The following is a 57,671-nucleotide window of genomic DNA, read 5'->3' as shown; positions in this document are numbered from 1 at the left end:
TTGAAGCTGTAAATACCGTTGGATTCATGCTACTTATGGGACTTATGGTATTAGTAACTATAAAAGATATAATATTCCCGATACTATAGAAATTTGGAGGAATTAATAGTGAATAGAAAAGAAACTAGAAAGGTTAAGGTTGGAAACATATATGTTGGAGGAGATTTTAGAGTTTCCATTCAATCTATGACCAATACAGATACAAAAGATGTAGAATCTACAGTTAAACAAATAAAAGAGCTTCAAGAAGCTGGATGTGATATTGTTAGATGTGCAGTTTTAGATATGGATGCAGCTTGCGCTATAAAAGATATAGTGGCAAAAATTAATATACCACTAGTTGCAGATATTCATTTTGATTATAGATTAGCTTTAAAAGCAATAGAAAATGGAGTTTCTGCAATAAGAATAAATCCAGGAAATATTGGATCTAGAGAAAAGGTAGAAGCTGTAGTAAAAGCTTGTAAAGAAAAAAATATTCCTATAAGAATAGGGGTTAACTCAGGGTCATTATCAAAAGAGCTTTTAGCAAAATACGGAAAACCTACCCCAGATACCCTAGTTGAAAGTGCATTAGAACATGTTAAAATATTAGAAGAGTTAGATTTTCATGATATAGTAATTTCAATGAAATCATCAAATGTTGAAACTATGATAGAAAGTTATAGAATAGCTTCACAAAAAACAAATTATCCTCTTCACTTAGGGGTTACTGAGGCTGGTACACCTTGGAGAGGAACAATAAAATCTGCTATAGGAATAGGAACTTTACTTGCAGAAGGAATAGGTGATACTATAAGAGTTTCTTTAACTGGAGATCCTGTTGAAGAGATAAAAGTAGGTAAAGAAATTCTTAAAAACTTTGGATATGTAAAAGAAGGAATAGAGTTTATATCATGTCCTACATGTGGAAGAACTCAAATAGACTTAATAAACATAGCTAAAGAAGTAGAGGAAAGATTAAGTTCTTGCAAGAAAAATATAAAGGTTGCAGTAATGGGCTGTGTTGTAAATGGACCAGGAGAAGCAAGAGAGGCAGATATTGGGATAGCTGGAGGTAAAGGCGAAGGTCTTATCTTTAGAAAAGGTGAAATAATTAAAAAAGTAAAAGAAGAAGACTTAGTTGAAGAGCTTATAAAGATAATAGAAACAATATAATTTAAAGGAGGGATTAATATCCCTTCTTTATGTCGTATATGGATAAATTAAAATAAAATTCAAAGGAGGCTTAGATTTTGAGTAACGAGTTTGTTAAACAGATTAACAGATCCATAAAATCAGATGATAATCTTAATGATTTAGAGTTTGAAATAACTAAGTTTCAATTGTTGAAGAAAAGCAATACTTTAAGAACCATAATAAAAAGTAAAGATCAATTATCAGAAGAACAAAAGAAAATAATTAAGCAATATATCAAAAAAGCTATAGGTTTTGAAATAAATATAGAGATTATGTATTACATAGATATTTCTGATATAACTTTAAAACAGGTAGTAGATCAGCATTGGAATCATGTTTGTGAAAAAATTATAGAGAAACATCCTGTTTTAAAAGAAGTTTTACTTAATTCTCCTATAGTAATTGAAGGAGAAAAAATAATTATAAAAAATGGTTCTGAGTTTTTATGTACTTTTGTTAATAAAAAACATATAGATAGAGAGATTAAGGGATATATAAAATCATTCTTTGGAATAAATTCTTTAGTAGAAGTTAAATATGATGAAAGTTTAGCTAATAAGAATTACAATGATGAAAAGTTAAATGAAAACAAAGAAATAGCTAAAAAAGTTATAGAAACTATGAAAGCTCAAGCTGCTCAAGAAAAGCCTGTTAAAAAAGAAAGTAGTGATAATAAACATAAATCTAATGGTGGCAATAAAGGTGGTTATGAGAAGAAATCTTATAAAGATGAGCCTAAGAATGAAAATACTATACTTGGAAGAAATATTCAAGGAGATACTATAGATATAAGCAGTATAGATATGGGGTCTGGAATTGTTACTATTTCAGGGGATGTATTTAAAACTGATATTTTTGAAACTAAGACAGGTAGAATAATACTTACATTCTTCATAACAGACTATACAAGTTCCATAGCCGTTAAATGCTTCTTAAGAGATAAGGATAAAGAACATGTTTTAGAAAATGTTAAAAAAGGTCTTTATTGTAAAGTAAGAGGAGAAGCTACTATGGATCCTTATGCTAAGGAAGTTGTAATAATGGCTAGGGATATAAATAAGCTTACAAAAATAGAGCGTATGGATACAGCAGAGGAAAAAAGAGTAGAACTTCATATGCATACAACTATGAGCTCAATGGATGCCGTAACTGCTGCAAGTAAAATTGTTGAGAGAGCAGCAAAGTTTGGCCATAAGGCTGTAGCCATAACAGACCATGGAGTTGTTCAGGCCTTTCCAGATGCTCAAATAGCGGCTAAAAAGAATAACATAAAAGTTATTTATGGAGTAGAGGGATATTTAGCTGATAATGGAACACCTATAGTTATTAATGGGCATGAGGAATCCTTTGATGATGAGTATGTGGTTTTTGATATAGAAACAACAGGTTTTTCAAGTAAAAATGATAAGATTATAGAAATTGGTGCTGTTAAGTTAAAGGATGGAGAAATAGTTGATTCCTTTAGTACTTTTGTTGATTCAAAGGTAAATATTCCATATAAGATTACAGAGCTTACAAGTATAACTCAAAATATGGTTAATGGACAGCCTACTATAGATGAAGTGCTTCCTAAATTTATGGAATTTGTAGGAGATTCTGTACTAGTAGCCCACAATGCTGCCTTTGACGTTGGTTTTATAAAAAAGAACTTAATGGATATGGGAAAAACTTTAAAGAATCCTGTAATGGATACTGTTCCTTTAGCTAGATATCTTTATCCAGATTTAAAAAAGGTTAAGTTAAATCTAGTTGCTAAACATTTAGGAATTAGCCTTGAAAATCACCATAGAGCTGTTGATGATGCAAAGGCTACTGCGGAGATATTAAAGTTTTCTTTCAAAAAGATGAAAGAAGAAATGGATATTCATGATGTTAAAACTCTAAATGAAAAGTATTTATCAAATATAGATGTAAAGAAACTTCCTCTACATCACATAATAATATTAGCTAAAAATCAAACTGGAATTAAGAATTTATATAAATTAGTTTCTATGGCTCACTTAGATTATTTTGCTAGAAGACCAAGACTTCCTAAAAGTATAATAACTGAGTATAGAGAAGGTTTAATAATTGGTTCAGCTTGTGAAGCAGGACAATTATATAAGGCAGTTTTAGAAGGAAAGACAGATGGGGAATTAAAAGAAATAGCATCTTTCTATGATTATCTAGAAATTCAGCCAATACAAAATAATGAATTCCTTATAAGAAAAGGAAATGTAAAAGATGAAGAAGAACTTAGAGAGTTAAATAGAAAAATATATGATTTAGGAAAGGAAATGGATAAACCAGTAGTGGCTACATGCGATTGTCATTTCTTAGATCCTAATGATGAAGTATTTAGAAGAATAATAATGGCTGGTCAAGGATATGGAGATGCAGATAATCAACCACCTTTATATTTTAGAACTACTAATGAAATGATGAAAGAGTTTGAATATTTAGGAGAAGAGGCTTGCAGGGAAGTTGTAATAGAAAATACTCAGAAGATAGCTGATATGGTTGAGGCTGTAAAACCTATACCAGATGAAACATTTCCTCCTAAAATAGAGGGGGCTGAGGAAGAAATAAGAAACATGACTATGAATAAGGTTCATAGTATATATGGAGAAAATCTTCCTGAAGTTGTTCAAAAGAGATTAGATAAAGAACTTAATTCTATAATAAATAATGGATATGCGGTGCTTTATCTTATAGCTCAAAAATTAGTTGCTAAATCCTTAGAAGACGGATACCTAGTTGGTTCAAGGGGGTCTGTTGGTTCCTCTTTCGTAGCAACAATGTCAGATATAACAGAGGTTAATGGATTACCACCTCATTATGTTTGTCCAAATTGTAAGAAATCAGAATTTTTCTTAGATGGTTCTATAAGTTCAGGAGCAGATTTACCAGATAAAAATTGTCCTGATTGTGGAGCTAAGTATATTAAGGATGGCCATGATATTCCTTTCGAAACATTCTTAGGTTTTGAAGGAGATAAAGAACCAGATATAGACCTTAACTTCTCAGGGGAATACCAAGCTGTTGTACATAAGTACACAGAGGTTCTTTTCGGAAAAGGATATGTATTTAAAGCTGGAACTATAGGTACAGTAGCTGAAAAAACAGCTTATGGTTTTGTAAAAAAATACCTTCAAGAAAGAGGATTAGTTGTATCTCAAGCTGAAATAGAAAGGCTTACTATTGGATGTACTGGAATAAAAAGAACTAGTGGACAGCATCCTGGTGGAATCATGGTTGTTCCAAATGACAATGAAATATATAATTTTTGTCCAATACAACATCCAGCTGATGATGTTAACACAGATATTATAACAACTCACTTTGATTACCATTCAATAAGTGGTAGACTTCTTAAGCTTGATATACTTGGACACGACGACCCGACCGTTCTTAGAATGCTTCAAGACTTAACTGGCTTAGATCCTAAGACAATACCTTTAAATGATCCTAAGGTTATAAGTTTATTTACATCACCAGATGCCTTAGGGGTAACTAAAGAAGAATTAGGATGTGAAGTTGGTAGTTATGGACTTCCTGAGTTCGGTACTAAATTCGTTAGACAGATGCTAGTTGATACTCAACCTAAGAGTTTTGCAGACCTTGTGAGAATATCTGGACTTTCACATGGTACTGATGTTTGGCTTAATAATGCTCAGTACTTTATTAAAGAAGGTTACACTACACTAAAAGATTGTATAGCAACAAGAGACGATATTATGGTTTATCTTATGTATAAAGATCTTCCTCCTAAGACAGCCTTTACTATAATGGAAAAGGTAAGAAAAGGAAAAGGGCTTAGTGAAGAGGATGAAGCTTTAATGAGAGAGAAAAATGTACCAGATTGGTATATTGAATCTTGTAAAAGAATAAAATACATGTTCCCTAAAGGCCATGCTGTTGCATATGTTATGATGGCAGTTAGAATAGCATATTATAAAGTTTATTATCCAGAAGCATATTACACAACATACTTTACAGTAAGAGCTGATGATTTCGATGCAGACTTAATTTGTAAGGGTGAAGAAGCAATAAAGGCAAAAATGGAAGAGCTAAATTCTTTAGGAAATAACATATCAGTAAAAGAAAAAGGGCTTTTAACTATTTTAGAAATTTCTTATGAAATGTATAAAAGAGGATTGAATTTCTTAAAGGTTGATTTATATAAATCAGAAGCAACTAAGTTTAAGATAGAAGAAGATGGTATAAGACCTCCATTAAATGCTCTTCAAGGAGTTGGAGACAATGCTGCAAAAAGTATAGTTGAATGTAGAGTTAATGGAGAGTTTATTTCAAAGGAAGATTTAAGACTTAGATCTAAGGTTTCAAAGACTGTAATAGAAACTTTAGATAATCATGGATGCCTAGAAGGAATGCAAGAAAGTAACCAACTTAGTTTGTTTGGCTAATTTTAAAAATTTCTTGTAATATAAAATATACTATGTTACTATATAAGTAGAAGTTTTTTACTAATAGTTTGAGGTAAAGGAGTGGGACAGAAAAGCCCGCTCTTTCTATTTGTAACGCAACTTAGAATAAAGTTGCGTTTTTGCATACCTATTATTATATAAATTAATAGGTATTTGCTTTATTGGATACAATAAAGATAAGATTTAAAACTTAATAAGGGAGGGAAGTATAATGAAAAAAGAACAACTTGTAGCTGATCTTGAAGCACTTTGTGCTCCTATAGTTAAAGAAAAGGGATATGATTTATATCATATTGAATATGTAAAAGAAAATAATGAATATTATTTAAGATTATATATAGAAAAGCCAGAGGAGAGAATTTCTCTAAGGGATTGTGAAATTGTAAGTAGAGCATTAAGTGATATGCTTGATATAGAAGATCCAATAAAAGATGCGTACTTCTTAGAAGTTTCATCACCAGGATTAAATAGAAGATTACATAGTGATGAGCATTTTAATAGATTTATAGGAAAAGAAGTTTTTGTTGGATTTAAGAGTTCTTTAAGTGGAAGAAAAAATGTAAAAGGAATTCTTAAAGATGTACAAGAAAATGAAATAATAGTTGAATGTGAAGGGAATGAAATAAAAGTTCCTAAAGATAAAATTAAGACAGCGAACCTTGAAGGGGAGATATAATTTTAAGGAGGGTTTAAAAATGAATGAAGAATTTCTAGGGGCATTATCTGAAATAGTAAAAGAGAAAGGTATTTCAGTAGAGGCTTTATTAGAAACTATAGATGATGCTATAATAGCAGCTTATAAGAAAAACTTTTCAAATTCAGGAACAACTGCACAAAATGTAAAGGTAAAACGTGATGAAAAATCAGGAGAAATCCATGTTTATGCTCAAAAAGTTGTTGTTGAAGAAGTTTATGATGATGTAACAGAAATAAGTTTAGAAGATGCAAAGGCTATTAGTGCTATTTATCAATTAGATGACATAGTAGAAATAGAAGTAACACCTAAAAACTTTGGAAGAGTTGCAGCACAACTTGCTAAGCAAATGGTTATCCAAAGAATAAAAGAATCTGAGAGAAATGTAATTTACTCAGAATTTGCAGAAAAAGAATTTGACATATTACCTGGTACAGTAATAAGAAAAGATAAAGGTAATGTATTTGTAGACTTAGGAAAAATAGAAGGTGTTTTAGGACCAAACGAACAAATGCCTACAGAAAAATATAATTTCAATGAAAAATTACAATTATATGTAGTTGAAGTTAAGAAAACATCTAAAGGTGCTTCAGTTTTATGTTCAAGAACACATCCAGGTTTAGTTAAAAGATTATTTGAATTAGAAGTTCCAGAAATATATGAAGGAATAGTTGAAATAAAAAGTATAGCTAGAGAAGCAGGATCTAGAACTAAAATAGCTGTTTACTCAAATGATGAATCAGTAGATGCTATGGGAGCTTGTGTTGGACCTAAGGGTGTTAGAGTTCAAAATATAGTTAATGAACTAAAAAATGAAAAAATTGATATAATAAAATGGAGCAATACTCCATCTGAGTATATAGAAAATGCTTTAAGCCCAGCTAAGGTTATAAGTGTAGAAGCTGATGAAGAAACTAAATCAGCTAAGGTTATAGTGGATGATAGTCAATTATCATTAGCTATAGGTAAAGAAGGACAAAACGTTAGATTAGCAGCTAAATTAACTGGTTGGAAAATAGACATAAAGAGCAAATCTAAAGCAGAAGAATTATTACAAGAAGAAGATATTGTTGTTGAAGAAGACACTATAATAGAAGAATAATAACTTCTAGACTTTGGAGGTGACAAGATGAAACCTAAAAAAATTCCAATGAGAATGTGTAATGGTTGCATGGAAATGAAGCCTAAAAAAGAACTGATAAGAATAGTTAAAAATGCTGAAGGAGAAGTTTCTGTAGATTTAACTGGTAAAAAGTCAGGAAGAGGGGCTTACATTTGTAAAAGTGTTGAATGTTTAGAAAAAGCATTTAAAGCAAAAAGATTAAATAAAAATCTTCAATCTAACATTGGAGATGAAGTCTATGATAGATTGAGGGATGAGATAACAAATGGATAAATTTCTTAATTTTTTAGGACTTACAAAAAGAGCAGGTAAACTTTTGGAAGGTTATAATAAATGTGAAGAGGAAATGAAAAGAAGTAAAATCTACTTATTTATTTTTTCAAATAGCATTTCAAATCGTTCAAAAGATAAATTCGTTAAGTACTGTGAACAGTATGATATACCATACATAGATAATTTTTCAAAAGAAGAGTTAGGATATAGTGTAGGTAGATGCGAAATCAATATATTAGGAGTAACTGATGAGAATATGGCAGAAAAACTTTTGTCATATTCTAATAATAATTAGTTCATCTAAAAATTTTTCGGGGGTGAATATATGTCAAAAATAAGAGTTTATGAATTGGCAAAAGAGTTAAGAGTTCCAAGTAAAGTTCTTATAAACGTATTAATGGATGAGTTCGGCGTTGAGGTTAAAAACCATATGAGCGTTATAGAAGATGAAGATGCTGCGTTAATAAAAGAACTTTTAGCAGGAAGTGAAGCAAACAGTGAATTGGTTGCTGAATATGAAGCTGAATTAGCTGAAGAAGTTAATAATGCTGCTAAGAAGAAAAAGAAAAGAAAAAAAGGTAGCGAAGATGATAACTTAGAACAAGACGTTGAAGTTATCGAAATCGGGAAGACTATAACAGTTAAAGAATTAGCTGAGAAATTAAACAAACCAGTTAATGATGTTATAAAAACTCTTATCTTCACAGGAGTAATGGCTGCTATAAACCAAGAAATAGATTTTGAAACAGCTGAAAAGGTTGCTGAAAAATATGAGGTTGCAGTTTATGAAAAAGAAGAAGAGAACACTTTAGAAGAGTTCGAAGAAGAAACTGATGTAGAAGAAGAAAACTTAGCTAAGAGACCACCTATCATAACAGTTATGGGTCACGTTGACCATGGTAAAACTTCATTACTTGATGCTATAAGAAAATCAAAGGTAACAAGTACAGAGGCTGGTGGAATAACTCAACATATAGGTGCTTACACTGTTGAAGTAAACGGAGAAACTTTAACATTCTTAGATACACCAGGACATGAAGCTTTCACAGCAATGAGAGCTAGAGGAGCTCAAATAACAGATGTAGTTATCTTAGTTGTTGCAGCTGATGACGGAATAATGCCACAAACAGTAGAAGCTATAAATCACTGTAAGGCAGCTAACGTTCCAATGATAGTTGCTATAAACAAAATGGATAGAGAAGGTGCTAATCCAGATAGAGTTAAACAAGAATTAACTGAGCATGGATTAGTTGTTGAAGACTGGGGTGGAGATATAATAGCAGTACCAGTTTCAGCTAAAACTAGAGAAAACATAGATACTCTATTAGAAATGGTTCTTTTAACTTCAGAAATGCAAGAATTAAAAGCAGATGCTGGAAGAAAAGCAAAAGGAACAGTTGTAGAGGCTAAATTAGATAAAGGTAGAGGTGCTGTAGCAACATTATTAGTTCAAAATGGTACTCTACACATGGGAGATTCAATCATAGTTGGTAGCACTTACGGAAGAATAAGAGCTATGTTTGATGATTCAGGTAAGAAGATAAAATCAGCTGGTCCATCAATTCCAGTTGAGGTTTTAGGTCTTTCAGAAGTACCAGCTGCTGGAGATAGATTCACAGTTGTTAAAGATGAAAAAACAGCTAGAAACATGGCTGAAGCTAGAAAAGAAAAAATAAGACAAGAAAGTTTCGCAACTTCACATAGAGTTTCATTAGAAGATTTATATAGCCAAATTAAAGAAGGTTCAGTTAAAGAGCTTTCAGTTATAGTTAAAGCAGACGTTCAAGGTTCTGTTGAAGCTATAAAAGCATCATTAGAAAAATTATCAACTGATGATGTAAAGGTAAGAGTTATACACGGAGCTGTTGGTGCTATATCAGAAACAGATATAACATTAGCTGCTGCATCTAACGCTATAGTAATAGGATTTAATGTTAGACCAGATAACAATGCCGTAGCAGCTTCAGAGAGAGATGGAGTTGAAGTTAAAACTTACAGAGTAATATACGACGCTATAGAAGATATTAAGTCAGCTATGATCGGTATGTTAGATCCAGAATACAAAGAAGTTGTATTAGGAACTGCTGAAATAAGAGCTACTTACAAAATTTCTAACGTTGGAACAATTGCTGGAGGATATGTATTAACTGGTAAATTAGTTAGAAATGCAGATGTAAGAGTTATAAGAGAAGGTATTGTAATATTTGAATCTAAGTTAGCATCATTAAAGAGATTTAAAGATGATGTAAAAGAAGTAAATGCTGGATACGAGTGTGGATTTAGTGTAGAAAAGTTCAATGACATTAAAGAAGGCGATATAATAGAAGCATATACTATGGAAGCTGTTCAAAGAAAAGAACTTTAATTTTATAAAGAGGTGATTTATATGGCTAACTTCAGAGGTAAAAGAATAAATGAAGAAGTAAGAAAAGAAGTAAGTGATATCATAAGAAATCAAATAAAAGACCCTAGACTAACAGCTATGGTAAGTGTAACTCAAGTTGAAGTTACTAAAGATTTAAGATACGCTAAAGTTTTTGTTAGCCTATTCGCTAAAAATGATGAAGAAAAAGAGGAAAGCTTAAAGGCTCTAAAAAGTTCAGCTGGATTCATAAGAAGAGAAGTTGGAAACAGAGTTAAGCTAAGAAGTACTCCTGAAATATTATTTGAAGAAGATAATTCTATAGATAATGCAATGTATATTGAATCATTGCTAAACAAAATCAAGGAGAAATAAAAAATGAGATTTCATGATGTAATATCAATTATAAATAAAAGCAAAAAAATTGGTATAACATATCATGTATCTCCAGATGGTGATGCCTTAGGTAGTGTCTTAGCACTACTTCAAGGCATTAGAATTTATGGTAAAGAAGCTTATGTTATCTCTAAAGACCTAGTCTCAGATAACCTAAGCTTTCTGCCTTATGCTGAGGAAATAACTGGAGAAGTTATAAAGCCATCAGAAGATACTGATTGTGTTATAGTATTAGATTGTGGAAATGTTGAAAGAATTTCCGCAGATTTAAGCGAATTCAAAGGAAGTTTAGTTAATATGGATCATCATTTATCAAATGATAAATATGGTATTATTAACTATGTAGATACAGAGGCTTCTGCAACAGCTGAAATAATATTTATGCTACTTAAGGAGTTAAAGGTTGAAATTAATGAAAATATAGCTAAATGTCTATATACATCATTAATAACTGATACAGGTTCTTTTAGATACTCAAATTCTACTGAAAGAACTCATATAATAGCAGGGGAATTAGTTAATTATATAAAACATGATGAAATTCATAGAAATATATTTGATAATAAGCCTTTTGCTAAAATGAAACTAATGTCTTTAGTTTTAGGAGATATGGAGCTAGTTTGCAATAATAAAATAGTTCTTATGAGAATTACTAAAGAGATGATAGATTCTATTGGAGAAGAAGTTCAAAATAGTTCAGATGTTGTATCCTTAGGAAATCAAATAAAAGGTGTAGAAGGATGCATACTTCTTAAAGAGGTAGATGAGGGAGTAAAGGTTAGCTTAAGATCTAAAGATACATTAGATGTTAGAAAAATTGCAGAAAACTTTGGTGGCGGTGGTCATACAAAGGCTTCTGGAGCATTCATTAAAGGTGTAAGTATAGACGAAGCTAAAAATAAAATATTAGAAATACTTGCAAAAGAGATGGTGTAATATATGAATGGAGTAATTAACATATATAAAAATACGGGAATGACTTCATTTGATGTTGTGGCCATGGTAAGAAGAGTTGCAAAAATGAAAAAGGTAGGACATACAGGAACTTTAGATCCAGCGGCTTCTGGAGTTTTACCTGTATGCCTTGGAAAAGCTACAAAAATTATAGATTATATAATGGAAAATAAAAAAGTTTATAGAGTGAATTTAAAGCTTGGTATGGTTACTGACACATATGATTTAGAAGGAGAAGTTTTAAGAGAAGAGGATGCATCACATATAACAAAGGATGAAATATTAAATTGTATAAATTCCTTTGTAGGAACAATAGATCAAGTTCCACCAATGTATTCTGCTTTAAAACAAAATGGAGTAAGATTATATGAATTAGCACGTCAAGGAATAGAAGTTCACAGAGAAGCTAGAAAAATTACTATTTATTCTATTGAAAATATAAAAATAGAATCAAATGATAATATACAAATGGATGTTTGTTGTTCTAAGGGAACATATATAAGAAGCCTTTGCTATGATATTGGTGAAAAATTAAATGTTGGAGCAACAATGACTGCCTTAGAGAGAATACAAAATGGTACATTTACTAAAGAAGAAGCAATAAATATAGAAGATTTAACAGAAGAACTTTTAGAAAAACATATTATTTCCATTGAAAAGGCTTTAGATTCTTTTGAAAAAATCACAGTAAATGAGAAGTTTGGTAAGCTTTTAAGAAATGGTGTTAAAGTATTTGATAATAGAATGTATAGTGAAGAAGTTGAATTTAATAAACTATATAGAGTATATGAAGACAATGGAGTCTTTTTGGGATTAGGAAAAAGGGATGAAAAAGGATTTAAATTGGAGAAATTACTGATAGAGGAGTAGTCAATGATTTTAATAAATAATGATTTTAAGAGAGTGGTTCAAAAAAGCACCTATGTAGCTTTAGGGAGTTTTGATGGAATTCATAAAGGTCATTTAGCTTTAATAAACAAAAGTAATGAATTGTCTAGGAAGAACGATTCATTAAGTATGGTATATACATTTAAAAATCATCCAAGAAAATTTATAAACAAGGAAGGTGCACCAAAACTTTTAGTAACTTTACATGAAAAAATAAGAATTCTTGAAGACTTAAATGTTGATTTAAGTAGTTTTGTTGAGTTTGATAAAAAGTTTATGGAGCTAGAGCCAGAAGAGTTTATAGAAAATCTTATAAAAAACTATAATGTACGAGGAATTGTTGTTGGATTTAACTATAGATTTGGCCATAAAAATAAAGGTGATGTAAAGCTCCTTAAAAAGTTATGTGATTTAAAGGGATTAGAACTTTACGTTATAGAGCCCTTTACATATAAATCAGAAGTAGTTAGTTCAACAAGAATAAGAAAAGCTTTATCAGAAGGAGAGCTAGAAGATGCTAATAATATGTTAGGTAGGTATTTCTCGTTAAATGGTGAAGTGGTAAGTGGAAAGAAAATAGGTAGAACAATTAATTTTCCAACAGCAAATTTAAAGAATAATGATGAAATAATCCTTCCTAAGATAGGAGTTTATTATACTAATGTAGAAGTTAATGGAGAAATTTATAAAGGTATAACTTCAGTTGGGAATAATCCTACTGTAAATGGTAAGAATACTACAGTAGAGACTCACATACTAAATTTTGATGAAGATATATATGGAAAGCATATAAAACTTTACTTTATAAGTAAGATAAGAAATGAAAAAAAATTTAATTCTTTAGAAGAATTAAAAGAACAACTAATTAAGGATAAAAAATTCGCAGAAGAAAGTAACATAAAAATTTCTTTGTAATAAAGATTTACAAGAAAAGCGAGTTTTGATATAATCATATAGAACCTAACTCTAAGATTTAAGGGTAACCGTCTTTTTTCTTGGAACTAGGGGATAATTTTTCGGAGGTGTAACAATGGATAAAATAAGAAAACAAGAAATAATAGCTAAACATGCAAGACACGAAGGAGACACTGGTTCACCAGAAGTTCAAATCGCGTTATTAACAGAAAGAATAAACTCTTTAACTGATCACTTAAGAACACACAAAAAAGACCACCACTCAAGAAGAGGTCTTTTAATGATGGTTGGACAAAGAAGAGGTTTATTAAACTACTTATATGAGCAAGATATCGAAAGATACAGAGCTATAATCAAAGAATTAGGATTAAGAAGATAATTTAGTAGAGCGGGTTTTTTACCGCTCTATTATTTTAAAAATATTAATATTGTAAAAATTTAGTCTTTATATACCGAAAGGAGGTATTTATATGAATCATACCCATGAAACTATCATAGCAGGAAGACCGATGAAAGTTGAGTTCGGGAAATTAGGAATGCTTTCAGATGCTGCTATATTAATGAGTTATGGTGATACAGTAATATTAACAAATGTAAATGCATCAGAAAAACCAAGAGAGGGAATAGACTTTTTCCCACTAAGTGTTGAATACGAAGAGAGATTATATTCAGTTGGTAAAATACCAGGTGGATTTATAAAAAGAGAAGGAAAACCTTCAGAGAAAGCTATACTAAATGGTAGAGCTATAGACAGACCTTTAAGACCTTTATTCCCAAAAGGATATAGAAATGATGTTCAAGTAGTATGTACAGTTGTTTCAGTAGAAAATGATAACCTTCCTGAAATACTAGCTATAAATGCTGCCTCAATGGCATTATGTTTATCAAGCATACCTTTTACTACTCCAGTGGCTGCAGTTCAAGTAGGATTAATAGGAGAAGAATTCATACTAAACCCTACTTCAAAGGAAAGAGAAGAAAGTTCACTTCAATTAACTGTTTGCTCAACTAAGGAAAGAGTTATGATGATTGAAGCTGGTGGAGATGAAATCCCAGAAGATACAATGATTAATGCTATCAAATTTGGTTTTGATAAGTGTCAAGATATAATAAAATTCCAAGAAGAAGCTGTAAGTATGTTCGGTAAAGAGAAAAAAGTGCCAGAACTACATAAAGTACCAGAAGAAATAGAAGAAGCTGTAAGAGAATTTGCTTTTGATATGATTAGTGAGTCAATGCACATTACTGATAGAGATGAAAGAAATGCTGCAATGGACGAAGTTAAAGCTAAAATAAATGAAGAGTTCGAAGAAAAATATCCAGATAACATGTCTGATATTGGAGAAGCAGTTTATGATATGCAAAAAGAAGTCGTAAGACATATGCTTTTAAAAGAAGGAAAAAGACCTGATGGAAGAGCTTTTGACCAAGTAAGAAACATTGGTTGTGAAGTTGGATTACTTCCAAGAACTCATGGAACAGGATTATTTACAAGAGGACTTACTCAAGTAATGACTGTTGCAACTTTAGGATCAATAAGTGAAATTCAAATATTAGATGGTATTGGTGAAGAAGAATCTAAGAGATATATGCATCACTATAACTTCCCAGCATACAGTGTAGGAGAAGTTAGACCATTAAGAGGACCAGGTAGAAGAGAAATTGGTCATGGAGCTTTAGCTGAAAGAGCTTTAGAACCACTTATACCTTCAGAAGCTGAGTTCCCATACACAATAAGATTAGTATCAGAAGTATTAAGCTCAAATGGATCTACTTCACAGGCTTCAGTTTGTGGTAGTACATTAGCGCTTTTAGATGCTGGGGTTCCAATAAAGAGACCAGCAGCAGGTATAGCTATGGGATTAATAACTTCAAAAGATTTAACTGAGGAAGAAGTTTTAACTGATATCCAAGGTTTAGAAGATTTCTTTGGAGATATGGACTTTAAAGTAGCTGGAACAGAAGAGGGAATAACTTCAATTCAAGTAGATACTAAAATAAAAGGTCTATCAGAAAAAGTTATACACGATGCTATATATGGAGCAAGAAAAGCAAGATTAATGATCTTAGATAAGATTAAAGAATGCATACCAGCTCCAAGAGAAGAAGTTTCAAAATATGCACCTAAAACATCAACTCTACAAATAGATCCTGAGAAAATCAGAGATGTAATTGGGGCTGGTGGAAAAGTTATAAACAAGATTATAGCTGATACTGGTGTTAAAATAGATATAAAAGAAGATGGATTAGTTTATGTTTCATCAGCTGAATCAGAAGGTGTTAAAGAAGCTGTTAAAATAATAGAAGGTTTAACTAAAGAGGTTAAAGCTGGAGAAATTTATTTAGGTAAAGTTACAAAAATTGCTCAATTTGGTGCCTTTGTTGAGGTATTACCTAATAAAGAAGGATTAGTTCATATTTCTAAGTTAGATAATAAGAGAGTAGAAAAAGTTGAGGATGTAGTATCTGTTGGAGATGAAATCTTAGTTAAGGTAACAGAAATAGATTCTCAAGGTAGAATAAATCTTTCAAGAAAAGATGCAATAAAAGAAGCTGAAGAAGAAAATAAACAGCAATAGTAAAAGGCAATTATTATTGCCTTTTTATTTTTTTTCTTATTCATAAAGCCTACCTCTTTTAATAAGAATTGACATATATTATTTATAATCAACATATTATTTATTGTTTTAATAAATAAGTGGAGGTATGTTTTATGAGTAATAATGTTAGATATTTAAGCGAAATAGAAAGATATGAAATTATAAACATAAATGATGGTGAAAAGTATAGCGGACTTATAAATAATGATGTTATTATAGATGAAGAAGGAAAGCTAAAATATTTAATAGTAAACTTAGGTGGTGGCAAGTTTAATCTTTTTAACTCAGATGAATACTTAGAAATCGAGTGGGAAAATGTAAAAAGAATAGGAGCTAAAACCATAATATTAGATGTAGATAGTGATATGATAAAAAAAACTAAGCTGTAGGAGTGTGGGGATTTTGAAAATAGTAGTACAAAAATTTGGTGGTACTTCTGTATCAACAAAAGAAAGAAGAACTATGGTTGTAGAAAAGGTAAAAGGGGCAATAAATAAAGGATATTTACCAGTGGTTGTTGTATCTGCTATGGGAAGAAAAGGAGAACCTTATGCAACTGATACACTTTTAGGATTAGTATCAGAAGAGTTTAAAAAAGAAAATAAATTAGCTACTGATTTACTTATGGGATGTGGAGAAATTATAAGCACTGTTGTCATGAGTGATGAATTAAGAGAGGCAGAAATAGAAGCAGTTCCTTTAACAGGAGGAAATGCAGGAATACTTACAGATGATAATTATTCAAGTGCTGATTTTATAGATATAAATCCTAAATTAATATTAGAAGTTCTTAAAGAAGGAAAAGTGCCTGTTGTTGCAGGATTCCAAGGAGTTGATAGAAATGGGTTCTTAACTACTTTAGGAAGAGGCGGAAGTGATACTACGGCAGCGGTTTTAGGAGTTGCATTAAAGGCTGAAGAAATTGAAATATATACAGATGTTGATGGAATAATGACTGCTGACCCAAGAATAGTTGGAGATGCTGAGCTTATAAATAAAATAAGCTACAATGAAGTATTCCAATTAGCAGATCAAGGGGCTAAGGTAATTCATCCAAGAGCTGTAGAAATAGCAATGAAAGGAAATGTAACCTTAGTAATAAAGAATACTATGAGTACTTGCATTGGTACAATGATAGATAGTCTAGGGGATGTAGATAATAATAAGTTCATAACTGGAATAACTCATCAAGGAAATAGAATTCAAGTTTCTATAAAATCTGATGACAATAAAGATAATATAAATTATAAGACTATTTTGGAAAGCCTTGCAAATAATAAAATAAGTTTAGACTTAATCAATATCTTCCCTAAAGAAAAAGTATTTACAATAGATGCAAGTGTTAAAGAATTATTTGAAGATATTATGAGAAAAAATAATTTAAAATATAGTTTAGTAGAAGATTTAAGCACTATAGCTATAGTTGGTTCAAGAATGAGAGGAATTCCAGGAGTTATGGCTAAAATAGTAGGTGCTTTAGACAATGAAAACATAGAAGTTTTACAAACAGCAGATTCACATATGACAATTTGGTGTCTTGTTGAAAGTAAAAATGTAAGAGAAGCTATAAAAGCACTTCATAGAGTCTTTATGAAATAATGTATATAAATTTCCTTTCTGTACAAAATAATTTTAGTACAGGAGGGATATATATGGAACATAACAAAGAAAATGAAAATAAAAGTATAGAAGAAATAAAAGAAATGGGAGCAGTTTTACCTGAGCATAAGAAAGAAGATTCTAATATACAGGTTTTAACAATAATAGGACAAATTGAAGGACATAGTGTTCAACCGCCACAAACTAAAACAACTAAGTATGAGCATATGATTCCTCAACTAATTGATATAGAACAAAATGATAGAATAAAAGGTATATTATTTGTTTTAAATACTGTTGGAGGGGATGTTGAAGCAGGGTTAGCAATTGCTGAGATGATAAGAAGCCTAAAAAAACCAACAGTATCCTTAGTTATTGGGGGAGGTCATTCCATAGGAGTTCCTCTAGCAACTGCATCTAAGTATTCCTTTATTTCTCCATCAGCTACAATGATAATACATCCAATAAGAATGAATGGACTTGTAATAGGGGTTCCTCAAACATTTAATTATTTTAATAAAATGCAAGAGAGAATAAATGATTTTATAATAAGGACATCAGAAATTAAATTAGATGTATTAAAGAAGATGATGATGCAAACAGATGAACTTTTAAATGATATGGGAACAATATTAGTTGGAGAAGAAGCAGTTAAGTGCGGATTAATAAACGAAGTTGGCGGTGTTAAGGAAGCCTTAGATAAGTTAAATAGCTTAATAGAAGCTTATAATGTAGAACCATAGTATATCTATGGTTCTATTTATGTAATATAAAAATATTTTGACAATTTATAGTCATTTATGTATATAATATTTTTTGGTACAAGTATTTTACCATTTTGAAATTAAAATAGGGTGAGGTGATTTAGTTTAGTATGGCTGGGGGAAAAAAGAAAACCGCAACTAAAACTCAAAAAAAGAAAAATCAAAGCCAAATTAAAGTTACAGAAGAAATATATGCCTTAATAGCGATATGTGTTTCTTTAATTGTTATGTTTAGTTTATATACTGATAAAGCAGGATATTTAAGTGTTATATCAAGAACTCTCTTAATAGGACTTTTTGGAATAGGAGCTTTTTTTATTCCAATTTACATAATATATTTATGTACAAAGCTTTTCTTATTTAAAAGAGAGGTGTTATTTTCAAGAATAGGATTAGGAATAACCATAGCACTTATAACTAGTGTTTTACTTATTCAGACTGTGAATATAAACGATTATTATGTTCAGGGAAGTATATGGGGATCTATAAAAACTATATGGCATTCTCAAAGTGAATGGCATGGAGGAGTAGTAGGATTTTTAATTGTATTACCATTATATAAATTAGTAGGTAAAATAGGACTTTTTGTTATTTTTGTAACTTTATATCTTATATCTTCAATGCTTATATTCGATTATAATCTAGTTTCAATAAGAAATTTCTTTGGAGGTTTTAAGGAAAAAGCTTCTAAGGTTAAATTTGTGGATAAAAAGTATGAAAAAGATGATTATATTAATTTAAAGAAAAAAGATGGAGCTTCTGAAGGAAATAAAGAGAGTAAAAAAGATGATATTTCAGAGGATAACAATAAGATAAAAATATTAGACTTTATGAAAAATTCTTCTTTAAATGATATAGAAGATAATAAGAAGGAAAAAGATAATCAATTAAAGGATAATATTAAGATAAATGATTTTAAACAAGAGTCTAAAATGCCTAGAGACTTAAGTTTAGATAACACCATAATAGAGCAAAGAGGATTCAACTCAGAAAAAGCTAAGGAAGAAGAATCTATAGATAAAGAAATATCAAATAATATAGCTAGTAAAGGCTCAAGTGTAGGGGCTAGTTATGTTGCGCCAAATGCAGATTTATTAAATTTAAACAATAATAATGAATTAGATAAAGATGATAAAAAGGCATTATTAGCTAATGCTGCTAAACTTGAAGAAACTCTTATGAGCTTTGGTGTAGAGGCAAAAATACTTCAAGTTACAAAAGGGCCATCTGTTACTAGATTTGAACTTCAACCTAAGGCTGGTATAAAGGTTAGTAAAATAGTTAATTTAGCTGATGATATAGCTTTAGGATTAGCAGCTAAAGGGGTTAGAATAGAGGCACCTATTCCAGGAAAATCTGCCATAGGAATAGAAGTTCCAAATAAAGAGCAAACACCAGTTTTCTTTAGAGAGATTGTAGAATCTAAAGAATTTTTAGATAACAAGTTTAAGGTAGCTTGTGCTTTAGGAAAAGACATAACAGGTAAGGCTGTTGTTACAGATTTAAGTAAGATGCCTCACGTGCTTATTGCAGGGGCAACTGGTTCTGGTAAGAGTGTATGCATAAACACATTAATAGTAAGTATATTATATAAGTATTCTCCAGATGAAGTTAAGCTTTTAATGGTAGACCCAAAAGTTGTTGAATTAAATGTTTATAATGGAATTCCACACTTGCTAATTCCAGTAGTTACAGATCCTAAGAAGGCTGCTGCGGCATTAAACTGGGCTGTAAATGAAATGACTAGAAGATATAAACTTTTTGCAGATAATGGAGTAAGAAATATAGAATCATATAATGCTTTATATAATAAAGGAGAAGTTCCAGAGAAGCTTCCTTATATAGTTATTATAGTAGATGAGCTTGCAGACCTTATGATGGCTTGTCCTCATGATGTAGAAGATTATATTTGTAGACTTGCCCAAATGGCTAGAGCCGCAGGTATGCATTTAGTAATAGCTACTCAAAGGCCATCTGTAGATGTAATTACAGGGGTAATTAAGGCTAATATACCTTCTAGAATATCCTTTGCAGTTTCAAGCCAAATTGACTCTAGAACAATACTAGATTCAGCAGGAGCTGAAAAACTTTTAGGTAGGGGAGATATGTTATTCTACCCAGTTGGAGAGTCTAAGCCTCAAAGAGTTCAAGGAGCCTTTATTTCAGAGGAAGAAGTTGAACATGTTGTATCCTTTATAAAAGAGTCACAAAGGGATGCTCAGTATGAAGAAGATATATTAGAACATATAAACTCAGCAACTATTGCTTCAGAGGGAAATGGTGATGGTGATAGGGATGAACTTTTAGATGAAGCTATAGAAATCGTAGTTGAAAGTGGTCAAGCTTCAGCATCATATTTACAAAGAAGATTAAGAATAGGATTTAATAGAGCGGCAAGAATAATAGAAGAGCTAGAAGAATGTGGTGTTATTTCTAGAAGAGATGGAAGTAAACCAAGACAAGTACTTCTTAGTAAAGATGAATTAGAAAATATGAAATAAAAACTTGTTTAATTTAAAAAAGAGTTTTAAAATAAGAAATATATATTTAAACGTAGGAGGAAGTAGATTTGGCGAAATATAAGGTAGGAATGGTGAGTTTAGGTTGTGATAAAAATAGAGTTGACTCAGAAATCATGCTTGGAATGGTTCAGAATGAGTACGAACTTACTAATAATCCAAAGGAAGCTGACATAATAATAGTAAATACTTGCGGATTTATAGAAAAGGCTAAACAAGAATCCATAAACACAATATTAGATATGGCAAAATATAAAACAAGTCACAACTGTAAGTTACTTATAGCTACAGGCTGCTTAACTCAAAGATATGGTGATGAATTATTAGAATTAATGCCTGAAATAGACATAATGTTAGGTGTTAATGATTATGCTAAAATAAATGAAGCCATAATGAACTTTATAAATGGAAATAATGAAAAAGTAAAAGCTACAAATTACAGTGATGTATCAATTAATGAAGGATTAAGACTTATAACAACTGATAAAGCTACTGCATACTTAAGAATTGCAGAAGGATGTGATAATTTCTGTACTTATTGCATTATTCCTAAAATAAGAGGTAAGTTTAGAAGTAGAGCTTTAGAAAGTATTGTAGAAGAAGCGAAAAAACTAGCTGAAAATGGAGTGAAAGAGTTAATATTAATAGCTCAAGACACTACTAATTATGGCATAGATATATATGGTGAAAAGAAACTTCACTTAGTTTTAAGAGAGTTAGCTAAGATCGAAGGAATAGAGTGGATAAGAGTTCTTTATTGTTATCCAGAGGCTATATATGATGAACTTATAAAAGAGATCTCAGTAAATGATAAGGTATGTAATTATCTTGACTTACCTATACAACATATTAGTAATAATGTTTTAAAAAGAATGGGTAGAAAAACAACAAAAGAAGAGATAATAGGAAAAATTAATGATTTAAGAAAAAATGTTCCTAACATAGTTTTAAGAACTTCTTTAATAGTTGGTTTCCCAGGAGAATCTTGTGAAGATTTCAATGAACTAAAAGATTTTATAAAGACAATAAAATTAGATAAAGTTGGAGTCTTTACTTACTCAAGAGAAGAAGGAACACCTGCTGCTATAATGGAAGATCAAATAGATGAAGAAGTTAAAAAAGCTAGGGAAGAAGAAATAATGTTACTTCAAAAAGAAGTATCAGAAGAAATTAATAAAAACAAAGTAGGTAGAGAATATGATGTTCTTATCGAAAAGTTTAATGGAGAATATTATATAGGAAGAAGCTATGAGATGGCTCCAGATATAGATGGATGTATTTATGTGAAAGGAAATGGAGCTAAAAAGGACCAGTTCTGTAAAGTTAAAATTGAAAAGGCCTTAGAATATGATTTGGTAGGAGTTGTATGCAATGAATCTTGCAAATAAATTAACTTTAATTAGAATAATTTTAGTGCCCATATTCTTAGTATTTATAGCTTACCAAGACTTACCTTATGGGAGTGTAATAGCAACACTTATATTCATAATAGCATCTGTTACAGATCAATTAGATGGATATATTGCAAGATCAAGAAATCAAGTAACTAACTTTGGTAAGTTTATGGACCCTTTGGCAGATAAGCTACTAGTTACAGCAGCACTTATATCTTTAGTTGAATTACAATTAGTTCCTGCATGGGCAGCTATTGTAATAATAGCTAGAGAGTTTGCTGTTTCAGGTTTAAGAACCATAGCTGCATCAGAGGGGTTAGTTATAGCTGCTAGCTGGTGGGGAAAAATTAAAACTGTAATACAAATAATTGCCATAGTGCTTTTATTATTACAAGTAAATATAATTAATTCACCAGGGATTAAGGAATTAGTTGCAGGCAGCAGCTTTTTAAGAAATTTCTTTATATATGTTCCAGATATATTCTTATATTTAGCTGTTGCAATAACAATAATTTCTGGAGTAGATTACTTTAGAAAAAATAAAAATGTTATAAATACTTATAAATAATGTTTTAAAAGTCAAAAAATAGTCAATTATTAAGACATGAGGTTCTTTTAAGAACTTCATGTTGATGTTGACTTTTTTTTTGTATATATTATAATAATAGTAGAACTTATGTTCGGTTATTTAAGGAGGTTACGTATGGCAAATATAGATAAAGATAAATTAAAAGCTATTGAGATGGCTATGGGTCAAATAGAGAAGCAATTTGGAAAGGGATCAGTAATGAAACTTGGAGAGCAAGGAGCTCCTCAAATGGATGCTGTTTCTACTGGATGCTTAGATCTTGATATAGCTTTAGGAATTGGTGGAGTACCAAAAGGAAGAATTATTGAGATATATGGACCAGAGAGTTCTGGTAAAACAACAGTGGCTTTACATGTAGTAGCAGAGGCACAAAAATTAGGTGGAGCAGCAGCGTATATAGATGCAGAGCATGCTTTAGATCCAGTTTATGCAAAAAGATTAGGTGTTAATATAGATGATTTAGTAGTTTCACAACCAGATACAGGAGAACAAGCTTTAGAAATAACAGAAGCTTTAGTTAGATCAGGAGCTATAGATGTTTTAGTTGTGGACTCAGTTGCCGCTTTAGTTCCAAGAGCAGAAATTGAAGGTGAAATGGGAGATTCTCACGTTGGTCTTCAAGCTAGATTAATGTCACAAGCCTTAAGAAAGTTAACAGGAACAATTAACAAATCAAACTGCGTAGTAATATTCATAAACCAATTAAGAGAAAAAGTTGGTATAATGTTTGGTAATCCAGAGACAACACCAGGTGGTAGAGCGTTAAAATTCTATGCTTCAGTTAGAATGGATATAAGAAGAATAGATTCAATAAAACAAGGTGACGGAATAACTGGTAATAGAACAAGAGTTAAAATAGTTAAGAATAAGGTTGCTCCTCCATTTAAGCAAGCTGAATTTGATATAATGTACAATGAAGGTATATCAAAAGAAGGTAATATAGTAGACGTTGGAGTAAAAGAAAATATAGTACAAAAGAGTGGAGCTTGGTTCTCATATGGAGATATAAGATTAGGCCAAGGTAGAGAAAATGCTAAACAATATTTAAAAGAGAATCCAGCAGTTGCTTTAGATATAGAAAATCAAATAAGAGAAAAATATTCTCTTCCTTTAGCTAAGGCTGTTGAATCAACAAGTGTAGAAGAAAATACAGAAGAGTCTGTTGAAAGCTAATAAAAAAGATAAGGATTTCCTTATCTTTTTTTTATAATTTTATCACTTCTTAATAATTTTAATGTATGAATTTAAAGTTTTATGAATATGTTAACATTAATAAAATTTTAAAGCTTTTTTAGAATATAAAAAACTAAAAAAAGCACAATATAACTAGTATTATAAGAGAATAATTTTAGCTTTTTAGCATACAATATACGCAAGGGGTAACCTTGACATAAGTTTAAAATTACTATACAATAATAACAAATACTGGTTTATCATATTCAAAAAATTACAGTGAGAATAGTATGACACCTTTCTACGCGAAGTGTTTTTATAGAGAGAATAAGCGAGGAGGTGTTTATATGGTAGTAGGAATACTTATAGGAATAATAATATTAGGGGTAGTAGGGTTTATTCAATACACTCTTATACAAAAAGCTTCAAAAAATAGGGTGGAAAGCTTAGAAAAAGAAGCTAGTTTAACACTTGAGGAGGCTAAAAGAGAAGCTGAATCAACAAAGAAAGAAGCCATATTAGAAGCTAAAGAAGAGGTGCACAAACTAAGAGCAGATCTTGATAAAGAAACTCGTGACAGAAGAAATGAGATTCAAAGGTTTGAAAGAAGACTTATCCAAAGGGAAGAGTCATTAGATAAAAAAGGTGAAATGCTTGAAAAAAGAGAAGATAGCATAAACAAAAAATCTATAGAGATTCAAGAACTTGAAGAACGTGTACAAAATTTATACGGTGAACAAAGAGCTGAACTTGAGAGAATTTCAAATCTTTCAAGTGAAGACGCAAGAACATTATTATTAGATGAAGTAAGAAGAGAAATAAAACATGAATCAGCTATGCTAATCAAAGAACTTGAGACTAAGGCCAAAGAAGAAGCTGACAAAAAATCAAGAGAAATAATTACTACTGCTATTCAAAGATGTGCAGCAGATCATGTTTCTGAAACTACAGTACATGTTGTTGCCCTACCTAATGATGAAATGAAAGGAAGAATCATTGGTAGAGAAGGTAGAAATATAAGAACTTTAGAAACATTAACAGGAGTTGATTTAATAATAGATGATACTCCAGAGGCTGTTATTCTTTCAAGCTTCGATCCAATAAGAAGAGAAGTTGCTAGAATAGCTTTAGAAAAATTAATTGTAGATGGAAGAATTCATCCAGCTAGAATTGAAGAAATGGTAGAAAGAGCTATTAAAGATGTAGAAAATGACATTAAGGAAGAGGGAGAACAAGCAACTTTCGAAACTGGTGTTCATGGATTACATCCAGAAATAATTAAGCTTCTAGGAAGACTAAAGTACAGAACAAGTTATGGTCAAAATGTTTTAAAACATTCAATAGAGGTTTCATATTTAGCAGGATTAATGGCATCTGAATTAGGTTTAGATGTAAATCTAGCTAGAAGAGCAGGTCTTTTACATGATATAGGTAAAGGGGTTGACCAAGAATATGAGGGGCCTCATGCTGTTATAGGTGGAGAACTTGCAAAGAAATATCATGAATCACCAGCTGTGGTAAATGCTATAGCAGCCCATCATGGTGATACAGAAATGCAAACTCTTGAAGCCGTACTTGTTCAAGCAGCAGATGCTATATCAGCAGCTAGACCTGGTGCAAGAAGAGAAACTTTAGAAGCTTATATTAAGAGATTAGAAAAATTAGAAGAAATAGCTACTTCATATGAAGGTGTAGAAAAGTCATATGCCATTCAAGCTGGAAGAGAAATTAGAATTATGGTTAAACCAGATCAAGTTGACGATGCAGGGGCAATTGAGATGGCGAGAAATATTGTTAAGAAGATAGAAGAACAATTAGAGTATCCAGGTCAAATCAAGATAAATGTAATAAGAGAAACCCGTGCAGTTGACTATGCTAAATAAATGAATATGTAAAATACATTTTGGTTACAAAATGTATTTTTTTAATTAACTCTACTGAATGATTTCAGTAGAGTTTTCTTATTATTTAAAATAAAAATTAAAAATATTTTATCTATTTAAGAAGGAATTAGAGAGTTTATATAGAATATTATTAGGTAAAGGAAAACGTTAACTATAAATGTAAACGTATCCTAAAAAGGTCTAGGAGGTTTATATAATGGAAGTATTAAAGGTATCAACTAAATCAAATCCTAATTCAGTAGCAGGCGCACTAGCAGCTATAATAAAAGAAAGAAATACTGTGGAGATACAAGCAGTAGGAGCTGGAGCTATAAATCAAGCTGTAAAGGCTATAGCCATAGCAAGAGGCTTTGTGGCTCCAAGTGGAAAAGATATAGTTTGTATTCCTGCATTCACAGACATCGAAATTGATGGTGAAGAAAGAACAGCTATAAAGCTTATAATACAACCAAGATAAAGTTTATAGAGGAACTAAATTTGGTAAATAAATAGATACTGCTATGAGTATTTTAACTTATAGCAGTATTTTTTATTGGTTTACTTTAAATAATAAAAATGATATATTGGAAGCGTAATAAAATAAATTTAAAGCAGTAAAGAGGGGATTAGATGATATTATCTAGAAAAGCACAAAATATAGGGGCATCACTAACTTTAGCCTTAACAGCTAAAGCAGGTGAATTAAAAAAAGAAGGAATAGATGTAGTAAGCTTTGGAGTAGGTGAGCCGGATTTTAATACACCTAAGAATATAATAGAAGCTGCCACTAGAGCTATGGAAGAAGGAAAGACAAAATACACAGCCACATCTGGAATAGTAGAGTTAAAAGAGGCCATAGCAAGGAAATTACATGATGATAATGGACTTAACTATGGAACTAAAAATATAATTATTTCAACAGGAGCTAAACAATCTTTAGCCAATGTATTTATGGCGATTTTAAATCCAGGAGATGAGGTTATAATACCAGTACCATATTGGGTAAGTTATCCTGAGTTAGTTAAATTAAGTGATGGAGTTCCTGTTTTTATAGAAACAAAAAAAGAAAATGATTTTAAGGTTACTTATGACGAATTAAAATCAGTTTTAAGTGAAAATACAAAGGCAATAGTAATAAATTCACCAAATAATCCAACAGGAACAGTATATTCAAAAAAAGATTTAGAAGTTATTGCTAAATTTGCTGAAGAAAATGATCTTATAATAATTTCTGATGAAATATATGAAAAACTTATATATGGAAAAGAAGAGCATATAAGTATTGCTTCCTTAAGTGAAGATGCCTTCAAGAGAACAGTAGTTATAAATGGATTTTCTAAGGCTTATGCAATGACTGGATGGAGAATTGGATATGCAGCTTGTTATAATGAAGAGCTAATTAAGGTAATGAACAATGTTCAGAGTCATATGACATCAAATACAAATAGTATAGCTCAATTTGCTGCATTAGAAGCCTTAAATGGAGATCAAGAAACTATAAAGAATATGGTTAAGGAATTTAGTTTAAGAAGAGAGCTTATGATAGAACTTATAAGTGAAATTGAGGATCTTACTTTTATAGAGCCAAAGGGTGCCTTTTATGTAATGATTGATGTGTCTAAGGTTCTAAAAAAAGCTAATATAAAGGGTTCAATGGAATTTGCAAATCTATTACTAAAAGAGGAAAATGTTGTTGTAATACCTGGAATAGCTTTTGGGGAAGATAATTTTATAAGACTATCTTATGCTACATCTAAAGAGGAAATAATTAAGGGCTTAAAAAGAATAAAAGAATTTGTTAATAAACTTATGAATAGGGATTAATCTTTTCTTAAGTTGTTGAAATTTTCTAAAAAAATGAGTATAATTAAGAAGTTAGTATTATTAAATAACAAATAAAAGTAAAGAGGTGTTTATAATGGTAACTAAAGAAGTTATAGTTAAAAATTCAACAGGATTACATGCTAGACCAGCAACTTTACTAGTAAAAAAAGCTTCAGCTTTCAAATCAGACATAAGCTTAGAGTACAATGGAAAAAAAGCTAATGTTAAGAGCTTAATCGGAGTTTTATCATTAGGAGTTTCTAAAGATGCTAATGTTAAGGTTATCGCTAGTGGTGATGATGAAGCTTTAGCAGCTGAAGAAATAGCTAAGTTAATCGAAAATTTAGAAGAGTAATCTTCGTAAAAGGATTCCTAGTGGAATCCTTTTATTTTTATAAATTTAGTCTAGTAATTTTTTATGATTTTTCAAAAACTATAAATAAAATACGTATATTAAAGTCTAAGTTGTAGGAGATTTATGAATAATAAAGGCAAAAACACGAATGATAGATAAAAAATAGATAAATTTATTTATAATAAACTTATCTTATGATATAATAAATTTAAATTATCATTTCTACTTTAGGAGGGTACAAAGTGAAAAATTTATATAGCACACCATTGAATTCAAGATATGCGTCAAAAGAAATGTCATATATTTTCTCAGATGATATGAAATTCTCAACATGGAGAAAATTATGGGTTGCTCTTGCAGAGGGTGAAAAAGAATTAGGATTAAATATAACTGACGAGCAAATAGAAGAGCTTAAAAGTCATATTTCAGATATAAATTACGAAGAAGCAATAAAAAAAGAAAAAGAAGTTAGACACGATGTTATGAGTCACGTTTATGCATATGGACTTCAATGTCCTTCAGCAAAAGGTATCATACATTTAGGAGCAACAAGCTGCTATGTTGGAGATAATACAGATGTAATAATAATGAGAGATGCATTATTATTAATAAAGAAAAAAATAGTTGCAGTTTTAAATAATTTAAAAAGATTTGCTTTAGAATATAAGGATATGCCTACTCTAGGATTTACTCATTTCCAACCAGCACAGCTTACTACTGTAGGTAAGAGAGCTACGTTATGGATGCAAGATTTAGTAATGGATATGGAGAACATAGATTTTCTATTATCAACTTTAAAATTAAGAGGAGTAAAAGGAACTACTGGTACTCAAGCAAGCTTTATGAATCTTTTTGAAGGTGATGAAGAAAAGGTTAAGGCTTTAGATAAAATCGTTGCAGAAAAAATGGGATTTAAAAAGAGTTTTGGAGTTACAGGTCAAACTTATCCAAGAAAATTAGATTCTATAATTTTAAATACATTATCAGAAATTGCACAAAGTGCATATAAATTCTCAAATGACTTAAGATTACTTCAAAGTATGAAAGAAATAGAAGAACCATTTGAAAAGAATCAAATAGGGTCATCAGCTATGGCATATAAGAGAAATCCTATGAGAAGTGAAAGAATGGGAGCATTAGCTAGATATGTTATAGTAGATGCCTTAAATCCAGCTATTACGGCTTCAACTCAATGGTTTGAAAGAACATTAGATGATTCAGCTAATAAGAGAATTGCAGTAGCAGAAGCTTTCTTAGCTTTAGATGGAGTTTTAAATCTTTATATAAATATTGCTGAGAATATGGTAGTTTATGATAAAGTTATTGAAGCTCATGTAAATCAAGAATTACCTTTCATGGCAACTGAAAATATAATGATGGAATCAGTTAAAAAAGGCGGAGATAGACAAGAGCTTCATGAAAGAATAAGAGTTCATTCTATGGATGCTGCTCAAAGAGTTAAAGGAGAAGGGCTTAATAATGATTTAATAGAAAGAATAATAAATGATCCTTCATTTAATCTTTCTAAAGAAGAAATTATAGCTATAATAGATCCAGTTAAATTTGTTGGTAGAGCTCCAAGCCAAGTTGTAGAGTTTATTGATGAGTATGTAAACCCTATAATAGAAGCTAATAAGGATGCAGCTAGCTTAAGTAGTGATATAACAGTTTAATATAATTTAGAGCTATTAAAGATTTATCTTTAATAGCTCTTTTTTATGGAAACAATTAAAAAATTCATAAAAATATTTATGAATTTTTACTTTAAGTTTTCATATAACTTTTGGATTAAAAAAATTATAAAGATAAAAACAATATTTAACATTTATAATAAAGAATAAATTTTTATGTTATATTAAATTAATTTGTTAAAAAAATTTAAAGAACACATGTTTGAGACTCTTAAATCTGGTCAATACTTTAGATAAATTATAATCAAGGAGATGAAAAGCATGAATAAAGTGGATCTTATTGGAAGAGTTGCTACTAAAATTGAAGTTAAGGAATCTAAAAATAAGAAAAAATATGTTAGATTTAGAATAGCTGTTAATAGTTTTAATGGAAGAGAAGAAACAACTACTTTTTTAAGTGTAATTACTTGGAGTAAATCTACAGTGGATTTCTTAGAGAAATTTGTGAACATAGGAGACTTAGTCTCTGTAAGTGGAGAAATAGTAGAAAGTAGATACGAAAGTGAAAGTGGAGAAGTTAGATATTATACAAATATACAAACTTCTAATATAAATCTTCTTAATAAAGCAAAAGAAAAAGAGATTTCATAGTAAAGAAAAAAAGATATATTGTGAAAATATATCTTTTTATTTTGCTTCTAAAAGTTTTGTGAAATAATTTCTTGGAATTAATCCTTTTTTTATACCATTTATAACAGTAAGATAAGTTGCTGCTGTATCAAATCTAGCATCATGATAGTTTCCACTACCTTGGAAATACTTATTAGCAGTTTCACTTATTTCAGAATCAGTTATATTTAAGTGTTTGATTACTTCTTCAAGTTTAGGATTTTTATAATCTCCAGTAGGTCTTAATATTTTACAAATATCTTTATAATATTTCATAGTACAAAATACGTTGTTAGGTTCAAAGAACTCTCCAAGACCTAGTAATTCATGTTTTAAGAATTTAATATCAAACTGAACGTTATGACCTATTATAAAATCTGCTTCTAAGAAGTCATTTATAAAATCAGCATAAAGATCTTCAAAGTACATCCCTTCACTTAATTCATATAATTTCTCTAAAGAAAAACCATGGATTCTTTCAGCTTCTGGTTCCATTTCATCAACTGTAAAGAATATATTTTTACCTATTGTTTTTTGAGGTTTAGTTGAAGTGTCTACAAGGATATAACTAAGCTGACATATGCTTCCAGGTTTGACTCCTGTAGTTTCTGTATCAAAAAAAAGTAATTTCATTATTTAAGGCCTCCCATATTCTAATGTCCATATAATAGTATAAACTAAAATTTTTATTAATAAAATCTAATTTAAAATTTATATATTATAGATTATAGAAATTTTGATTATAAAATATCAATATTTAAGAATTATATTGAGTATTCTTAAATATTAATATATAAACAAATGAAAATCAAGTTTGATTATTATAGCTGTATTATTCTAAAGGAGTGATTGTTTTGAAGAAAACTTATATATTAGATACCAATGTATTGCTATATTCACCAGGAGCTATATATTCATTTGAAGATAACAATGTTATTATTCCAGAGGTGGTTCTAGAGGAATTAGACAATATTAAAAAAATGAATAATGATTTAGGAGCTAATGCTAGGCATGTTGCAAGAGAATTAGATAAACTTAGATTAAGTGGGTCATTAAGCGAAGGAGTTAATTTACCTAAAGGCGGAAAGCTTAAGGTGGTTACTAACTTTTATAATACTGAAATACCAGAAGCATGGAATATAAGCAAGCCTGATAATAGAATAATACAAATTTGTAAGGCCTTAAAGGAAAAGGGAGAAGATGTTTGTTTAATAACTAAGGATATATTTGAGAGAATAAAGGCTGATACTGTTGGCATAAAATCAGAGGATTTTTATGAGGTTGTAGTTCCAGAATTTGAAGAACAATATAGTGGAAGAATGGAAGTTTACACAAGTTCTGAATGCTTGAGTAAATTCTTTAAAAATAAAGTTATGGAGAAAAAAGATTTAACTTCCTATGATGAAGAAAATAAGTGCTATGTGGAACCAAAATTAGAGATTAATCAATTTTTAATAATACACTGTAATGATAATGATAAACAAACTGCCTTAGGAAGATTTGATGGAAAAGTTATAAGACCTTTACTTTATAAAGATAACAATAATATTATGGGAATAAGTCCTAGAAATGTTGGCCAAAAATTTATGCTAGAATGTTTGAGTATGGATGCTAAAAATGCACCTTTAGTAATTATAAAGGGGCCAGCAGGAACAGCAAAAACTTTATTTTCATTAGCTGTTGGATTACAAAAGATATTAGAAGAGGAAAGTGGACAATATAGAAGGATTTTAGTTTGTAGACCTAATGTAACAATGGATGAAGAAATAGGGTATTTGCCAGGAACTGAGCAAGAAAAAATAGCTCCATTTATGAGACCTATATATGATAACTTAGAAATTTTAATAGATTCAGATGAGAAAGAAAGATATTCAAATGAGAGAGAGCTAAATGATAAAATAGAGGAACTTTTTGAAAGAAAGATAATAACAACAGAGGCTGTGGCTTATTTAAGAGGAAGAAGTATAATAAAGAATTGGATTATAATAGATGAAGCACAAAACTTAACACCAAAGCAGGTTAAAGCAATTATAACAAGAGCTGGAGAAGGATCAAAAATAATACTAGTTGGAGATCCAGAGCAAATAGATCAAGCTTTCTTAGATTCAAGAAGTAATGGACTTTGTTATGCTTCAGAAAAGATGAAAGGAAGTCATCTTTGCTACCAAGTTACCTTAAAATATGATGAATGTGAGAGAAGTGAATTGGCTTATGAAGCTGCAAAAAGATTATAATATTTAGAATTTTAAGAGGTTTCTTACTCCTAAATAAGGAGGAAAGGAACCTCTATTTTTAAATGTTTAGAGAAATATATAATCTTATTTGTAGAAAAATATTCTGATATAAAAATTAAAATTAATAAATTATTAAGTTTACTGAATAATAAATTCAAGAAATTTATGGTATAATTTAAAATACAAAATAAGGAGGTCTTGATTATGCAATTTTTATTAGATGCGTTTCTTAGTATTCCAGCAATATTAATAGCTTTTTCAGTAAAAGAGTATACTCGTGCTAAAATGGCAGATAAATTAGGAGATAAATCACCAAGGTTTAAAGGGGAATTAACCTTAGATCCATTAAAGCATGTTGATATAGCTGGTGCCTTAATGATGGCTTTCTTTGGATTTGGTTGGAGTAAATCTGTAGAGATAAATAAATATGCATTTAAAAATCCAAAGAAGGATGCTCTTAAAGTTAACATAGCTGCATGGCTTTCAAACTTAGTTGTTGCCATAATTGGAGTAATACTTACAAGTTTATACTTAAGATTTTTTGGTTTAAGAGGAGATCTTTCTCAAATTATATTTTTAATGTTACAATATATAATAATATTAAATGTAAACTTCTTTGTATTTAATATATTACCACTTCCAGGACTTGACTGTTTTAGAATTTTAGAGGATCTTAAGCCTCAATTATTCTATAAGCTATCTGGAATAGTATATCAATATTATTACCCTATACTTATAGTTATAATACTTCTTGGAAGATATGTATTAGCTATACCATCTCAATTGGTTATGGCTTTTGTATATTCTATAGGTTTATTTATTTAATCATAATTTGAAATTTATAATACTTTAATTAGATTAGGTTTATAATTTGAAAATAACTCTTGATTTATAAGTTATTTTCAAATTTAATATCTAATCTAATTTTTTTTATGGAAAGATAATTGAAATAAAATGTAAAAATATGGTAATATATAGAGGGGTGAGAATATGATAAGAATGTCTAAAAAAATTAAAGTAATTTTAGCCTCTCTACTTATTGTTTGTTCTGTTTTAGTAATAAATAGTATTATAAGCAATAATGTTGTAACGACAAAGGGAGCTAGTATTGATGAAAAAGAAGTAATTAAGGAGAATGATAAAAAGGGATTTTTTAATAGGTTTAGCTTAGGAAGAAAGGTTAATATAAGTGCTGTAGGAGACATAATATTACATGATGAACAAATATGGTCTGCATATAATGAAGAAAATAAGGCCTATGATTTCATGAATAATTTTAAGTATGTAAAGAACTTCATAGAAAAAAGTGATATAGCCTATGGAACAATTGAGGGAACTTATGCTGGAGAAGAAATAGGGTATTCTGGATATCCTAATTATAATGGGCCAGATTCCATGATAGATGCCTTAAAAGATACGGGATTTGATATTATAAATGTAGCAACGGATCATTCTTTAGATAAGGGAGTAGAGGGAGCTAGTAAAACTGGAGAAAAAATAGATAAAGATATGACTTCTATTGGGAATAAGAAGTATATTATTAAAAAGGTAAAGGGAATAGAAATAGGATTTACTTCTTATACTTATGAGAGCAAAGAGGGAGAGTTAAATGGTCATAAAATTCCCGAAGATATGAATTTAAATACTTTTTCTTATAATAAATTAGATAATGGACTAGAGGAGATGAAGGCCTTAGTAGAAGAGATGAAGAATGAGGGAGCAGAGTTTATAGTCTTTGGAATGCACTGGGGTGTAGAGTATAAAACTGAGCCTAGTAAATATCAAGTGAAAATTGCTGAAGCCTTAAATGAATATGGAGTTGACTTAATATTAGGAAGTAATCCTCATGTTGTACAACCTATAGAAGAAATAGAGGGGGAAAATGGAAATAAGACTTTAGTAGCTTATTCTTTAGGTAATTTTATATCTAATCAAAGACTAGAGACTATGGGAGATAGAAGAACAGCTGATGGTGTTATATTAAATTTAACCTTAGATAAGAGTAGAAAAGGGGTTAAAATAGAGAAATGGGATTACACTCCAACTTGGGTATATAAAATTCCAAGAGAAAATAAAAAATCAGATTATTATATATTACCAGTTGAAGAGACTTTAAATAGTGAAGAAGGAAAAAAACTAGATCAGGAAACATTAAATCAGTTAAATAAGTCTTTAGAAGCAACTAAATCTATAGTAGAGAAATAAAGTCTATTGGAAAGTAGAGTACTTTAAGCTTAAATAAATTTAGGGATGTAAGTTAAAAAAAAGTTTATGGGAGAATAATTTCCCATAAACTTTTTTATTTAGGCTTTTTCAATAACTAGATTTTTATTATAAACTTCTTCAAAGACTTTAGAACTTCTTCTAGCTTGACGAAGCTCTAATTCTAAATCATATTCAGAATAAAGTTTTAAATTAACAGTATCTTCATTAATTATCACATCAACATTTTCTACATGGCCAGTTAATCCTCTGTCTAAGCCTTCAGCAAGCTTAAGAATAACTCCTAAATACTCTACATGTTTTACATCTAATCTATTTATTATAGTTGAATATTTAGCAATTGGAGCTTGGAAAGAGTTATTTCTATGGTAAGCGGCACATAAGGCACTTAATAATATTTCTTTATGAGTTAATCCACTTATATGAGAGTTTAAAATAATATAAAATGAGTGTACATGGTGATCATAATATCTTATGCTTATACCACAATCATGAAGTAAGGAGGCTGTTTTTAATATATTCTTAAATTCATCTCCTAAATGATGAAGTGGTTTTAACCCTTCAAATAGTGAAAAAGCAAGTTTACATACATTTTGAGCATGAGGAATATTTATGTTTAAAGTATCCATAATTCCCTTTAAACTTACATCTAAAATATCATCATAAGTATGGAATCTATCTATTATATATTCATATATAAGTCCTTCTCTAAGACCACGACCACATATTATTACTTCATTAGTATTTGTGAAGCTTAAAATTTCTTTTATTAAGTCTGTAGAAGCAACTATGACATCAGCTCTAGATGGAGAAAGTCCTTCAATTTTTTGTCTCTGACGAAGATTTTTACTTTTTAGTAGATGAAACATCTCATCAATATCATAGTCATAAAGAACATAATTATGAACTATATCAATAGGATATCTTTTTCTACGTCTATCAATTTTTCCTAGGTTTCTGAAAGAACCTCCAACACCTATAACAGATTTAAATGAATTATCTTTAAGCCAATCTATTTTTTCAAGGTGTTCTTTAATATAATTAACACAGTTTGTATTATTTTCATATCCAATCATGTCGTTTAATTGGAATAAGGATGTTAAAGTTACATATCCAAAGGGTAGAGTAACTTCTTTATAAATTTCGTTGTTTTTTAACCAACATAAGTGAGTGTTATTTCCGTTTATATCTAAAAGAAGAGAATTATCTATATAAAGAGAATTTTTAGCTCCTAAAAAGTTATAATGAATTTCTTCTTCATTAGATAATATTCTAAGGTCTAATCCAAGTTCTTTTTTTATTATTTCTTTAAGATTAATTTTTTCATCTACATTTTTAATGCTTTCTGAACCTATAAGTATAATTTTTGATGCACCACAAGATATGCACATAGATTTAAAAGCTTTTATAGATGAGATTGTAAGCTTAATTTTCTCTTCGTCTAAAACAGAGCAAGCGAAGAAATCAGAGCCAAGTCTTATATGCTCTTTTAATTCATCAATTATTTTAAAATATCCAGACTTCTCAACTTCAGCAAGTGTTAATCTTACAGAGTTAGAGCCTATGTCTATTACTCCTATTCTATCCATTTCTTTTCCCCTCTACTTGTTTAAAATATAATTTGATTATAATACTGATACTATAGAATTTCAAAGAAGTTTTCAATGGATATTTCAAAATAAAATATTATTCATAATAAATGAAAGATGATATTGACAGGGTTTAAGGTAAAATACTATAATAAGTTAAGAAAATATAATATAAAAAGTCTGTGAAGAGAAGAGTAGTCTTTATGATTTCTTAAGCGAGTAAGGGATGGTGTAAGCCTTATAGAATAGTTTAGATGAAGAGAGCCTCTGAGATTGCATTTTAATAACTAGTAAATTTATTAAAGTGTCGCTTATGCGTTAAATTATAAAGTGGGTTTTTAACCAATTAGAGTGGTACCGCGGATATATCCGTCTCTTTGTTACAAAGAGGCGGTTTTTTATATTGTAAATAAATTTATATTTTGGCAATAATGTCATTATAATATATGTTTTAAAAAAGAGATAAAATAAGGAGGACAATTATGGATTACAAAAAGTTAGTTGCAGAAAGAATTAAAGAACATGTTGATCTAGAATTAGAAAACATAGAAAAACTTATAGAAATACCACCTAAGCCAGAAATGGGAGACTTTGCATTCCCTTGCTTCCAATTAGCAAAGGTTATGAGAAAAGCTCCTAATATGATAGCAGCTGAATTAGCTGAAAAGATAAATAAAGAGGGATTTGAAAGAGTAGAGTGTTTAGGACCTTACTTAAACTTCTTTGTTGATAAAGTAGCTTTCTCAAAAAATATAATAAGCAAAGTTTTAGAAGAAGGAGATAAATATGGTTCTTCTAAAATAGGAGAGGGAAAAAATGTTGTAGTTGAATATTCATCACCTAACATAGCTAAGCCTTTCCACGTTGGACATTTATTCACAACAGCTATAGGACATTCATTATATAGAATGTTAAACTTTGAAGGATATAATCCAATAAGAATAAATCACTTAGGAGACTGGGGAACTCAGTTTGGTAAGTTAATCTCAGCTTATAAAAGATGGGGAAATGAAGAAGCTTTAGAAGAGGCTCCAATAAATGAGCTTTTAAGAATATATGTTAAATTCCATGATGAAGCTGAAAATAATCCAGAACTTGAAGATGAAGGAAGAATGTACTTTAAGAAGCTTGAAGATGGGGATCAAGAAGCTGTAGCTCTATGGGAAAGATTTAAAGACTTATCTTTAAAAGAATTTAATAAGATATATGATATGTTAGGCGTAGATTTCGATTCTTGGGCTGGAGAAAGCTTCTATAATGATAAGATGGATACAGTAGTAGAAGAATTAGAAAAGGCTAATATATTAACTGAGAGTAATGGTGCTAAGGTTGTAATGTTAGATGAATACAATATGCCACCTTGTATAGTTGTTAAATCAGATGGAGCATCAATATATGCTACAAGAGACTTAGCAGCAGCTAGTTATAGACATAAAACATATAACTTTGATAAATGTATATATGTAGTTGGTAAAGACCAAATATTACACTTTAACCAAGTATTCAAAACATTAGAATTAGCAGGTAATGAATGGGCTAAAAACTGTGTACACATTCCATTTGGATTAGTTAAGTTCGCAGATAGAAAGCTTTCAACAAGAAAAGGTAATGTAGTTTTACTTGAAGACTTATTAAACGAAGCTATAGATAAAACAAGAGAAACTATAGAAGAAAAGAACCCACAATTAGAAAATAAAGAGGAAGTAGCTAAGAAAATAGGTATAGGAGCTATATTATTTACTTACTTAAAGAACTCAAGAGAAAGAGATATAGTTTTCGATTGGAAAGAGATGTTAAGCTTTGAGGGAGAAACTGGTCCATATGTTCAATACTCATATGCAAGAGCTAAGAGTATATTAAGAAAAGCTGAAGAACAAAATATAACAGCTGAGCCAGATTTCACAAAGTTAACTTCAAAAGAAGAATTTGAATTAGCTAAAACTTTAGATGGATTACAAAAGGCTGTAGTTTTAGGAATAGATAAGTTAGAACCTTCAGTTGTAACTAGATATTCAATAGAAGTAGCTAAGGCTTTCAATAAATTCTACAATAATCATACAGTTTTAAATGTAGAAGATGAAGGATTAAAGGCTGCAAGACTTGAACTTATAAAAGCTACTGCTCAAGTTATTAAAAATGCTTTATTCTTAATAGGAATAGATGTAGTTGAAAAAATGTAATTTATAATAAAAAATAACCAATTCCATTTGGAATTGGTTATTTTTTTACTTCTTATTATCTTTCCTACTAGGACAACTTCCTTTAGAAGCACATCCACTGCAACCACTACATTGTCCTTTAGATGATTTTTTGAAGTTTTTGTATAATATAAACACAACAGCTATTACGATTAAAGCTGTAATAAGAATTTCCATTTAAAACACCTTCTTTAAAAGATTAATAAACCGATATGATAAATTATGAAGGCACTTATCCAAGCAACTAGGAATTGGAATATTACTGATAAAATTGTGAACTTACCACCATATTCTTTTTTCATAACACCTACAACACTTATACATGGTGTATAAAGTAATACAAATACCATGAATGAGTAAGATGAAAGTGCTGTAAAGAATTGAGGTAACATATGAGTTAAATCACCTTTATAAATAACTTCCATTGTTGATATTATAGTTTCTTTAGCCATTAAACCAGTTAATAATGAAACAGAAGCTTGCCAATCTCCAAATCCTAATGGAGCAAATATTGGAGCTATAAATGAACCTATGTTATATAAGAAACTATGAGTTATATCCTCAACCATTCCAGTAAAGTTAAAGCTTTGAAGGAACCAAATAACAACACTCATTGCAAAGATAATAGTTCCAGCTTTCTTTAAGAAGCTCTTTGATTTATCCCAAAGTTGAGCTAATACAGATCTAACTTCTGGTACTTTATATTCAGGAAGCTCTATAATGAATGGTTCTTCATCTTTCTTGAATAAAGTATTTTTAAATACTAAGCCTAATATGAAAGCTACTAATATACCTAATATGTATAAAGATGCAACAACCATAGATGCATTATCTGGGAAGAATAATCCAGCAAATATTACATATACAGGTAGTCTAGCATTACATGACATAAATGGTGCTAAAAGAGCAGTAAGTTTTCTATCCTTTTCGCTTTCTAAAGTTCTAGCTGACATAATAGCAGGAACTGTACATCCAAATCCTGTTATCATAGGAAGGAAAGCCTTTCCTGAAAGTCCTATTTTTCTCATGAACTTATCCATTAAGAAAGCAACTCTAGCCATATATCCACTGTCTTCTAATATTGCTATACATAAGAATAAAGCTAATATTATTGGTAATAAGACTATAATTCCACCTACACCGGCTACGATACCATCAACAAGTAATGATTGGAACCATGGAGCCGTACCTGATAATAGATCACTTAAGTATGGCATGAAAGTATCACCTAAGAATCCATCTAAAGCGTCTGAAATAGGTTGTCCAACCCATGAGAATGTAAATTGGAATACAAAGTACATAAGTGCTATAAATAATGGGTATGCAAGCCATGGATTTAAAAATACTTTATCTAACTTATCAGTTAAAGTAGTTGAAGAATTACCTGATCTATTAAAGCAGTCTGATAATTTATCTTCAATAAATTTATAAGTATGAGCCTCATCCTTAAATGAGTAAGTATTTTTATCTAAATATTTTTCGAAATTACCTTTATTTAAGAATTCTTTAACCTCATCTAAACCTTCTTTTTTAGATGCTGTTATAGGAATTACTTTAAGATTAAAAGCCTTTTCTAATTTTTTAGGATCAATTTTAATTCCTTTTTTCTCAGCGATGTCATTCATGTTAAGAAGCAATACTATTGGCTTCTTAAAGTCTTTAAGTTGCATAGTTAAATATAGGTTTCTATCTAGGTTAGAAGCATCTACTATATTTAATATTAAATCAACATCTCCAGATTCTAAGAATTTTTTAGATACTTTTTCTTCGTTTGAGAAGGTATCTAAAGCATATATACCAGGTAAATCCACTATTTTGTTAGAGTTGAAAAATCCTTCCTTTTTATCAACTGTAACACCTGGCCAGTTTCCTACATGTTGGTTAGACCCTGTTAAGGCATTAAAAAGAGTAGTTTTACCAACATTAGGATTACCGAGTAAGGCTATTGTTGTCATTAGTTTTCCCCCTAATTAAATTATTCTATTTTATTTATTATTTTAAAATTATATTTTTAGCATCTTTCTTTCTGATTGCTAAATCAAATCCTCTTAAATTTACTATTAATGGATCGCCAAGTGGAGCCACTCTTTTAAGTTTAACTTCTGTTCCTTCTATGCATCCTAAAGCAAGAAGTCTTTTAGCTAAACCATCGTGTCCGCATATTTTATCTACAATACCAGCTTGGCCTATTTTTAAATCATATATACTCATCTTAAGCACCTCACTAATGAAAATCATTATCAAATTCATCTAAATTATATCAAGTTACCTGGAATTTGTCAATTGATAAATTCTATTAATTAAAAATTTAATTAATATTTATTAATACTTAACGAAATAATGATATAATGATATAATATTTTTGTTATAAGTTTATATAAGAAAAGAGTGATAGAGTGATCATAAAAGAGCATGAAATAGATATAAATGATTTAGATCTTAGTAATGCCCTATCTTTTAATGAAAATTATGATATATATAAACAGGCTGTATATTTTGATTTAGAACACTATGTATATAAGAAACCAAAGTGCATAGGAGTTTTTGGTGCTGGATATTTTGATGAAGAGAAATCAAAATTCATTACTACTCAGTACATGATAGAGCATAAGGGAGAAGTGAGAGATATTCTTTACTTAGCAAAGAAATATTTTATAATGGTTGCAGCAGAGAAGAAGAAGAAATACATAGTAACTTTTTCTGGAAATAATGACTTTACAGTTATAAATTATTTGTTTGATAAATATGGGATAAACTTTGATTTTAATAATTACTTTAGATCTGTTGATATACAGAAAATTTATGAGCATACTTTTAAGCAAGGGATAGGTCTTAAAGCTTTGGAAAAGAAATTTGGAATTGAAAGAGAAGGTGATGTTCTTTCAGGATCAAATTTAGCAAAAACATTCCATAAGGTTTTAAAGGATAAAGATTATTTTCAAAGAATGCCAAAAGAAAAAGTTGAAAAGATACTTGTCTATAATGAGCAAGATGTTGTAAATTTATTTTACATATTATTAAGTTGGAAAAAGATATTAGTTAATTTAGAAGATAGTGAAAGTAAAAAAAGTGAAAAGTAATAGTTTATTATAGTAAATAAAACTATAAAAACTAAAGGCACCAATAATTGGTGCCTTTAGTTTTTATGCTTTTTTATAGATTTTCCATCAGAGGTTAAAATAATAGTTCCATCTTCATCTGTTCTAAAAATCTTAGTTTTATAGGAAGATAATTTTTTTAGGGTTTCTTTTGCTGGATGTCCATATGAATTATCTAGCCCTGAAGAAATTACAGCTATTTTAGGAGAAACTTCTTTTAAAAAGGAATCTGTTGAAGAAGTTGTACTTCCATGATGTCCTACCTTTAACACATCTGACTTTAAATTTTCATTTGATTTAACTGCTTCCATTTCTGCTTCAGTCTCTGCATCTCCAGTAAACAAAAAAGAGGTTTCACCATAATATATCTTAAGGATAGGTGAGTAGTTATTTATGTTTTCATACTCTTTATTAGAAGGAGAATAGATTTCTATTTTAGTGTTCTCACCTAAATCTATAGGAAGAGATTTTGATTTAGATAGGGTATTTATATTGATATCCTTTTCTTTTAGTGCAGTTACCATGCCTTTAAATACATCAGTATTTTCTGTTACTTTAGGTGCAAAAAAGTGGTTAACATGAAATTTTTTAATAATAGATTCCATACCTCCAATATGATCAGCATGGGGATGAGTGGCTATTATAAAATCAAGCTTTTTAATTCCAAGGTTTTTTAAATATTTTACTAGAGGCTTAGTAGATTCAGGAGTACCTGCGTCTATTAAAAGATTTTTACCATTGCTTTGAATTAAAGCAGAATCTCCTTGGCCTACATCTATATAATGGACTGTAAAATTTTCATTTGGAATTGAATATGAAGTAGAATATAAAAATATTGATGTTACTAGTATAAATATTAAAAATAAACTAACTTTTTTAGAGGTGATTTTCAATTAAAAAACTCCTTTGAAAATAATTAATCATATAATGGATTATTAACAGATAATTAAAGGAATAAACTTTAATTTGTAAATTTTATAATTACAATTAAAATAAATAATGAAAGATTTTGGAAAGATACAACTTTAGTGATATAATTAAATTGGAGATATTCATCTTTAAACTTGTAAAAAGTAAAAGGGGGCTTAATAATGAGAAAAGAATTTTGCTTAAAGCATGGAAAAGTAACTATGAACTTTACTGCAAAGTATTGTGATAGTTTTGAATCCATAATAAATAGCGAAGGGTTTAGAAAAGTTTTAGAAACTTATTTGAAAAAAACTAAAAATAAGAAGAGTCATAATTTTAGATTCTTAAGTGAAGCCATAGGTACTGAAGATATAAAGGTTATATCTAGGTACTTAATAAGTACATTAAAACTATTATCTATGATGGGGGCTGATGAGGTACTAGTTGTTAATGATGCTTTTGAAGGTTTACTTGAGGATAAGAAATCTTTTGCTAATATTATAGATGATGTTTATTCATTCTGGAGAAAATTAGAAAGATACACTGTTATCCAAAATAATAAAGTAAAAGATGGTATTGCAGCAGTTGGATTTGTAGATGCTAATAAAAGTTTTAATGATTTAATTTTAAGATTTTATAGAAGACTTCAAAAGAATCTATTAGGAAGTATGCCTAACATACTTAGACAGGTTTCTGCTGGTGGAAATGCAAGTATTATGGTGAGTAATTTAATATGGCCAAGTCCAAGAGAATATTCCATACTAGATCATATTCCATTTATAGATGCAATATCCTTAGAAGCACCATTTATAACTTATCCAAGTAAGAATACTAGGGATGGTATATTCTTAGAAACAAGTGAAAATCCCTTAAGTGGATCTCATATAAATAGTGAAGAATGGTTTTGTTATCCTGCTAAGGTAGGGGAATTATTAGCATATGTATATTTTCATAGAGATTTTATGTCTCATGGAATAAGTTTATGTAATTTGTTTGATTTAGCAACTGTAGAGGAATGTAGAGGGGTAAAACCAGATATTATTTATGTTTTCGGAGCTAAGGATGATGATGATGAATTAAAAACTTGTTTCTATGATGATGAAAAAAATAATATAATGCTAGGGTATGCTAATTATAGTAAAGAAATAGATTACTTTGGATATATGAAAAAAATGATATTAACTCTTCACAATATAATAATGATAAAAAGAGGATATATGCCTATTCATGGAGCTATGGTCAACGTGGTTCTTAAAAATGGAAAAGAAGCTAATATTGTAATAATGGGTGATAGTGGAGCAGGAAAATCTGAAAGTTTAGAAGCCTTTAGAGCCTTGAGTGAAGAATATATAAGCGATATGACCATAATTTTTGATGACATGGGTGTATTTAAAAATGTAGATGGCATAATTAAGGGGTATGGAACTGAAATAGGAGCCTTTGTAAGGCTTGATGACTTAGATCAAGGGTATGCTTTTAAGGAAATTGATAGAAGTATATTTATGAATCCTGATAAGATAAATGCTAGACTTCTTATGCCAGTATGTAAGTATGACGATATAATAAGGGGATATGATGTAGATCTTTTCCTTTATGCTAATAATTATGATGGAGTAGATGAGGGAGAAAAATCTATTGAATATTTTAATAATCCAGAGGAAGCTAAGAAAATTTTTAAAGCTGGTGCTAGAATGGCAAAGGGAACAACTACTGAAAATGGCTTAGTGGAATCATATTTTGCTAATCCTTTTGGACCAGTGCAAAAGAAAGAAGAAATGGATTTAATAATAGATAAATATTTTGAAGATATGTTTAATAATAAAGTGAAAGTTGGACAAATAAAAACTTGTTTAGGAGTTTTAGGTTTTGAAAAGGAAGGACCTAAAAAAGCAGCCATAGAACTTTTTGATATAATTGAAAAAATGTAAAAGCTAAATCCCTATTAGAGATTTCTAATAGGGATTTAGCTTTATTTTTATTCTTTTATACGATTGAAATAACCGTAGAATGATAAGCAGTATAATCCTGCTAATCCTACTAATACATAGATTGTTCTACTCCAAATAGAAGCTATTCCAAAGATTGAGTCTACTAAATTAAAATTCATAATACCAATTAGACCCCAATTTAGAGCACCTATTATTACTAAAGTAAGAGCAATAATATTTAATGTTTTCATTGTTAACACATCCTTTTCTAAGATATGTTAATATTATTAGTAGAAATTTGTATTTTATTCATAGTTAAAAATATAAAAAAAGAAATAGCTTAAGCTATTTCTTTTTTTAAAGGGTTATATTTCTATCTATTGGTTGAGATAGAGATATAAATGTATCAGTTCCGCTTATTCCTTCAATATGATTAATTTTGTTCATTAAAATATCTTGAAGATCTGATATGCTCTTGCAAATAACCTTAGCAAAAATAGCATAACCCCCAGTTATTAAATGAATTTCAACTACTTCTTTAATTTTTGAAAGTTCATCAAAAACATGAGTGTATGATGAAGTTGAGTTAACATGAATACCAACGAAGCATGTAACATCATAGCCTAATTTAGGTAAATTTAAAAGTATTCTAGTACCTTTTATAATTCCTAAGTCTTCCATCTTTTTCATTCTAACATGGATTGTACCACCTGAAACATGGCATATTCTTGCTATCTCTAAGTAAGGAGTTCTGCAATCTTTAATTAGGATATCTAAAATTTGTAAATCTAATTCATCTAAATGAGTTGATGTGTTTATTAAAGACATAGTATCACCTCTTTAAAATTTGAATAAAATGATAATTCTATTTTATCAAATTTTTTATAGAAATACTATATATACTTTTGAAAATAACAAATATATTTTTATTAATTTAACACATTAATAAAAATGATATTATAAATGTTAATTTTATAAGAACAACTTTAAAAATTAAAAACTTGAAAATGTTTTTCTTTTAGACTAATATATTATATAAGGAGTATTATGCAAGGAGGCAAAACTATGGGAATATTTGTATTAATTTTACAAATAATACTTTTAGCAGTAGTGATTTTCGGGGGATTTTCATTATTAAGTAGATTTGTATTTAACAAAGTTAAAATTAATAAATGGATAATTTTAGCTGCAGCAATAATAATCTTCCTTATTCCTACGTTCATCCCTATGAATCAATGGATTGTGTTAGCAATTTCTGCAGTAGCAACTATATTATTCTTATGGTTCTTAGATATTCTTAGAAATGGATATCCAAAGCTTAAAAAAGAGAAAAAAGTTGTTATTAAACCAAAGGCAAAACCAAATAGAGTTAAACATAATAAGGATTCAAAAAAATAAACTCCATTATTAATGGAGTTTGTTTTTTTATTCATAATTAACAAAGATGGGAGAGGACATGGCCTCTTTATTGTTATTTAAATAAACTTTAGCTACAAACCAAGTTTCATTTAAAGAAACTTCCTTTTCAAAAATATATTTAACATTATGCAAATCTATATCTTTAATTTCTTTAATGATTTTTCCCTGGTTAGTTAAAAATTGAACTTTAGATATTTTGTTTATATGATCTTCAACTTGTAAATAGAGGCTAATTTTTGAGGAGGAATCTACAGTTATTGTTCCCCCCATAAAGGTTGAATTTAAAGAAAATAGCATTTTTAAAGTTTTTGATTCCGTTGAAAATATATGTCTATTTTTAAATGCATCAAGTAAGGAGTTTTTATTTAATTTATGTGAAATTACGCAGGTTAAATTTTCGCTATCTCCTTGATTTAATTTGTGATTGTCTTGGGAATTTATAGCTCCTAGTTTAAATCCCTTATCTAAAAGGGAGAAAAATTGAGAGTCATATCTTGTATAAGTACTAGGTGGGATTCCATTTCCAACCTCTATAGAACATAAAAGTTTATCTAAAATAGGAGTAAATTCAATTTTTTTAGCTATGGAATTTTTAGGATGATTAATACTAAGTAAGGCTGTGTGATCATTAATGAGCCAAAGTAATAGATATTTAATGTCTGGAATTATTCCAGTAAAAAATGTATTAGGACATAGGATATTTAAGTGACCTAAGGTTGTTGATTTAGCTTCAAAACCACATAAGGCTAAAAAGTCAGAATGTTTTTTATTAAATTTATTTATGCATTTATTTAAATACTCCCATTTTGAAATTTCTTTATTTTTTTCTTTGATAGTTTCGCTTAAATATTTATTATGATCAGTAATTATTAAAAAATCCAATCCATTAGAGCGAGCATGTTCTAAGGATTCATAAGGACTACTTTTTCCTGTTGATAAGGATGTATGGGAATGGGGAATTCCATAATAAAACTTAAGCTTATCAAAGGGTATAGATTTTTTATCCATTAATACCTCTTTATAAATATTAGTATAGTATATAATATTTATAATATTTAGATTAAATGTGTTTTATTTATTATTTTTATATTTGATTTTTTAAGTATATAATGTTAAGTACATTTAAACTAAAGTATCTTAATTTTTATTAGGGAAATCTTTAAAATAGAAAAGATTAAATTAAGCATACAAAAGCATAAGTAGACATATTCTACTTTCATATGATAAAATTACAAGAATGACTAAGAGGTGATCATATGTTAATTGAAATTAGAGGAAAGAAGCCTGAAATAGGGGAAAAAACATTTATAGCTCACAGTAGTGATATCATTGGTGATGTTACTATAGGAAGAGATTGTGGAATTTGGTTTGGATCTGTAATAAGAGGAGACGATAATTTAATTAAAATAGGAAATGAAACCAATGTACAAGATAATGCAGTATTACATGTTGATAAGGAGCACACTATTGAAATTGGGAGTGGTGTTACTATAGGACATGGTGCTATAATACATGGGTGTAAGATAGAGGATGAATGCCTAATTGGTATGGGAGCAATAATACTAAATGGAGCAAAAATAGGAAAAAATACTATGATTGCTGCAGGAACTTTAGTAAGTCAAAACAAGGAAATACCAGAGGGCGTATTAGTCATGGGAGTTCCAGGAAAGGTTGTTAGAAAACTTACTGAGGATGAAATTGAAAGTATAAAAAATTCAAGAAGAGAATATGTAAAGATGAAAAATCTTTATATTAAATAAAGGAGGAGCTTATGATAATAAACATAGGACAATTTAATAAAATGAAAGTAGTAAGAGAAGCGGATTTTGGATACTACTTAGACAGAGGAACTAGAAATACTTCTGATGATATATTAATTCCAACTGGAAATTTAGATGGAAGAGAAATCAAGGTTGGAGATGAGGTAGAAGCTTTTATATATAGAGATTCTAGAGATAGACTTATAGCCACATTAAAAAAGCCTTTAGCTGTTGTGGGAGATGTTGCTTTATTAGAAGTTAAATCTATTACTAAAATAGGTGCTTTTGTAGATTTTGGTTTAGAAAGAGATATACTTGTTCCATTAAAAGAGCAAAAATACAAAATGGAAGAGGGTAAAAAGTACTTAGTATATATTTATGTAGATAAAACAGGAAGATTAGCAGCAACAACAGAGGTTGATAAATACTTAGATGAAATAGAAGAACCTAAAATGGGAACAGAAGTTTCAGGAATAGTTTATGGATACCAAACTAATGGTTCTTTAAGAGTAGCAGTAGATAATAAACATAGAGCTGTGGTTCTTAAAAATGAATATTTTACAAATATTAAACCTGGAGATAATATAAAAGGTAAGATAATAAAGGTTTATGAAGATGGAATAGTAGGATTATCTTTAAGAAATCATAAACTTAAGGAAAGAAATGAATTAGGAGACACTATATTAAATTACTTAAAAGAAAATGGTGGAGTTATGAGCTTAAATGATAAGAGTACTCCAGATGAAATAAGAAATACTTTTAAAACTTCTAAAAATTACTTTAAAATGGCCTTAGGTGGACTTATGAAAAAAGGTTTAATTGAGCAAGATGAATTTGGTACTAGATTAAAATAATAAAAAAAGAGCTATATGGAGTTTTTACTCTATATAGCTCTTTTTTATTACTATAAGTAGTATAAAAAATAATTTTTAGGGGATTTTATTGGTATAGGTGGTGAATTTTATGAGGAAAATAAAAGTTAATGGAATAATATTTCTTATAAGTTTAATATCATGTTTATTTCTTGGAGGTAATACTGCTTTAGCAAAGGAAAATCCTAATACTATAGAATTTCTAAGCTATGATGAAGAAATCTTAATTTTAAGAAGCAATGGTGAAACTGTTCTTATAAGTGAAGGTGATAATGTAGAGGGAATCATAGAAGGAATAAATAAAGAAAATTTAAAGGAAATTGATTTGTTGGTTTTAAGATCTATGGAAGAAGAAACTGATGAACTTATAAAAACTTTCATAAATAAAAGTAGTGTAAAGAAAATACTTCTTCCTACTTTAAATGGAGTAAGTGAAGAGGTAAGTAATCTTACAAATGAAAAAAATATAGAAATAGCATCTATGGAAGAGGGATTTAATTATAACAAGGAAAGCATTTCTTTAAATGCAAAGAAAGTAGAGAATTCTAAGGAAGGTATGATTTTTGCTACTGTAGATAATATTAAGCTAGCAGTTTTATCAGAAGAGTCTTATGACAGTGCAATTAACCTTAGTAATATAGAAGATTGTAGAGTTGAGATTTTAAATTTAATTGACTCAGAGAAAGAAAATAAAAAAGAAGTGAAAAAATTAGTTAAGAGGTTAAAACCTTTAGTTATAATAGATGATTTAGATAATGGGAAATCCATAGAAAAGTTAGGAGTAAAATATTACAACTTAAATGAAGAAAAAGGATTAAAAATAATGAGAGTTCTTGGAGAAACTAAAGAGTTTAAGGTTCTTTCAAAAAAGGAAGGCTATACACCAAAATAACTTTTTATAAAACTTACAAACATATTCTGAGAATTACTAGATATTCTCTTCATACTGTTTGTAAGTTTTATTATTATATTTTGATATAGATTCCTATCTGCTTTTTAAAGAGATTTTTCTAAACCTTGATGAGAATTTCTCCTTTATTATTAAAAATATGAATATAGAAGCTGCTATAGAAGTTACAGCTAAAACTTGAACTCTAAAATCAATAAAAGAAAGCTTTAGTGAAAGTGGACTTAAGCATATATAGGTTAAAACTCCTGTTAATATATATATTAGGAAGTTTGATAAGGATAAACCTATATTTATATTTTTATATATTTCATAAAGATTTAAACAAAGTGAAAGTGATGAAATTATAAGCATAGTTATTGCATAACCATAAATATTTATAGATGGTATTGCAGTTAAGAAAAATAACAATGTAACTTCTAAAACTTCTGTTATTATAGTATTTCTTAAAATTACATTTTGTCTTCCAAGTCCATTTAAAATTCCATACATAGTGTTTGAAGTAAATACTATTGGCATCATTACTGATGTTATTCTTATATATTCTCCTAAATCATCTCTTCCAAAGAATAATTTACCTAAAGAGTCAGGAACACATAGTCCAATTACTGTGGTACAAATACCTATTAAAAAAGCTATTTTAATAACATCTCTAATTCTTTTAGTAGCTGAAAGATAATTCCCTTTACTTAAAGTTTGAGATAAATCAGGTATTAGCATAGTGTTTATTGAAGAAACTATAATTATAGGAAATGTTACTATTGACATTGCCATGGAAGAATATTTTCCTATAAGAGAAAGTGCTTGGGAATAAGTAAATCCTGCAACTATAAGCCGTTTAGGAACTAAAAGTGTTGAGATAACGCTAAAAATACTCATTAAAAATCCATTTAAGCATAAAGGTACTGAGGTTACTAAAACATCAAATAATAATTGAGCACGGCTTTCCCCTTTTGCATTTGTTTTTGGAAATTTACTCATTGAGTATTTAAAATATCCAAATAAAAGTATTAAACTTTGTAGTTCCCCAAGACATAAGGCTAAGTAAGCTAAAGTAACTAAAGACTCTAAAGTTTCAGCTTTAAATATAAAAATTAATATAGCTAAAACAAAGATACGTAAAGATTTTTCTAAAATATCTATAAAAGAAGGAACAGTGATTTTTGAAGTCCCATAGAAAAATCCCTTTAATATGTTTGAAAGTGCTATAAATATCATAGCTGGACAAGTTACCATTATAGATTTTATTATTCTAGGATCCTTAGCCCAAAAATGTCCGATTATAGGTGATAAGAAAAATACAAATATTCCTATTATAAGACACCAAATAAAATTAAAAATAGCCACAACTTTCATTGTTCGAATTATGTTTTTATAATCATCTCTTGCTGAATATACAGCAGTTATCTTAGAAATGGATGCAATTATACCAGCTGTCATAATTGATATAAATAAATTATAAATAGGCATTATAATACCATAAAGTCCCATTCCTTCAGGGCCTAGTACCTTTGATAGGTACATAGAAAAGATAAAACCTAATAATCCAGTTGTTAAGTTAGAGGCTGTTAGCATGAAAGAGTTTTTATAGAAATCATTTTTACTCAATGAATCACCACCCTATTTAAAAGTTCAATAATAATGAATATTCACAACTTATGTTAAATATTCATTATATAGGAGGTAATTATTATTAATTATCTATGAGTTTTTAATTGTTAAAATTTATTATTGAGGCTTTTTTAGGGAGGAAATATGAAGAATTTTATAAAGTTTATAAGTTTAATTTTAATTAGTGCATTACTAGGAAGTATAATATGTTTTTTTACTAATAAAGATGGTAAATATTTAGAAAGTGAAAGTTTTAGTGAAGAGTTAATACTAAAGGGGTTAAAGGGAGCAAGAGCCTTATGTAATGATGAAGAGAATATTTATATAGCATTAGAAAATAAGATTTTGAAAATAGATAGAAATAATAATGTGTTTTTGGAATTAAAAGAAGAGGGAAATATATATGATTTAGAATATTATAATGAATTTTTATATTATACTTTAGATGAAAAGTTAGTATCTTATAACATAAAAAGTTCAGAAAGAGAAGTTTTAATTGAGGATATTCCTAATAAGGGAATAAATAAAGAGGATACTAGGATTTTAATAAATGATGGAAAGCTTTATTTAACCATAGGAACTTCTACAAATTCTGGAATAGTAGATGAAGAGGAAGAAAATCCTGATATTCCTCCAGTAGATATTGTTTTAAGTGGAAGAAATTATGATGAAAATAAAAAGGGAGCTTTTGTGCCATATAATACTAAGACATCAAAGGGAGAAAAGGTAAAAGGAAATATATTAGGTAATGGAGGTATTATAGAATTTCATATAGAGAGCAAGAAAAAGCAATTATATTCCTATGGAATAAGAAATGTTAAAGGCTTTGATTTAAATAGTTCAGGAGAGATTTTTGCAATTGTTGGAGGAATGGAAGATGAGGGGTATAGACCTTTAAGTGGAGATTCAGATTATATATATAAAATAGAAGGAAAGGGAACTTGGTATGGTTGGCCAGATTATAGTGGGGGAGATCCTGTTAATTCTCCAAGATTTAGAGAAGAAGGAAAACCTATAATTAATTTTATAACAGATGAACATAAAAGCTATGTAATGCCAAAACCACTATACCAAAGTGAAGGTACTAGAAATATAAATACATTATTAATAGATAGAGAAGGAACAATTCTAGGAGATGAGAATTCATTTTTATTCTTTAACAACAAAAACAATACTCTTTCAAAATTATTAAAGGAGGGAGAGGTTAAAGAATTAATATATTTAGATAAAAATTCATATATAAATGATATGAAAATAATAGGTAAGGATCTTTATATACTAGATGGAAATAAGGGGGTACTTTTTAGACTAGAAAAAAGTAACACTATAAATAACATACCTATTTATAATTACTTTGTTATATTAGGAATAAACTTTATATCAATTGGAGTTTTAGGTATTAAGTTCCTAATATCCTTAAAGAAAAAATAAATTAAGTAATTAGTTTGAATTTTAAAATATAAAAAGATAATTATAGAAAATAAAATTATAAGAGTAATTTTTTCTAATAAGCATAGAAAGAATTACTCTTTAAATGTATAATAGAAATTAATATGGAATAAATTGGGAGTGATATTATGGTGAGAGAAGTTATACTTGATATGAGTAACATAAATTTTAAAGGTAACACTTTAGATGTTGGTATAAATAACTATGGAATTATTTATAATATTTTAAAGCAAACAGAAAGTGAAATAAGTGTAGATTATTATGTTGAAAGTTTTAATGGAGAATATAGAAATCAATATGATAATGGTGTGCTTTTCTTTTCTTTAAGTCAATTGCATAAAAATGAGGTTGAAGATGTTGTAAAAAACATATGGAGCAATGTAAGATTTGGAGGAAACTTATATATATGGGATAGAGAAAAGCAAAAAAAAGAAACTGTAAATGATAAGGTTAAAGTTTTAATGACAGGAAATAAAGAAAAAGAGTTTGAATTTATAGATAATAGTATTTCTAATGAGTTTACAGTAGATAGCTCAAAAAAAATACTTGAAAAATATTTTGAAATAGAGGAAACTAAAGTTTGTGATAAAATAATATTTATCAAAGGAATAAAGAGAGGAAGTATAAAGAATGAAAATACTGCTAACAGCAATAAACTCAAAGTACATTCACAGCAACCTAGCAGTGAGGTACCTGAAGGCATTTACAAAGGATTTAGATTTCCAAGGTGATATAAAAGAGTTTTCAATAAATGATAGAGTTGAGAATATTTTAGAAGGTATTATTGAGGAGAAACCAGATGTAGTGGCTTTCTCCTGTTACATATGGAATATGGAATTTGTAAATAGACTAGCTGAACTTATAAAACTTGTTGATCCTAATATAGAAATACTTTATGGCGGACCAGAAGTTTCTTATGAAGGAAAAGAATTTTTAGAAAATCATGAAGGTGAATATGTAATAGTAGGAGAAGGAGAAAAAACTTTTAGAGAGTTTGTTCTTTATAAGCTTGGAGAAGGAAAAATAGAAGATATAAAAGGATTAAACTACAAGAGGGACGGAAAAGTCTTTGAAAATCCTAAAAGACCTGAAATGGATATGAATGAATTAGTGTTCCCTTATACTTATGAAGAAGATATAAACAATAAGATTGTTTACTATGAAGCTTCAAGGGGATGTCCTTTTAAGTGCAAATATTGCCTTTCATCTGTAATGCATGGAGTTAGATTCTTAGATGTAGAAAGAGTAAAGAAAGAATTAAAATATTTCATGGAAAGAGGATTAAAATTAGTTAAGTTTGTTGATAGAACTTTTAATTGTAATAGAGAATACACAGTGGAGCTTCTTAAATATTTAAGCGAACAGGATACAGAGACAAGATTCCATTTTGAGGTTGCAGCAGATCTTTTAACAGAGGAGCAAATAGAAATATTAAATAATGCTCCAAAGGGAAGATTCCAATTAGAGGTTGGAGTTCAAACTACAAATAATGAAGTTCTACATAATATAAATAGATATATTACATATGAAAATATAAAAGAGAAAGTATTAAAAGTTGCAGCAGGAAAAAATGTAATGCAACATTTAGATTTAATTGCAGGACTACCAGGAGAAGATTTAGAATCATTTAAAAAATCTTTTAATGATGTTCATGCCATAAGACCAGATGAAATTCAATTAGGTTTCCTAAAATTATTAAAGGGATCTTCAATGAGAGAGGAAGCTGAAAAGTGGGGAATAGTTTATTCACCTTATGCTCCATATGAAATAATAAGAAGTAAAGATATAAGTTATGAAGAGCTTTTATTATTGAAGAAAGTGGAAGCAATGGTTGATAAATACTATAATTCATGTAAATTTAATAATGTAATTAAATTCTTCTTAAATATATATGAAAAACCTTTTGATTTCTATTATGATTTAGCTATGTTCTTTGAAGAGAAGGGTAATTTCAAGAGAAGCATAGGAAATGTTGAATATTATAAGATATTATTAGATTTTTATCTTGAGAAGATAGGAGGAGAGGATGAAGGTCTATTTAAGGAAGTTTTAAAATTTGATTATTTATGCTTTAATAAAAAGAGGTGGTTACCAGACTTTTTAGTTAGAACAATTACAAAAGAAGATGAGCAAAATATAAAAGATAGTTTTGATAGACAAATGCCATTTAAAAAAGCTCATATAGAAAAATTTGAAATAGATATAATTAATTACATTAAAAATGGGGAAATTAACTTTGAACCAAAATATCTTATATTTGATGAAATGAATTTTGACTATGATTCATATGTAGAAGTAGAAATGAAATAAATGGAAAATTAAAAATTTATTAGTATATTAGTCGTATTAATATACAATATGCAAAGATATTAATACGACTTTTTGTAAATGTTAATAGTTTTAATCTTTTATTCAAAAAAATGTAATGTGGATTTTTGCAAAAAAACCTTTGAAAATGTATACATTCATAAAATTATGTTGAATTAAGTTAATTTTCATGTATAATTAATATTAAGGGTTAATTAATACTATATAAAGTATTAATATATATTTTATAAAAATTCCTTATATAAAGGTGGTGAAACTTTGGCAATAGAAGCAATAAAAGAAATTAAAAAAGTTGAATTGCAAGCTGATGAAATGATTAAAAAAGCTCATGAGCAAAGCAAAAAAATAATTTCTGATGCAACAATAGAAGCTGATGAAAGATATAACTCAATAATAGAAGAAGCTAAAAATGTTGCAAGGGGAATTGTTAGCAATGCAGAGGAATCCGGAAGAAAAGAGGCTGAGGTCATACTTTCAGAAGGTGAAAAACAATATGCTGAGGTATCAAGTCTTAAAGGTTCTAAGATTGATTCAGCAGTAAATTTAGTTATTGAGAGGATTGTGAAAACTAATGGCAATAGTTAAGATGAATAAATTCACCTTACTTGCCTTTGAATCAGAGAAAGAAAAGCTTCTTAAAAAAATTCAAAGTTCTTCAGAAGTTGAGTTCATAAACTTACAAGATGAAGAAAAAGTGGAAGGCAATGAAGTCTTTGAATCTCTTAGCAAAGATGATTTAGATGCTGAAACAACTCTTATAGAAGAAAATGTTTCAAAAACAAGATCAGCTTTAGACTTCTTAAAAGAGTTTGTTGCTGAAGTTGGAGGACTTAAGGCTTTAAAAGCTGGTAAAGAAAGCTTAACTTTGGATGAGCTAGAAGTAAAGGTTGAAAATAGCAACTGGGAAGTCGTTTATTCAGAGGTTAAGAAAATGGAGAGAGAGCTTGCTACTCTAGAAAACGAAAAGACAAAACTTTTAGGTGAAATAGAAATCTTAGAGCCATGGCAAAGTTTCGATGCTCCACTAGGTGAATTAAATAATTTTGAAAAAGTAGTTGCGTTCTTAGGTGTGATTTCAAGTCAAAATCTTGAAAATATGAAGAACGAAATTGAAAGCGAATTCAAGGAAAGTTATATAGAAGTTATTTCTAACACTGACCAAGATTCATATGTCTTTGTAATGACAATGAAAGAAAGAGCAGAAGAAATGGACGAAGTTTTAAAGAACTTTGGTTTTTCAGCGTTCCAAACTAAGTACAAAGAAAAAGCTTCAGTTCTTGTTGAAGAGTTTAAATTAAAGATACAAGAAATCGAAGCTCAAAAATCAGACTTAAAAGGAGTACTTTCAAATTACAGAGAAGAAAAGAGAACTTTAGAACTAGCTTATGAATATTACAGCAACATACTTCTTAGAAAAGAAGCAAGTGAAAACTTCTTAAAAACAGATAGAGTAGTTGTTATTCAAGGGTGGGTTCCTAAAAATGATAATTCTTCTTTAGAAGGAATCATACAAAGTTCAGTAGGAGATATGTATTATCTTGAGTTTGAAGAAGTTAAGGAAGAAGAGGTTGCAGAAGTTCCAGTTAAATTACACAATAAGGGACCAGCAGCAGCTTTCGATTCAATAACAGAAATGTATAGCTTACCAAGATATGATGAAATAGACCCTACACCACTTTTAACACCTTTCTACCTAGTATTCTTCGGCATGATGGTTGCAGATTTAGGATACGGACTAGTATTATTTGTAGGATCACTATTAGCTATGAAATTACTTAATTTAGATGAGGCACAAGAAAAGTTTGCTAAATTCTTTATGTATTTAAGTATAGCTACAACTATTGCAGGTGCAATATTTGGTACTGCCTTTGGATTTGAATTGAAATTTGGACTTATAAATCCAAGTAAAGATACCAACTTGTTACTAATTTTATCAGTTGGATTTGGGGTTATTCAAATATTCTTTGGATTATTTATAAAAGCGTACATGTTAATCAGAGATAAGCAATATTTATATGCTTTATTTGATGTAGGATCATGGATTATGCTTTTAATAGGTCTTCCAATGATATTCTTTGATGGTCCTATAAGCTTAGTAGGTAAAGTATTAGCAATAGTAGGTTCAATATTAATAATCTTAACACAAGGTAGAGATGAAGAAACAAAAGGTGCTCAAATAGGTCAAGGTTTATATGCCTTATACGGTATAACAGGATACGTAGGAGACTTAGTATCATATACAAGACTTATGGCTTTAGGTATTGCAGGTGGATCAATAGCCGCTGCACTTAACCTAATAATAGGTATGTTCCCAGGAATAGCAGTTATAATTGTAGGACCTCTATTCTTTATAGCAGCTCATACATTTAACATGCTTTTATCATTACTTGGAGCATATGTTCATACAGCGAGATTACAGTACGTTGAGTACTTCTCAAAATTCTATGAAGGTGGCGGAAAAGCATTCACACCATTTAGAACAATAAATAAATTCATAACAATAAAAAGAAATAAATAAATTATAGTTAAAATTAAATTAAAATAACATTATATTTTCAGGAGGAATTAAATTATGGAAAACTGGATTTCATATTTTATGGCAAATTACGGAGGATTAATATTTGGAGCTTTTGGAATAGCATTAGCTGTAGGTATGTCAGGTATAGGATCAGCTAAAGGTGTTGGTATAGTTGGGGAAGCAGCAGCGGGATTAGTTACTGAAGAACCAGAAAAGTTTGGTAAAGCATTAGTTCTTGAATTATTACCAGGTACACAAGGTCTTTATGGATTCGTTATAGGTTTCTTAGTATTTAACCAAATCAGTAATGGTGATGCATCATTAGCTAAAGGATTATACTTATTATTTGCTTGTTTACCAATAGCTATCGCTGGATTATGGTCAGGTATATCTCAAGGTAAAGCAGCTGCAGCTGGT

53 protein-coding genes and 1 other annotated feature (2 of these 54 only partly in view) are annotated in these 57,671 nt (G+C 29.3%); of the genes, 43 read left to right on the top strand and 10 right to left on the bottom strand.

Features of this window, described 5'->3' with window-relative positions; all coding sequences use genetic code 11:
- The 27 genes from rseP to GOM42_RS09440 form a co-directional block, all read left to right on the top strand.
- A protein-coding gene (rseP, locus tag GOM42_RS09570) for an RIP metalloprotease RseP (protein WP_003466788.1) crosses the window boundary here: on the top strand, positions 1–89 show its 3' portion. 919 nt of this gene lie to the left of the window's left edge; the window shows 89 of its 1,008 coding nt (coding positions 920–1,008); its start codon lies beyond the left edge, outside the window; it ends in the stop codon at positions 87–89.
- 19 nt (positions 90–108) lie between these two features.
- Positions 109–1,158, top strand: a complete 1,050-nt coding sequence (gene ispG, locus GOM42_RS09565; RefSeq protein WP_110077178.1) for a flavodoxin-dependent (E)-4-hydroxy-3-methylbut-2-enyl-diphosphate synthase — start codon at positions 109–111, stop codon at positions 1,156–1,158.
- Between the two features lie 77 nt (positions 1,159–1,235).
- Positions 1,236–5,585, top strand: coding sequence for a PolC-type DNA polymerase III (locus GOM42_RS09560; RefSeq protein WP_110077177.1), 4,350 nt, complete (start codon positions 1,236–1,238; stop codon positions 5,583–5,585).
- Between the two features lie 232 nt (positions 5,586–5,817).
- Complete coding sequence (gene rimP / locus GOM42_RS09555; RefSeq protein WP_003459796.1) at positions 5,818–6,282, top strand: ribosome maturation factor RimP; 465 nt, start codon at positions 5,818–5,820, stop codon at positions 6,280–6,282.
- Between the two features lie 19 nt (positions 6,283–6,301).
- The gene (nusA, locus tag GOM42_RS09550; RefSeq protein ID WP_003449452.1) at positions 6,302–7,402 is read left to right on the top strand and encodes a transcription termination factor NusA; all 1,101 of its coding nucleotides are present in this window, start codon (positions 6,302–6,304) and stop codon (positions 7,400–7,402) included.
- Between the two features lie 27 nt (positions 7,403–7,429).
- Positions 7,430–7,696 carry a YlxR family protein gene (locus GOM42_RS09545; RefSeq protein WP_003459790.1) on the top strand — a complete coding sequence of 89 codons (267 nt, stop codon included), beginning with the start codon at positions 7,430–7,432 and terminating at the stop codon, positions 7,694–7,696.
- On the top strand, positions 7,689–7,991 hold the full coding sequence (locus GOM42_RS09540) for a 50S ribosomal protein L7ae-like protein (protein WP_003469127.1): 303 nt from the start codon (positions 7,689–7,691) through the stop codon (positions 7,989–7,991). The genes GOM42_RS09545 and GOM42_RS09540 overlap by 8 nt, the downstream gene beginning before the upstream one ends.
- 30 nt (positions 7,992–8,021) lie before the next feature.
- Complete coding sequence (gene infB / locus GOM42_RS09535; protein WP_003449445.1) at positions 8,022–10,061, top strand: translation initiation factor IF-2; 2,040 nt, start codon at positions 8,022–8,024, stop codon at positions 10,059–10,061.
- 21 nt (positions 10,062–10,082) lie between these two features.
- Positions 10,083–10,433 (top strand): 30S ribosome-binding factor RbfA, encoded by a 351-nt coding sequence (rbfA, locus tag GOM42_RS09530; protein ID WP_003449473.1) that lies wholly within the window; start codon positions 10,083–10,085, stop codon positions 10,431–10,433.
- A gap of 3 nt (positions 10,434–10,436) precedes the next feature.
- On the top strand, positions 10,437–11,390 hold the full coding sequence (locus GOM42_RS09525) for a bifunctional oligoribonuclease/PAP phosphatase NrnA (protein ID WP_110077176.1): 954 nt from the start codon (positions 10,437–10,439) through the stop codon (positions 11,388–11,390).
- 3 nt (positions 11,391–11,393) lie between these two features.
- On the top strand, positions 11,394–12,278 hold the full coding sequence (gene truB / locus GOM42_RS09520; protein WP_003469131.1) for a tRNA pseudouridine(55) synthase TruB: 885 nt from the start codon (positions 11,394–11,396) through the stop codon (positions 12,276–12,278).
- Between the two features lie 3 nt (positions 12,279–12,281).
- A complete protein-coding gene (locus GOM42_RS09515) occupies positions 12,282–13,211 on the top strand; it encodes a bifunctional riboflavin kinase/FAD synthetase (RefSeq protein WP_003469155.1) in 930 nt (309 codons plus the stop codon).
- A gap of 115 nt (positions 13,212–13,326) precedes the next feature.
- The gene (gene rpsO / locus GOM42_RS09510; protein ID WP_003449423.1) at positions 13,327–13,590 is read left to right on the top strand and encodes a 30S ribosomal protein S15; all 264 of its coding nucleotides are present in this window, start codon (positions 13,327–13,329) and stop codon (positions 13,588–13,590) included.
- 91 nt (positions 13,591–13,681) lie between these two features.
- The gene (locus GOM42_RS09505) at positions 13,682–15,790 is read left to right on the top strand and encodes a polyribonucleotide nucleotidyltransferase (protein WP_110077175.1); all 2,109 of its coding nucleotides are present in this window, start codon (positions 13,682–13,684) and stop codon (positions 15,788–15,790) included.
- Between the two features lie 134 nt (positions 15,791–15,924).
- Positions 15,925–16,200 carry a YlmC/YmxH family sporulation protein gene (locus tag GOM42_RS09500; protein WP_003459765.1) on the top strand — a complete coding sequence of 92 codons (276 nt, stop codon included), beginning with the start codon at positions 15,925–15,927 and terminating at the stop codon, positions 16,198–16,200.
- A gap of 13 nt (positions 16,201–16,213) precedes the next feature.
- Complete coding sequence (gene dapG, locus GOM42_RS09495; RefSeq protein ID WP_003459758.1) at positions 16,214–17,410, top strand: aspartate kinase; 1,197 nt, start codon at positions 16,214–16,216, stop codon at positions 17,408–17,410.
- A 53-nt stretch (positions 17,411–17,463) separates the two neighbouring features.
- Positions 17,464–18,153 (top strand): ATP-dependent Clp protease proteolytic subunit, encoded by a 690-nt coding sequence (locus GOM42_RS09490; protein WP_003465787.1) that lies wholly within the window; start codon positions 17,464–17,466, stop codon positions 18,151–18,153.
- 131 nt (positions 18,154–18,284) lie between these two features.
- A complete protein-coding gene (locus GOM42_RS09485; RefSeq protein ID WP_061415777.1) occupies positions 18,285–20,675 on the top strand; it encodes a DNA translocase FtsK in 2,391 nt (796 codons plus the stop codon).
- 68 nt (positions 20,676–20,743) lie between these two features.
- Positions 20,744–22,081 carry a 30S ribosomal protein S12 methylthiotransferase RimO gene (gene rimO / locus GOM42_RS09480; protein ID WP_003459746.1) on the top strand — a complete coding sequence of 446 codons (1,338 nt, stop codon included), beginning with the start codon at positions 20,744–20,746 and terminating at the stop codon, positions 22,079–22,081.
- A complete protein-coding gene (gene pgsA / locus GOM42_RS09475; protein ID WP_003469140.1) occupies positions 22,065–22,655 on the top strand; it encodes a CDP-diacylglycerol--glycerol-3-phosphate 3-phosphatidyltransferase in 591 nt (196 codons plus the stop codon). Before rimO ends, pgsA begins: the two co-directional genes overlap by 17 nt.
- A 135-nt stretch (positions 22,656–22,790) precedes the next feature.
- Positions 22,791–23,849 carry a recombinase RecA gene (recA, locus tag GOM42_RS09470; protein ID WP_003459804.1) on the top strand — a complete coding sequence of 353 codons (1,059 nt, stop codon included), beginning with the start codon at positions 22,791–22,793 and terminating at the stop codon, positions 23,847–23,849.
- A 347-nt stretch (positions 23,850–24,196) separates the two neighbouring features.
- Positions 24,197–25,732 (top strand): ribonuclease Y, encoded by a 1,536-nt coding sequence (gene rny, locus GOM42_RS09465; RefSeq protein ID WP_003459753.1) that lies wholly within the window; start codon positions 24,197–24,199, stop codon positions 25,730–25,732.
- 217 nt (positions 25,733–25,949) lie between these two features.
- The gene (locus tag GOM42_RS09460; RefSeq protein WP_003459803.1) at positions 25,950–26,210 is read left to right on the top strand and encodes a stage V sporulation protein S; all 261 of its coding nucleotides are present in this window, start codon (positions 25,950–25,952) and stop codon (positions 26,208–26,210) included.
- A gap of 152 nt (positions 26,211–26,362) precedes the next feature.
- Positions 26,363–27,556 (top strand): pyridoxal phosphate-dependent aminotransferase, encoded by a 1,194-nt coding sequence (locus GOM42_RS09455; RefSeq protein ID WP_003469146.1) that lies wholly within the window; start codon positions 26,363–26,365, stop codon positions 27,554–27,556.
- Positions 27,557–27,650: 94 nt separating this feature from the next.
- On the top strand, positions 27,651–27,911 hold the full coding sequence (locus GOM42_RS09450; protein WP_003459789.1) for an HPr family phosphocarrier protein: 261 nt from the start codon (positions 27,651–27,653) through the stop codon (positions 27,909–27,911).
- A gap of 242 nt (positions 27,912–28,153) precedes the next feature.
- On the top strand, positions 28,154–29,584 hold the full coding sequence (gene purB / locus GOM42_RS09445) for an adenylosuccinate lyase (RefSeq protein ID WP_003459773.1): 1,431 nt from the start codon (positions 28,154–28,156) through the stop codon (positions 29,582–29,584).
- Positions 29,585–29,863: 279 nt separating this feature from the next.
- Complete coding sequence (locus GOM42_RS09440; protein ID WP_003459777.1) at positions 29,864–30,193, top strand: single-stranded DNA-binding protein; 330 nt, start codon at positions 29,864–29,866, stop codon at positions 30,191–30,193.
- 36 nt (positions 30,194–30,229) lie between these two features.
- Here the strand turns inward: GOM42_RS09440 and GOM42_RS09435 are convergent, their stop codons facing one another.
- Positions 30,230–30,844, bottom strand: a complete 615-nt coding sequence (locus tag GOM42_RS09435; protein WP_003459802.1) for a 3'-5' exonuclease — start codon at positions 30,842–30,844, stop codon at positions 30,230–30,232.
- A gap of 221 nt (positions 30,845–31,065) precedes the next feature.
- Here GOM42_RS09435 and GOM42_RS09430 point away from each other — a divergent pair, with 221 nt between their 5' ends.
- The 3 genes from GOM42_RS09430 (at position 31,066) to GOM42_RS09420 (ending at position 34,650) form a co-directional block, all read left to right on the top strand.
- The gene (locus GOM42_RS09430; protein ID WP_003469119.1) at positions 31,066–32,445 is read left to right on the top strand and encodes a PhoH family protein; all 1,380 of its coding nucleotides are present in this window, start codon (positions 31,066–31,068) and stop codon (positions 32,443–32,445) included.
- Positions 32,446–32,649: 204 nt separating this feature from the next.
- Complete coding sequence (locus GOM42_RS09425) at positions 32,650–33,270, top strand: site-2 protease family protein (RefSeq protein WP_003459807.1); 621 nt, start codon at positions 32,650–32,652, stop codon at positions 33,268–33,270.
- A gap of 165 nt (positions 33,271–33,435) precedes the next feature.
- Positions 33,436–34,650: a CapA family protein gene (locus tag GOM42_RS09420; RefSeq protein WP_110016156.1), complete on the top strand. Its 1,215-nt coding sequence runs from the start codon at positions 33,436–33,438 to the stop codon at positions 34,648–34,650.
- A 98-nt stretch (positions 34,651–34,748) separates the two neighbouring features.
- Here the strand turns inward: GOM42_RS09420 and GOM42_RS09415 are convergent, their stop codons facing one another.
- Positions 34,749–36,257, bottom strand: coding sequence for a Ppx/GppA phosphatase family protein (locus tag GOM42_RS09415; RefSeq protein ID WP_061415771.1), 1,509 nt, complete (start codon positions 36,255–36,257; stop codon positions 34,749–34,751).
- Between the two features lie 173 nt (positions 36,258–36,430).
- Positions 36,431–36,637 (top strand) — a binding site (T-box leader).
- A 102-nt stretch (positions 36,638–36,739) separates the two neighbouring features.
- Here GOM42_RS09415 and argS point away from each other — a divergent pair.
- Positions 36,740–38,437, top strand: a complete 1,698-nt coding sequence (gene argS, locus GOM42_RS09410; protein WP_003469137.1) for an arginine--tRNA ligase — start codon at positions 36,740–36,742, stop codon at positions 38,435–38,437.
- Between the two features lie 45 nt (positions 38,438–38,482).
- On the opposite strand, the gene GOM42_RS09405 is transcribed toward argS, so the two are convergent.
- Genes GOM42_RS09405 through GOM42_RS09395 form a run of 3 tightly spaced genes read right to left on the bottom strand, consistent with a single transcriptional unit; the run spans position 38,483 to position 40,666 of the window.
- The gene (locus tag GOM42_RS09405) at positions 38,483–38,632 is read right to left on the bottom strand and encodes a FeoB-associated Cys-rich membrane protein (RefSeq protein ID WP_003459783.1); all 150 of its coding nucleotides are present in this window, start codon (positions 38,630–38,632) and stop codon (positions 38,483–38,485) included.
- Between the two features lie 14 nt (positions 38,633–38,646).
- On the bottom strand, positions 38,647–40,410 hold the full coding sequence (gene feoB, locus GOM42_RS09400) for a ferrous iron transport protein B (protein WP_042262441.1): 1,764 nt from the start codon (positions 40,408–40,410) through the stop codon (positions 38,647–38,649).
- A 37-nt stretch (positions 40,411–40,447) separates the two neighbouring features.
- Complete coding sequence (locus tag GOM42_RS09395; protein ID WP_003449499.1) at positions 40,448–40,666, bottom strand: ferrous iron transport protein A; 219 nt, start codon at positions 40,664–40,666, stop codon at positions 40,448–40,450.
- A gap of 185 nt (positions 40,667–40,851) precedes the next feature.
- On the opposite strand from GOM42_RS09395, the gene GOM42_RS09390 reads away from it, so the two are divergent.
- On the top strand, positions 40,852–41,535 hold the full coding sequence (locus GOM42_RS09390) for a ribonuclease H-like domain-containing protein (protein WP_049039526.1): 684 nt from the start codon (positions 40,852–40,854) through the stop codon (positions 41,533–41,535).
- Positions 41,536–41,591: 56 nt separating this feature from the next.
- On the opposite strand, the gene GOM42_RS09385 is transcribed toward GOM42_RS09390, so the two are convergent.
- Positions 41,592–42,446 carry a ComEC/Rec2 family competence protein gene (locus GOM42_RS09385; protein ID WP_003468098.1) on the bottom strand — a complete coding sequence of 285 codons (855 nt, stop codon included), beginning with the start codon at positions 42,444–42,446 and terminating at the stop codon, positions 41,592–41,594.
- 198 nt (positions 42,447–42,644) lie between these two features.
- Between GOM42_RS09385 and GOM42_RS09380 the strand changes: the two genes are divergently transcribed.
- The gene (locus GOM42_RS09380) at positions 42,645–44,390 is read left to right on the top strand and encodes a phosphoenolpyruvate carboxykinase (RefSeq protein WP_110077174.1); all 1,746 of its coding nucleotides are present in this window, start codon (positions 42,645–42,647) and stop codon (positions 44,388–44,390) included.
- Between the two features lie 47 nt (positions 44,391–44,437).
- On the opposite strand, the gene GOM42_RS09375 is transcribed toward GOM42_RS09380, so the two are convergent.
- Both GOM42_RS09375 and GOM42_RS09370 read right to left on the bottom strand, forming a co-directional pair.
- Positions 44,438–44,641 carry a DUF378 domain-containing protein gene (locus GOM42_RS09375; protein ID WP_003459798.1) on the bottom strand — a complete coding sequence of 68 codons (204 nt, stop codon included), beginning with the start codon at positions 44,639–44,641 and terminating at the stop codon, positions 44,438–44,440.
- A gap of 106 nt (positions 44,642–44,747) precedes the next feature.
- A complete protein-coding gene (locus tag GOM42_RS09370) occupies positions 44,748–45,218 on the bottom strand; it encodes an Lrp/AsnC ligand binding domain-containing protein (RefSeq protein ID WP_003449697.1) in 471 nt (156 codons plus the stop codon).
- 237 nt (positions 45,219–45,455) lie between these two features.
- Between GOM42_RS09370 and GOM42_RS09365 the strand changes: the two genes are divergently transcribed.
- Positions 45,456–45,788 carry a hypothetical protein gene (locus tag GOM42_RS09365; RefSeq protein WP_011590927.1) on the top strand — a complete coding sequence of 111 codons (333 nt, stop codon included), beginning with the start codon at positions 45,456–45,458 and terminating at the stop codon, positions 45,786–45,788.
- Between the two features lie 27 nt (positions 45,789–45,815).
- On the opposite strand, the gene GOM42_RS09360 is transcribed toward GOM42_RS09365, so the two are convergent.
- Entirely contained in the window at positions 45,816–46,817 is a 1,002-nt protein-coding gene (locus tag GOM42_RS09360; RefSeq protein ID WP_003468025.1) for a CehA/McbA family metallohydrolase, read from the bottom strand.
- 248 nt (positions 46,818–47,065) lie between these two features.
- Here GOM42_RS09360 and GOM42_RS09355 point away from each other — a divergent pair, with 248 nt between their 5' ends.
- From GOM42_RS09355 to GOM42_RS09345, 3 genes are all read left to right on the top strand, one after another.
- Complete coding sequence (locus tag GOM42_RS09355; RefSeq protein ID WP_003449781.1) at positions 47,066–47,569, top strand: gamma carbonic anhydrase family protein; 504 nt, start codon at positions 47,066–47,068, stop codon at positions 47,567–47,569.
- 11 nt (positions 47,570–47,580) lie between these two features.
- Positions 47,581–48,423, top strand: a complete 843-nt coding sequence (locus GOM42_RS09350; RefSeq protein ID WP_003449625.1) for a S1-like domain-containing RNA-binding protein — start codon at positions 47,581–47,583, stop codon at positions 48,421–48,423.
- 109 nt (positions 48,424–48,532) lie between these two features.
- Positions 48,533–49,333 carry a hypothetical protein gene (locus GOM42_RS09345; protein WP_003468064.1) on the top strand — a complete coding sequence of 267 codons (801 nt, stop codon included), beginning with the start codon at positions 48,533–48,535 and terminating at the stop codon, positions 49,331–49,333.
- A 93-nt stretch (positions 49,334–49,426) separates the two neighbouring features.
- On the opposite strand, the gene spoVB is transcribed toward GOM42_RS09345, so the two are convergent.
- A complete protein-coding gene (spoVB, locus tag GOM42_RS09340; protein ID WP_003471631.1) occupies positions 49,427–50,956 on the bottom strand; it encodes a stage V sporulation protein B in 1,530 nt (509 codons plus the stop codon).
- A gap of 147 nt (positions 50,957–51,103) precedes the next feature.
- Here spoVB and GOM42_RS09335 point away from each other — a divergent pair, with 147 nt between their 5' ends.
- The 6 genes from GOM42_RS09335 to GOM42_RS09310 form a co-directional block, all read left to right on the top strand.
- Positions 51,104–52,390: a PQQ-dependent sugar dehydrogenase gene (locus GOM42_RS09335; RefSeq protein WP_003455915.1), complete on the top strand. Its 1,287-nt coding sequence runs from the start codon at positions 51,104–51,106 to the stop codon at positions 52,388–52,390.
- A 146-nt stretch (positions 52,391–52,536) separates the two neighbouring features.
- Entirely contained in the window at positions 52,537–53,139 is a 603-nt protein-coding gene (locus tag GOM42_RS09330; RefSeq protein WP_003456036.1) for a hypothetical protein, read from the top strand.
- Positions 53,039–54,718, top strand: a complete 1,680-nt coding sequence (locus GOM42_RS09325) for a DUF4080 domain-containing protein (protein WP_003455900.1) — start codon at positions 53,039–53,041, stop codon at positions 54,716–54,718. The genes GOM42_RS09330 and GOM42_RS09325 overlap by 101 nt, the downstream gene beginning before the upstream one ends.
- 276 nt (positions 54,719–54,994) lie before the next feature.
- Complete coding sequence (gene ahaH, locus GOM42_RS09320) at positions 54,995–55,321, top strand: ATP synthase archaeal subunit H (protein ID WP_110016160.1); 327 nt, start codon at positions 54,995–54,997, stop codon at positions 55,319–55,321.
- Positions 55,308–57,254, top strand: a complete 1,947-nt coding sequence (locus GOM42_RS09315; RefSeq protein ID WP_003449722.1) for a V-type ATP synthase subunit I — start codon at positions 55,308–55,310, stop codon at positions 57,252–57,254. The genes ahaH and GOM42_RS09315 overlap by 14 nt, the downstream gene beginning before the upstream one ends.
- Before the next feature lie 54 nt (positions 57,255–57,308).
- A protein-coding gene (locus GOM42_RS09310; RefSeq protein ID WP_003456004.1) for a V-type ATP synthase subunit K crosses the window boundary here: on the top strand, positions 57,309–57,671 show its 5' portion. Its footprint extends 132 nt past the window's final position; the window shows 363 of its 495 coding nt (coding positions 1–363); its start codon is at positions 57,309–57,311; the stop codon falls past the right edge of the window.

Source organism: Clostridium sp. 16K-1-R1 (assembly GCF_023921145.1).
GTDB lineage: Bacteria > Bacillota > Clostridia > Clostridiales > Clostridiaceae > Sarcina > Sarcina perfringens.
Note: the sequence above shows the minus strand (reverse complement) of the source record. Positions and strands in the feature narration are given on the sequence as shown.

Excerpts from the sequence above, each read along its gene's own strand:
- recA (WP_003459804.1), top strand. The coding sequence starts at position 22,791 with ATGGCAAATATAGATAAAGATAAATTAAAAGCTATTGAGATGGCTATG.
- rimP (WP_003459796.1), top strand. The coding sequence starts at position 5,818 with ATGAAAAAAGAACAACTTGTAGCTGATCTTGAAGCACTTTGTGCTCCT.
- GOM42_RS09405 (WP_003459783.1), bottom strand. The coding sequence starts at position 38,632 with ATGGAAATTCTTATTACAGCTTTAATCGTAATAGCTGTTGTGTTTATA.
- GOM42_RS09420 (WP_110016156.1), top strand. The coding sequence starts at position 33,436 with ATGATAAGAATGTCTAAAAAAATTAAAGTAATTTTAGCCTCTCTACTT.
- GOM42_RS09375 (WP_003459798.1), bottom strand. The coding sequence starts at position 44,641 with ATGAAAACATTAAATATTATTGCTCTTACTTTAGTAATAATAGGTGCT.
- GOM42_RS09395 (WP_003449499.1), bottom strand. The coding sequence starts at position 40,666 with ATGAGTATATATGATTTAAAAATAGGCCAAGCTGGTATTGTAGATAAA.
- GOM42_RS09525 (WP_110077176.1), top strand. The coding sequence starts at position 10,437 with ATGAGATTTCATGATGTAATATCAATTATAAATAAAAGCAAAAAAATT.
- truB (WP_003469131.1), top strand. The coding sequence starts at position 11,394 with ATGAATGGAGTAATTAACATATATAAAAATACGGGAATGACTTCATTT.
- GOM42_RS09485 (WP_061415777.1), top strand. The coding sequence starts at position 18,285 with ATGGCTGGGGGAAAAAAGAAAACCGCAACTAAAACTCAAAAAAAGAAA.
- GOM42_RS09370 (WP_003449697.1), bottom strand. The coding sequence starts at position 45,218 with ATGTCTTTAATAAACACATCAACTCATTTAGATGAATTAGATTTACAA.
- GOM42_RS09545 (WP_003459790.1), top strand. The coding sequence starts at position 7,430 with ATGAAACCTAAAAAAATTCCAATGAGAATGTGTAATGGTTGCATGGAA.
- GOM42_RS09505 (WP_110077175.1), top strand. The coding sequence starts at position 13,682 with ATGAATCATACCCATGAAACTATCATAGCAGGAAGACCGATGAAAGTT.
- rpsO (WP_003449423.1), top strand. The coding sequence starts at position 13,327 with ATGGATAAAATAAGAAAACAAGAAATAATAGCTAAACATGCAAGACAC.
- feoB (WP_042262441.1), bottom strand. The coding sequence starts at position 40,410 with ATGACAACAATAGCCTTACTCGGTAATCCTAATGTTGGTAAAACTACT.
- GOM42_RS09440 (WP_003459777.1), top strand. The coding sequence starts at position 29,864 with ATGAATAAAGTGGATCTTATTGGAAGAGTTGCTACTAAAATTGAAGTT.
- GOM42_RS09380 (WP_110077174.1), top strand. The coding sequence starts at position 42,645 with ATGAGAAAAGAATTTTGCTTAAAGCATGGAAAAGTAACTATGAACTTT.
- GOM42_RS09350 (WP_003449625.1), top strand. The coding sequence starts at position 47,581 with ATGATAATAAACATAGGACAATTTAATAAAATGAAAGTAGTAAGAGAA.
- pgsA (WP_003469140.1), top strand. The coding sequence starts at position 22,065 with ATGAATCTTGCAAATAAATTAACTTTAATTAGAATAATTTTAGTGCCC.
- nusA (WP_003449452.1), top strand. The coding sequence starts at position 6,302 with ATGAATGAAGAATTTCTAGGGGCATTATCTGAAATAGTAAAAGAGAAA.
- GOM42_RS09315 (WP_003449722.1), top strand. The coding sequence starts at position 55,308 with ATGGCAATAGTTAAGATGAATAAATTCACCTTACTTGCCTTTGAATCA.
- GOM42_RS09425 (WP_003459807.1), top strand. The coding sequence starts at position 32,650 with ATGCAATTTTTATTAGATGCGTTTCTTAGTATTCCAGCAATATTAATA.
- GOM42_RS09460 (WP_003459803.1), top strand. The coding sequence starts at position 25,950 with ATGGAAGTATTAAAGGTATCAACTAAATCAAATCCTAATTCAGTAGCA.
- GOM42_RS09490 (WP_003465787.1), top strand. The coding sequence starts at position 17,464 with ATGGAACATAACAAAGAAAATGAAAATAAAAGTATAGAAGAAATAAAA.
- rbfA (WP_003449473.1), top strand. The coding sequence starts at position 10,083 with ATGGCTAACTTCAGAGGTAAAAGAATAAATGAAGAAGTAAGAAAAGAA.
- GOM42_RS09335 (WP_003455915.1), top strand. The coding sequence starts at position 51,104 with ATGAAGAATTTTATAAAGTTTATAAGTTTAATTTTAATTAGTGCATTA.
- GOM42_RS09365 (WP_011590927.1), top strand. The coding sequence starts at position 45,456 with ATGGGAATATTTGTATTAATTTTACAAATAATACTTTTAGCAGTAGTG.
- GOM42_RS09330 (WP_003456036.1), top strand. The coding sequence starts at position 52,537 with ATGGTGAGAGAAGTTATACTTGATATGAGTAACATAAATTTTAAAGGT.
- GOM42_RS09515 (WP_003469155.1), top strand. The coding sequence starts at position 12,282 with ATGATTTTAATAAATAATGATTTTAAGAGAGTGGTTCAAAAAAGCACC.
- GOM42_RS09435 (WP_003459802.1), bottom strand. The coding sequence starts at position 30,844 with ATGAAATTACTTTTTTTTGATACAGAAACTACAGGAGTCAAACCTGGA.
- GOM42_RS09325 (WP_003455900.1), top strand. The coding sequence starts at position 53,039 with ATGAAAATACTGCTAACAGCAATAAACTCAAAGTACATTCACAGCAAC.
- GOM42_RS09415 (WP_061415771.1), bottom strand. The coding sequence starts at position 36,257 with ATGGATAGAATAGGAGTAATAGACATAGGCTCTAACTCTGTAAGATTA.
- infB (WP_003449445.1), top strand. The coding sequence starts at position 8,022 with ATGTCAAAAATAAGAGTTTATGAATTGGCAAAAGAGTTAAGAGTTCCA.
- GOM42_RS09450 (WP_003459789.1), top strand. The coding sequence starts at position 27,651 with ATGGTAACTAAAGAAGTTATAGTTAAAAATTCAACAGGATTACATGCT.
- rny (WP_003459753.1), top strand. The coding sequence starts at position 24,197 with ATGGTAGTAGGAATACTTATAGGAATAATAATATTAGGGGTAGTAGGG.
- GOM42_RS09355 (WP_003449781.1), top strand. The coding sequence starts at position 47,066 with ATGTTAATTGAAATTAGAGGAAAGAAGCCTGAAATAGGGGAAAAAACA.
- GOM42_RS09455 (WP_003469146.1), top strand. The coding sequence starts at position 26,363 with ATGATATTATCTAGAAAAGCACAAAATATAGGGGCATCACTAACTTTA.
- GOM42_RS09500 (WP_003459765.1), top strand. The coding sequence starts at position 15,925 with ATGAGTAATAATGTTAGATATTTAAGCGAAATAGAAAGATATGAAATT.
- GOM42_RS09360 (WP_003468025.1), bottom strand. The coding sequence starts at position 46,817 with ATGGATAAAAAATCTATACCCTTTGATAAGCTTAAGTTTTATTATGGA.
- GOM42_RS09345 (WP_003468064.1), top strand. The coding sequence starts at position 48,533 with ATGAGGAAAATAAAAGTTAATGGAATAATATTTCTTATAAGTTTAATA.
- GOM42_RS09540 (WP_003469127.1), top strand. The coding sequence starts at position 7,689 with ATGGATAAATTTCTTAATTTTTTAGGACTTACAAAAAGAGCAGGTAAA.
- argS (WP_003469137.1), top strand. The coding sequence starts at position 36,740 with ATGGATTACAAAAAGTTAGTTGCAGAAAGAATTAAAGAACATGTTGAT.